We start from the raw sequence: 57671 nt of genomic DNA on the forward strand, positions 1-57671 counted from the left end.
ATTTACCAGTCAGTTTCCTGAAAAAGTGAGTTCACTTACCCTTGCCGGAGCATTATTTACCCAACAGGAAACCTATGATCATATTTTAAAACAGGCCAGAGAACATTTCAAAAATGACCCAGCTCAATTAAAAGAGATTTCTGAAATAGAAAATCTTGATAAAAACTCTGCTGCCTACCGAAAAAGATGCTACGAAATGGCCAGCAAACTTGGTTTCTTTGACATGCCCAATCCTACCCCGGAAAGTGAAAATTTAAGGAAAGAATACCAAGCCGGTGAATTCTATAAAAACAATATCAGAAATACCAACTCTCCTATCAAGTTCTACCAAAATGAGCGATTGAATAACCTTGATAATACCGTTATTTTAAAAATAATCAAAAGAAAAGGTATTCCCATGTATACTGTTTATGGAAAAAATGATGGCATATTCTCTGATAAACAGCTTAACGACCTTAAAAATATTGTGGGAAAAGATAACTTCAAACTTATTGATAACTGTTCTCATTATTTATTTGTAGATCAACAGGATGAATTTTTAAAATTTATTGAGCTGAAATTAAAATAAAGTGTAGTTTTGTAAAAATGTCAAATACCAAAGTTTATATGAAGACCTACAAAGCTATCATAACGATGCTTATACTGGTGTTTTCATTATCCCCGTGTTCTGTCAAAAGAAATGTTCTAGACATTTTTGACATCCAATACATCAGCGGGTTAAATAAGGTAAAAACGACCTCAGGACTTTCCCAAAATTGTGATATAGCCAACACTTCTTCTAAAACTTCGGTTTCAAAAACTGAGGCTAAGGTTAAGTACAAAAAATTTCTTTTCGCTTTTGATGCCACTGCAAAAAATATTGGAGAAGAAAAGATATTTTTCAATGAATACTCAGGGCATACTACAGGTAACAGCCCCCCGAAATATATTTTATTTAAAAGACTGAAATTAAGCATGATTTAAACTTTTTTTAAATCCATTAATTCAAGTTTTTTACAATACAATATTAATTTCAATGAAACATACTACAAACAGCCAGTCTTCTGACTTGGCCGGATTATATACTTTATCCCTCCGCATGGTTATCGGATGGACTTATTTTTCAGCTTTTTGGCGCAGACTTATCCTTGAAAACAAGCTTATTCCTGATGAAAAGGGATATATCGGGGAAAAATTCAATCATTTCTTACCCAATGCCTTAGGAATTAAACCTGTCATAGAATATCTTGTTACTCATCCTGATGCTTTGCAACGGTCTATGATGATATTCACCATTATTGAAGCGGTTGTAGGATTATTAATCATTCTTGGTCTTTTTACACGATTGATGAGTATTGGAATCTTCAGTCTTGCATTAGGGATTTTATTAGGCTCAGGCTGGTTGGGAACCACCTGCCTTGATGAATGGCAAATTGGAGTTCTTGGGATTGCAGGAGGCTTTGTTTTGTTTCTTACAGGAAGTGGACCTTATTCTCTTGACCATTATTTTATGAAAAAAAATAAGGGTTTCACCCAAAGAAAATGGTTTCAATGGCTGGGATCCGGGAATCTTCCTATTTCAAGGCCTAAAACACTCGTGCTGGCCGGTTCTTTAATAATCTTTGGTCTTACCCTTTACACCAATCAGTATTTTCATGGTGGCGTCTGGGGAACACTGCATAATAAATCTGTGAAGCCGAAGCTTGAAATCTCCAACATTTCACACAATAACTCGGATTTAAAATTTGAAGTGTATAGAACTGAAGGAGCGGATGTCTACGGTTCTTTCCTTATCGGAATCCATATTTTGGATAAAAACGGAAATATTTTAAAAGAATTAGATCATAAAGAACTTTCAAAATTGTCTAAGGAAAGCATTAAAAATCATTATGTAACCAAGGTAAAACCAGGAAAACACAGCCTAATAATTCCATTGGGAGCTAAAGCAGATGTAAGTATCAGTATTCATGATATTCTTCAAAAGGAAGAGATTCATGCTTTGAAACTGATTGATATCAGTGGTATTGAATGGACAGAAAGTATCCGATAGATTTAAATTTTATACTATAATTTGTTGGGAAGCGCAAAGACGTAAGTTTTTATTTATCACGTTTTACAAGGTGAAAGAATTATCTGTTCGTCTTTGCGATTGCCAGCACAGAAATGGTATGTGGATATTAGATTGGAATGTTTTTTAAGCTTCGGTTAAAAACCGTATAAATCATATTTTTATTATAAAAGCGGACTAAAGTCCGCTCCTATCGATGTTTAATGACATAATCTTTAATCATTTAATTTTTTAAACATCTTATTTTTCCGTCACATTCACCTGATAAATACATGAACTATCCGGATCCAATTTCAGGACTTTTATTTCAAGTAAAACATCCAGCCCCATGGTATCGCATATTCCTTGTACAAAGGGTTTTATGACCGGCCATTTCAACAGTCCTGCGATCTGAAGACTTTGTGTAATTTTATGGTAACGATCGACTCCTTTGATCAACATTTCAACTCTGTGGTCATTTAATTCTTTAAATTCAAAATTATATTCGGGACTGGATGTAAAAATTGCTCCTATAAGTATTTTTGCCACTGTAGGAATTCCTGGTTGTAAATTGGGTTTTGTTTCCAGATTTTTTAGAGTCATTCTTGATCCTAAATCATACATAAAGGTATTGGAAAGCTGTTCAATAGCTTCTGGGCCATACAATTTTCCGGCCTGTTTAAGCAGACCTCCGTAAAAGGCTCCGGTAATATCCGAAAGACGCTGGGTTAATTCTGTAAAAGTTTCGGGAAAGAAGTCTGATATAATCTGAGCCTGATCCATTTCGGGAAGATAACTATCATTTTTCCTGAAATCCGATAGAGCCATAAAGGTTTCCGGCAGTTGTATTGGATTCATGTTTAAATTTTATAAAGTTTTGGTTATTAGTTGATGAAAAATGGTTTAAATCATAAAATACAGTATTGTTTTAATGAAATTCAATTATCAAAATCCTACCAATAGAGGAAAAGTATGATTTCCTACTCTCTCCTATAAATTTGGAGATAATAGGCATCTTGTCTTTACTTTCACATAAAACAGATATCATAGCTCATGAAAAGCTATCGTACAATCTGGATATTGATTTATAAATAATGCCGAACGATTACGTTCCGATCTTTGCCTTTTGAAAAGGCACAATAAGGGCAAGGGAATCTATTCATATTTTTTCATTTGGTAGTGTAAAGCTAAAAAAAATAAATAAATTCTCCAATAAGTGATATTAATTTATAGAAAAAGAAAATGGGCTTCGATAATCCTATTATTGAAAAATAGTTTAACCATATTGAAGTCTAAAATAAAATCTACTTCATCTCATTTTGACACAAAAAAACCTCCGATATTTTCGGAGGTTTTGTTTATTAAAATTTAGTGCATGGCTTCACTCAAATCTATTTTTTCTTTACTTTTTCTTTCTTTTATAAACAAGATGAACGGAATACAAACTAAGAATGCAATTCCTAAATAAAGGAAAACATCCATATATGATAGTACCGTTGCCTGTTTAGTAACTGTAAGATCCAGCATTTTATAAGCAGCATTCATTGCAGCATCGGGAGTCATCCCTTTAGCCGTAAAACTTGCCTTTAATGCATTTAATCTCTGCTGGACATCAAAGTCATTAGAATCTAAATGAGAAATCAAATTGACTCTGTATTTTTGGCTGGCATTTGCAATAAATGTTGTAATTGCAGCGATCCCGAAAGACCCTCCCAACTGTCTCATCATCCCCGTAAATGCGGCCCCCTGACCAATTTCCTGACCTTTCAGCGTACTTAGTGATAAGGATGTGATTGGAATAAATAATAATCCTAATCCGGCTCCCCTTACCATCAGCATCCAGAAGAATGCTTCTTTACTGGTATCTGGGGTCAGAATTTTGTACCCCCAGAAGCTATAAACAAAGAATGTAAATAATCCTAAAGAAACCAAAATCTGCTGTTTTACTCCTTTCGAAAGCAACTTACCGATAATAGGCATCATAAAGGCAGTCGTCAACGCAGCCGGAATCATCAATGCTCCTGACTCTAAAGCCGTCCACCCCAAAATACTCTGGGTATATAAAGGAACTATAAATGTTGACCCGTACAGACCAAATCCTAATACAAAGGACATCGCCGTTCCGATCCTTAAATTTCCGTTCTTTAAAACCCTAAGTTCTACAATCGGATATTTGAATGTAAGTTCTCGCCAGAGGAATAATATAAATCCTAATATTGCCGTTGCCGTAAATGTTACGATCATTCCGCTTTCAAACCAGTCTTCTTCATGTCCTCTTTCCAAAATAAACTGTAATGAACCAACTGTTACAGCCAGTAAAGCAATTCCTAACCAGTCTACATCTGAGGCTTTACGTTTTTCAGCATATTTCGGGCTCTTTATAAACTGTAAGGTCATTAAAGTAGCTGCAATCCCAATAGGAATATTAATATAAAAAATATAAGGCCAGCTAAAATTATCTACAATATAACCTCCTAATGGCGGACCTAATGTAGGTCCAATAATTACACCCAAACCATAAATAGCCTGAGCCATACTTCTTTTTTCAACCGGGTATGATTCCGTGATGATGGTCTGTGATGTTACCAATAAAGCTCCACCTCCAATCCCCTGACACAATCTGAAAAATACCAGTTCCCAAATATTATCTGCATTACCACATAAGAATGAAAATACGGTAAAAATGATAATAGAGGCTGCAAAGTAATTTCGTCGTCCAAACTGCTGTGAAAGCCAACTCGTCATTGGCACAATAATTACGTTACCAATGGCATAAGCCGTAATTACCCATCCCACTTCGGAAAGTGTAGAGCCCAGGTTCCCTTTCATCTCGTTCAAGGCAACGTTCACAATCGTGGAATCCACAATTTCCAGCAAAGCACAAAGAATAGCCGTGATTGTAATAATCACTCTTCGGGCTCCATATTCTACTAATGAATCTTGCATAATTTTTTGTACAATGTATTGATGTGAAAATTTTGTAAAATGTAAAATGTGTTGATGATTTAAACTTTGGCTAAAACCATTAATTTTAAATCAGTCATGAGTTCATTTTACCACAATACACGAAGTACTATTTCAATGAAACCTCAGCTTTCACGTTCATCCCTGTTCTTAGCTTTTTAGCAATGCTCGGATCCAGTTTTACAAAATCTATCTTAATAGGAAGTCTTTGTACTACTTTCACAAAGTTACCACTCGCGTTATCCGGAGGAAGAATAGAGAATGTAGAACCTGTAGCCGGAGAAAATGAACTTACCACTCCTTCAAATTCTTTATCTGGAAAAGCATCAATCTCAACTTTCACTTTTTGTCCCTCTACCATTTTATGAACCTGAGTTTCTTTGAAGTTAGCAACTACCCATTTCTGATCATTTTTAACTAAAGAAAACAACTGTGATCCAGCTTGTAAATATTGTCCGGCCTGAATAGGAACTTTTCCCACAAACCCATCTTCAGAAGCTAATATTACGGTATATGATAAGTTTAATTTTGCATTTTCAACATCTACTTCTCTTTGTTTAGCCACAGAACCAGCAACACTGATTTGTTGAGAGCTGGCAGCCGTTTGAGATGATGCAATATTAGTTTGTTGAGCAATTTGATTTCTTTGGTCAACTAAAACCTGTAATTGCTTATCTGCTGTTTGTTTTGCAGCTAAAGCCTGCTCATATTGTTGCTCTGTAATGGAGTGGTCTTTCACAAGATTTGCATATCTTTTTAAATCCTGAGAAGTTTTCCAAACATTTACTTTTGCCGCTTCTATCTGTGCGTTAGCAGTTACTACCGCTGCCTCAGAAGAACTTATATTTTTTGAAGTAGCAGTGGTAGAAGCTTCAGCATTTGAAATATTGCTTTTAGCTGTAGACAATGCTGCTTGAGCTTGTTCAAGGGCCATTTTCTGATCTCTGCTATCTAAAATAACCAAGGTATCCCCTTTCTTTACAAATTGATTATCTTTTACTTTCACTTCAGTTATATATCCTGAAATTTTAGAAATAACAGGTGACATGTTTGAAGCGATTTGAGCATCATCAGTCTCTTCGTGATATTGTCCGTAAGAGTACGCTCTATAACCGTAGATTCCTCCACCGATTAAAACAACCGCCAAAATTATTGGAAAGACTAAACTTTTTTTCTTTTTAGGTTCAGCCGCTTGTGTATCATTATTTTCCATTGTTGGTATCGTTCTTAAGTTTATTTAATTGTTAAAGTTCCTGTAGTCTGTAATAGTTTTCTGTAGGCTAATGCTGCATCTGCTTTTGCATTGATAACTCCTACATTTGTTGAAATCTGAGCTGCGTCTGCATCCAATAATTCCGTCATGGTAGCAAGACCGTTATCATATTTATTTTTTGTGATTCTGAAGTTTTCATTCGCCTGTTCAGCAGATTTTTCAAAAACAGCAATTCTCTTTTTAGAATAATCTGTATTTTGATATTCTCTGTTTACATCAAGCTTAATGTTGTCATTCAATAATTCATCTGTAGCAGCTAATTGCTTTTCTCTTGCCTGAGATTGCTTTAATGATGAATTTTCTTTCCAGATATTGGATAAATTATAAGAAATCCCAACGCCTACATTCACCGCATTGTAAATTGTAAGAAACTTAGGAATATCTGCGGCCACATATCCTCCGGTAAATGCTAAAGAGGGAAGGTTCTCTGCCTTTGCAGACTTTGTCCCCAATTCCGCAGCCTTTCTTTGCTGTGCTAAAGCCTGTAGATCCTTACGATTTTCTCTGGCTTCATTCACATAAAAGTCAACAGGTTTTACTTCAGAACCTTCTTCAATATAATTTTGGTCTACATCAATTTCTGTAGTTTCAGGAAGTCCTAATAACAGGTCCATATTGATGTTGGCAATATTATAATTATTCTTGGCTTCCAATAATTGAAGTTCAATGTTTGAAGTTTGGAGATTCGCCTTTAACCTGTCATTTCTGGCAATTAATCCATTATTCTCCATTTTAAGGAAAGTTTCGTCCCTCTTTTGTGAAGCAGTAAGATTTTCTTCAAAAACCTTAATAGACTGGTTGGCTTTAAACAAATTATTATAAGCCTGAGCTACATTATAAGCAATAGCAATCTTATCGTTCTCCGTACTTAATTTTGAGGCCTCTACCAAGTATTTTGCTGACTGAATACCATATTTGATTCTTCCGCCGCTGTAAATAGGTACACTAAGATTTGCAGAACCATAAAGCACCTGATGTACTTCCGGACCTCCTGCTCCACCTGATACTCCTGGAAGTTTAAGGTCTACATTGGGTTTTATCGGAAGATACATATAGCTTCCTGAAACTTTCAATTCCGGAAGCTGTCTGTTTTTAGCCTCCAGAAGATCAGCTGTAGCCTCTTCGATCTTGGCTGCATCGATCTTGAGATTCTTGCTGTTCTGGATTCCCAGCTGCACAGCTTCGTCAAGAGAAAGATTTTTTTTCTCCTGAGCATTTGCATTTGCTATTCCTACGAATAGTGATAATGCAATCACTGAGTTATTTATTCTCTTCATAACCTAAAAGGTCTTTTAGTAAATGTTTTATATGTTTATTAAGTTCGGTATAGTATGTTTCGTCAAAAACATCATCTTCAGCGGTATCATTAAGGAATTCTTTATACATTTCCTTAGCATTGAATGCATAGAATAAAGTTCCGCTTATGGTTGAATGAAGCAGATAAATAGGAGGATTTTTTGTAAAAACACCACTTTTCAGCCCACTTTCCAATATTCGGGAATACATAGAAAGGAATGACATTTTGGTTTCCTTTAAAAATGCTACAATCTGTGGATTCTCTGCATGAAGCTGCTCCCTCTGCATAATCCTGTAAAAGCATTTTTGGGTTCTTATTCTATTGGAAAACTGGTCTATTATTTTCTCAATTTTCTGCCATTCATTAAGGTCTGTTCTCTCTACAATATCCTTTGAAAAAAACTGTCCCTCATGCATTCTGTATTCAACCAATTTTTCATAGAGTTTTTCCTTAGAACCAAAATAATACGAAATCATAGAGATGTTTACATTAGCCATTTTTGCAATTTCTCGGGTAGAAGTTCCGTCGAAACCCTTTTCTGCAAAGAGCTTTTCAGCTGCAAACAATATATTTTCTTCTTTTGAAATCATGTCAGTGTCCATTTTTCAGGGCGCAAATTTACATAAGTTTTCAATTGAATCAAACGATTGATTGATTTTTTAAGATTGATTTAATTTATCAGGAATAAAAGACAGCCTCTATGAAAGAATAAGAAAGTCGTATAGAAAGACCAAATTTAAAGAAATAATGAATACGATTTCAAAGATTGTTTAAATATTTCAAAACAATTCAAAAAAATTATTATTTTTATCGACTTTAAAAATTTTAGATCATGAAAAAAATAATCTCAGTTCTGGCCATCGGTTTATTTGCATTTACTTATGCGCAGGAAAAACCTAAAGAAAGCGGATGTTGTGCAGGAAAAGATAAGAAAGAATGCTCTGTGAAAGATAAAAAAGCATGTTCTGATGCTCACCATAAAGGCTGTGATGCAAAGATGAAGACAGCAGAAAATACTCCAAAAGCAAAAGATAAAAAGACCGTAAAGGAAAAAAAGGCGGCTTAAAATTACTATACGCTACAAAAAATAAAACTCCGGAATTACCCGGAGTTTTTTATTATGTGCTTTTATGAATATATCTCGATAGTTTTATACCAAGATCAGTCCATACTATTTTAGGATTTCCATTTCTGGTAAGATGCAGATCTGCAGTATTGATTTCTTCCAGAATACTTTCAATATTGGCCCCACTAATGAATTTTGAAAAACCGGCCCAGTTGAATCCATTGGCATTAATCTTTTTATATACCAAATTTTCTGACTGATAGTTCTGAAGAAGAGCTAATCTGAAAATTTCAGAACAGTAGTTTAAAAAATTCTTTTGTTTTTCTCTGTTCCAGCCGGCAATTTCTCTTGCCCATACAATAATGCTTCTGAGGTATTCAGGTTTCTTTTTTACCATAAAAGCATCACGAACCCACTGTACAAATAGTTTTTCAAACTCATTGCTTTTATCTCCTGAATTCAGCAGTTTTATAGCTTCATTCAGATTTCCCTGTGCTTCATGAACAATCTCTCTTATTTTTTCATCAGAAACAGAAAAGTTCTTTTTTAAATAATTCTCAATGTCTTCGTCATTAATTCTCGGAACTTCTACAATCTGGGTTCTGGAAAGAATTGTGGGAAGAATATCATTGGTATTTTCTGCAGTAAGGAGAATGATGGTTTTTGCCGGTGGCTCTTCCAAAAACTTTAGAAACTTGTTGGAGGCAGCTACATTCATTTTGTCAGCTCTCCAGACAATAAGCATTTTGGTTCCGCCCTCAAAGCTTTTTAGAGCAAATTTTTGATTCTGGTCATCTATCTCATCTGCTGAGATGAAAAGCTGCTTGTTTTCGGACTCCAAAAAGGCCGTCCAGTCATCATAGCTCGCATAGGGAGATGCTAAAATCATTTCCCTAAACTCTTCAAATTTATTTTTGCTTAATGAATTTTTGTTGTCCGTAAAAACCGGAAAACTAAAGTGAAGGTCAAGATGGTTAAGGTGCTCTACTTTTGAAGCAGCATGCTCATTTTCCTGGTTCAAAATTTCTTTCGCATAGGCCAAAACAATGGGTAATGTTCCGTAGCCCTCTTTTCCTACAAAAAGTTGGGCATGGCTCACTCTGTTTTCGGTGATGCTTTCTCTAAGAAGTTTTTTCAGGTTCTCCTGTCCGGCGATGTTCTCCCAATTCATGTTCCAAAGATAAAAAATCTTATTTCAATTTATAAAATTAAGTCTGTTTAATCTGTCATAAAATCCTATTATGTCTATTTTAGGATATCCCAAACCTAATTATAGGAAACATCAATAATTTAATTAGAATAAATTTGAAATTAAATTGTGTGCAATTTAATTTTTGGAAATACATTTGCAATGCTAATTTTAATTTAACTTAACAGTAAGAATTCAGCCAATTTTAATCATCAAAATAAATTAAAAATGAATAAAGAATCCGAACAGAAAATAAGAGAGGTTTTTCAGCAACAGAAAGCATTTTTCAAAACCAATCAAACAAAAGATATAGAATTCAGAAAGACCCAGTTAAGAAAATTTCGTGAGGTCTTTTTAAATCATACAGATGCTCTTTGTGAAGCTTTGTCCATAGATTTGGGGAAAAGCCGAAAAGAAGCTGAATATGTAGAAATTCAAATTGTGATAAGTGAGCTTGATTATTTTCTGGAAAATATAGATGAATGGGCAAAACCTACACCTGTACCCTCAAAACCACATCCATCCGGAGCCGAAGTCATAAGTAAGATCATGTATGAACCGTATGGAGTGAATTACATCATCGGACCATTCAACTACCCTGTTCAATTAACTTTCAGCCCATTAATCGGAGCTTTGATTGCGGGTAATACTGCTATCTTAAAGCCATCAGAAAATACTCCTCATGTTGCCAAAATCCTGGAAAAAATTGTGAAAGAGTCTTTTGAAGAGTCTTATGTAACGGTGATTCAGGGAGCTATTGAAGAAAATACATTATTATTAAGCCTTCCTTTTGATTATATCTTCTTTACAGGAAGTCCGAATGTGGGGAAAATTGTAATGAAAGCTGCTGCTGAACAATTGATTCCTTTGGCTTTGGAGCTTGGAGGAAAATCACCTACTATTGTTCACCAAGATGCAGACCTTGATAAGGCAGTAGAAAGAATATCTTACGGAAAATGGATTAACTGCGGGCAAACATGCGTTGCTCCTGACTATATTTATATTCATGAGTCTGTAAAAAATATTTTTATTGAAAAGTTCAAGGCTCATTTAAAAAACGTTTACAATGATGAATCCCTAGGAAAAATAGGAAAGATCGTGAGTCAGAATCAGATTAAGAATCTGGCGGGCTATCTGGAAGCAGCTCCTGAAAAAGTAATCTATGGAGGAAACTACAATCTTGAAACCCGTCATTTTGAAGCAACTTTAATGGATAATATAACCTGGGATGATAAGGTAATGCAACAGGAAATTTTTGGGCCTATTCTTCCTATTATGACTTATCATGACATTAATGAGGCTCTGGAAGAAATTAATAACCGCCCTAAACCATTGGCTTTATACGTTTTTACAGAAGATCAGGAATTTGCAGATTATATTTTAAGCCATACAACAAGTGGTGATGCAGAAATCAACAGCACTATTATTCATGTAGGTTCTCATTATTTGCCTTTTGGAGGTGTAGGAACTTCAGGAATGGGAAAATATCACGGAAAATTCAGTTTTGAAAGTTTTAGCCATAGCCGGTCTGTTCTTCAGGTGAAATAATTATATAAGCCCCGCTGCTTAAAAAAGACCGTTATAGGATTATAAACGGTCTTTTTGCTATAATAGAATTATTATTTTTATGAATAAAAAATTGCATTTTTCTCTTAAAGAAAGGCCCTTAACAAACTTTAACCACATATAATTTTTACAATTCATTAATATTTAAGATATTTGCGCATTGTTTTAAAAATAAAGAATGAAAAAAATCTTTGTAGTATCATTCATATCGGTTGGATATTTCCTTAATGCACAGAGTCTAAGCAACTCGCCTTACGCAACATATGGAATTGGAGATGTAAAATATGATAATACGATCGAAACTGCTTCCATGGGAGGTATATCTACTGCTTATATAAGTGACTTTACAAGTAGTTTCAACTTTGCAAACCCTGCAAACAACACTAATTTCGAGCTTACAAGTATAAAACTGGAGGCAACCAACGAAAACAATTATTTCAAATCGAATTATAACGATATGAAATCTACAAAGCATTCAACTTACCTTTCTAATATTGCTTTGGCATTTCCTATCTCTTCAAGGGTAAAAATGGGGATTTCCTATCAGCCGTATAGTTCAAAAAGTTATGATATAGCAACCGAGGAAGTTACAAAGAGCGGTACTACATACTATAACGCCTTTAAAGGAAGTGGTACGTTGAACACTGCAGCAGTTGCCGTTTCTTATAAAATTAATCAGGAATTCGCTGTAGGGGCAAGAGCCAATCTTTATTTTGGAGATTTGTATGACCTTAATGAATTTCGTACTTCATATTCTGAGTACATCAATGGGTATGAAACGAAAAACAGAGTTAGAAACTTTAACTTTACATTGGGTACCAGCTACCAGAAGTTAAATACTCGTACTGATAAAAAGTTAACGATAGGTGCTACGGCTACTTTCGGGAACACCAGCAATATGACTACCGAATACATCAACAGTACCTACAGATATGCAGATGCTGCAGGAACTAAAGTTGATGAAAAGATCTTGGAACAACAAGATACAAAATCTAAAAACCTACTTCCATTACAGGCTTCTGTAGGGGTAGGATATGGAAGTGATAACCATTGGTTTGTTTCCGGACAGGTTGACTATAAAAAAGGTGAAGATATTGCTTATTTTGGTAGAACATTTGACTTCCAGGATACTTATAGAATTTCTGCCGGAGGATGGTACTTACCTAACTATAATAACTTCAGAAGTTATTTCTCAAGGGTAATTTATAGATATGGAGCTTTCTATGAAAGAGGAAATCTGAAATTAGAGGGGAACAGCATCAATAAGTTTGGTGTTTCCGCTGGTGTAATGCTTCCATTCAAAAACAGTAGTATTACAAGAATGAGTGGTCTTGAGATTGGGGTAGAAGTAGGTAAAAGAGGAACTCTTAATGATAATCTTATCAACCAGAACTTTATCAACCTAAAAATCGGTTTCAACTTTGCTGATAAATGGTTCAGAAAGTCCCTTTATAACTAGAATGAACTTTTCAAAAAAAATAGTATATAAAAATATAGCATGCCTTTTTAGTTGTGCTATATTTTTTATATTGATATCCTGTGAGGAGGATCTTACCAAAAATAAAGGGAGCAAAAGCAAGAACTTCCCATCACAGATCATTAATAATGCCAATATCGTACAACGTGATTCGGGTTTTGTAGTCCTAAAAGCCAAGGCCGCACTTATCGAAAAATATGAACTGATAGACAGTCCCTATGTAGTGGCCAGAAAAGGTATAGATATTGAATTCTTTGATAAGAAAAAACCTAAGGTTCCGGGAAGAATTACAGCCAAGTACGCCCGTATTTTTGAATATAAAAAATTCTACGAAGCAAAAGGTGATGTAAGGATCAAGACCAATGAAGGGCAAAGATTTGCCATGCAGAGTATTTATTGGGATCAAAAGAAAAACAGGATCTATACTAAAGATACGGTATATGTAACCATGGAAGATGGTTCTACTTTAGTAGGAGCCAATGGGATGACCGCCAAGGATGACTTTTCTGAATATACATTTTATAATAACTCAGGAGATTTCAGTTCAAAAAGACTTTCTGAGAATAAAAAAACAACTCCATAATCATGAAATTCCGGGTTATCGGGCTTATGTCCGGAACAAGTCTGGATGGCTTGGATATTTGTCTTGTAGAGTTTAAGAAGCAAGACAGGTGGACCTTTGAAATCCTAAATGCCAATACCCTGCCCTATTCTACTGATTGGGAGAACAAACTTAGAAACTCCATTTATTTTTCCGGGGAAGACCTATTGGAACTCCATTCGGAGTATGGTTTCTATTTGGGACAGCAGGTTAAGGAATTTATTGAAAGACATCAGCTTGAAGGCATCGACATGATTTCATCTCATGGTCATACAGTTTTTCATCAGCCTCAAAGAAAATTTACGCTTCAGATCGGAGATGGCAGAGCTATTAAACTGGAAACTAATTTACCTGTTATCTACGATTTCAGAAGCCAGGATGTTTTGATGAAAGGGAATGGAGCACCTTTGGTACCTATTGGTGATGAGCTGCTTTTTTCAGATTATGATGCATGCCTTAATCTGGGTGGATTTTCAAATATCTCCCTACAAAACAATGGTAAAAGAATTGCCTTTGACATTGCTCCCGTTAATATTATTCTGAATACTTTAGCCAGACAGCTCAATAAAGGTTTTGATGAAAATGGTGATCTTGCCAGAAAAGGAAAAATAAGTGAAAGCTTACTTGATCAACTTAATTCTTTAGACTTTTATCAACAATCTCATCCCAAATCATTAGGTATAGAATGGTGCAATCAACATGTTTTGCCATTGCTTGAAAACATAGAACCATTAGAGGCACTTGCTACTTTTACAGAACATATTGCCCAGCAAATTTCAAATACCATCAATAAAAATAATATTAAGGATATACTGATAACCGGAGGAGGCGCCTATAACACCTTTTTAATAGAAAAAATAAAGGCAAAAACAAAATCTGAGGTAATCATCCCTGAAAAGGAGATCATTGATTATAAGGAAGCTCTGATCTTTGCATTCATGGGTGTTTTAAAAATAAATAACGAGATAAATATCTTATCTTCAGCCACAGGAAGTACTTCCGACCACAGCTCAGGAGTAATTGCATAACAATACAATTGACAGCATAAAAAAACCTTCATTTTCATGAAGGTTTTTTATTTATTATTTATAAGCTTCGATCTTATCTGTCAACGTATTGATAAAGTTCTGTAATGGTTTTTCTACCATCATTTTGATAAATGGATTAAACTTCCCTTCAAACAACATCTGAACTTCAGTCTGGTTCTCATTGATAGGATTTAAAGTTGCTGTTAATGAAAAATCCAAGCTTGAGCTTGCAGACTTCAAAATAGCTTTTTGGTCAGTTACTTCATCTATTTTCAATGCAATTTCCGGCATCCCTTGTAGCCCAAACTTAAAGCCATTATCTTTTGTTTCAAATTTTTGAAGACCGTCTGGCATAAAATCTTTGTAATTTTCAGGCGTTTTCAATAATTCCGATAGCTCTTTAGATGATTTATTGACAATAATTTTTCGTCCTTCTAAATTCATTTTTTATTTTTGTTTTTAGTTTCTTACTTCTTACAAATGTATAAAGTTTTTTGAACGAAAAAAAATTATTACTACCTAAGCATCCTGAGAAACTTAAAAAACTAAATAATAGCCAACAATTCAACTCAATCATGAAAAAAAACAGAAGCCTATATAAATTTTTAATTACTCTCTTGCTTTTTATTCCTGTGTACACCTTTTCACAAACCTATCTTGATGTAGAAAAATATAAATCTAAAATAGGCGCTCCTATACATAATGTACTGAAAAGCTTCAAGCAAAAAAAGAAGATTGAAGATGACTCTTTTGGAATAAGTACCAAGTCTGTTCAGATTAACAAGTACTACTATCTCTCCTTTCATGAAACAGAAGATAATGATTCGGTAGGTTATATTACTTTTTATAGTGGAAACAAACTAGACAAACAATATACAAGTAAAAACTGGTATACTATTGTAAAATACTACTCAGATAAATTAAAGCTGGTTGAAATAAATGTGGTTGTTCTGGGACAGAAAAATAAGTTCAAAGACTACAATGAAGCCATCAAATTTTTGCAAAGTCAAAATATAGATGATTTAGATACCTATATGGCCTCTTTCAATACGGATGATCATCTTACTTATCATTTTATGATTAATGAAGATGTATTATATTATAAGATTGAAAGAACGGATAATCAGGAGAATGCTGATTGATAATATAAATGTTCCTAAAGCCCGCAATAGAACGTAAAAATAAAGCTCTTAAGCAGAACATATTGTGCTTTATTTTATATATTTGCGAATATATTGTAGCGAAGAGAAAATAAAACATGTCGGAATACCGCCATATTTTCACATCTTTACAAAACCCAATTTACTGATTATCAATACCTCAATAAATATTAGAAATGTATAAAATTTTTGTAAACGAAAAAAAATTATTAATATCTAAGCATTCCGAGGAACTTGAAAAAAACCTTGAGTATGAAAGTTTCACGACTTTAGAGATTGCATTGGATCTTCTGGAGAACACTTCTGTAAAGGAACTTAATGTTTTTGGAGAGAATATTGATGAGATCTGGCAAGAGTTCCAAAAGCTATTCAGAATTATAGAAGCTGCAGGCGGCCTTGTGAATAATCCTAAGGGAGAAATTCTTTTCATCAAAAGACTGGGTAAATGGGATCTTCCGAAAGGAAAAATGGAGAAAGGAGAATCCAGAGAAGAGTCTGCCATAAGGGAAATTGAAGAAGAAACCGGATTGGTAGATGTAGAGCTTGCAGAATTCATTAATACTACCTATCATATCTATATAGAAAGAAATGGTGATAAAATCCTGAAATGCACCCACTGGTTTGAAATGAATTTTGATGGAGAAGATACTTCAAAACCACAGATAGAGGAAGGAATTACTGAAGTTGCCTGGAAAAACATCACTCAGATTAAAGATGAAGTTTTCCCAAGCACATTCCAGAATATTAAACTTATTGTAAAGGAGTTCTGGGATTCAAAGGCTAAATAAATTCTATTACCTTTTCCAGAGCTATTCCTCTTGATCCTTTCAACAATATATTTTCTGATTGAATTTTATGTTGTTGAAGGTATTCAATCAAAGCAGCTGTACTTTCAAAAGCAAGATCTGACGGATTGATTGCCTTAAAGTATTTTCCTACTGTAATAATTTCGTTAAATTCAAGCTCCTGAGCCAGATTAAGGATATTCTGATGCTCTTTTTCACTCTCGGCACCCAATTCCAGCATATCACCAATAATAATAGTTTTACTACCCTCAAAAGTGATGAAATTATTCAAAGAGGCAGTCATCGAACTTGGGTTGGCATTATACGTATCCAAAACTAATGTTCTCTCTTCTTTCTTTACAACCTGCGAACGCATATTTGTTGGTGTATACTGTTCCACAGCATGCTTTATTTCTTCAAAGCTGATTCCGAAATGAAGACCAAGGCTGGCCGCAGCACAAAGATTGGTAAAGTTATATTCTCCAGTCAGTTTTGACACCGCTTTTTCACCCTGATAGATCAATCCTACAAAATGATCCTCTGAAAATGCTTCGAAATTATAGTCTGCACTTTCTTTTCCAAATGTAATTATAGGAGAATAACCCTCTGTTTTCTCAACCTGAATCGGATCATTTTCATTAACCACAATAGTTTGATGGTTCTCTTTAAGGTAAGTATAAAGCTCAGACTTTCCTTTAATCACTCCCTCGAAACCTCCAAACCCTTCCAGGTGAGCTTTCCCAAAGTTCGTAATATATCCAAAATCAGGTTTTGAAATTGTACACAGGAATTCTATTTCTTTTTGATGATTCGCTCCCATTTCAATCACAGCCATTTCATGTTCCGACTTGATGGAAAGAATGGTAAGAGGAACTCCAATATGATTATTCAGATTCCCTGAAGTATATTGTACATTAAATTTTTCTGAAAGAACAGCGTGGATCAGTTCCTTGGTGGTAGTCTTACCATTGCTTCCTGTAAGCCCAATAAAAGGAATCTTAAGCAAGCTTCTATGATGGAGAGCCAATTGCTGCAGGAATTCAAGGGTAGATGGAACATAGAAAATATTCCTTGCTTTATTTTCAAATTCAGATTGTTCAACAATTACAGCCAGGGCACCCTCATCAATGGCTTTTTCTGCCAATGTTGCAGCATTAAAGTTATCACCGGAGAAAGCAAAAAAGATATCATTTTTGCCTATTTTTCTGCTATCGATTGTTACTTTATCGGCCTTCAAAAATAAAGGATAAAATTGTTCTATATTCATAGTTCAAAAATAAAAAACCTTCCGAAAATCCGGAAGGTTTTTTTTAAGTATTTTTTTTGATAAATATTATCTTCTAGTTCTAGCTTTTTCGTTAGTTCTAGCATCCTGTGCAACACGGAAACCAATCCAACCATAAGCCTTACCTTGATTTTTATATCTTCTTTGTCCCGGATCCAGCCAATATGCTGTATCTTGCCAAGATCCTCCTTTTACAACTCTAACTTCGTTAGAAATTCCAGAAGTTCTATCCTTGCCATCTTTCTGCATTTTCACTCTACCACTAGCATCTACAACAAAGCTTTTCTTAGGAGCATTATACATATCGAATCCAGAAGTAGAATCTGAAGCTCTATAGTACTCTAGAGAAGACTGTCTGTCTCCATCTCTATAGTTTCTGTAGTCAGCAATTGTTTCTCTTTCGAATTGCCCAGGAAGTCCTTTATATACTAGTCTTCCGTCAGCTAATGTATCATATTTAATAGTCCCTTCATCTACCATTTTGTAAGTTCCGTCTCCGTTTCTTACAATAGCCTGAGGCATATTTCCTCTGTAGTAATTGAAGTCATTGTAATCTTCATCAATGATTGGTCTGTACACATCGGCAGTCCATTCTGCAACGTTACCATACATACCATAGATTCCTAGGTCGTTAGATGGATATTGTCTTACGTCTGAAGTTTGTGCAGATCCATCGTTTTTCCATCCTGCGATACCAGAATAGTCACCTTTACCCATTTTAAAGTTTTCAAGGAACATTCCTCTCTCTTTTCCTTTGGTACCTCTTAATTTTTCAATTTCAGGTTTCTTACCTAGGTATTGGTTGTATTCTCTGTTCTTAGCCATACCAAGCGCTGCATATTCCCATTCAACTTCTGTTGGAAGTCTGAATTTTTGAACCATTGCAGAGTTTGGAGCTCTGTTTGCAGATAATAATCTCTGGTTGGTTGTTTTCATACCAGATTTTTGCTGCATTCTTTTTTCGTTGATATACCCTTGCATTTCAGGATCATTCGCTTTGAATTTATCCATGTTAAATGCAGTACCTCCTTGGTTATTAGATTCGTTGATATACAAATCTTTAGCAATAACACCTGCTTGCATCAAAGCTTTTTCATTCGCTCTGTCTGTAAGCCATTCACAGTATCTGTTTGCCTGAGTCCAAGAAACACCTACAACCGGATAGTAATCGAATTCCGGAGAACGTAGATAGGTCTCATTATAATCGTTTCTAGCTAGTTTGTTGTCCCATAATAAGGTATCTGGCAAAGCACCGTTATAGATTTCCTTAAAACTTGGGTCACTTGGAGGGAATACATACTTCAACCATGTAAGGTATTCGCGGTATTCGTAGTTAGTAATCTCAGTTTCTCCGACAAAGAATGAACTCACCTGCATTCTTCGCGGTGTGTTATTCCAATCGTGCATAACATCATCTTTCACTAATCCCATTGTAAAAGTTCCACCTTCTACATATACCATTCCCGGCCAACCCTTCTGCTTCTGTTGCTTTCCTGCAAAAAACCAACCCTGTTTTTCGTTTGGCTTCCAACCCGTTTTACTGACAAATTTTTTGGTACCACCACCTTTGCTGGTTCCGGACCCGCCACAACTGGTTAATGCAAGTGTAGAACTTAATGCTATTAATGAAAACAACTTTAGTTTTTTCATAGTCGATATAAATATTTTCAAGAGTACAAAGAAAAAATAAATTATTCAATAAATCAAATAAAGATTTGATTTTTTTGAAAAACGTTAACAATTTAATTTTATTGTATCATAATTTAATTCTAAATTTTTGATTTATTTTGTAATTTAGCAATTTCAATAATAAACATGAGACGAAAAATAACGCTTTTATCCTTAATCGCTTTCACATCAGCACTTTACGCTCAAAGAAACACTATAGAATGGAATGGTTCCAAAATTCAGGATTTTGGTGACACAAAATTAAATCTTCCCAATTTCAAAAATGAAGGTTTTTCTTTCAGCCAAAATAATGTTTTTATAGTAACTAAGCAAAAAATAGGAGAAAACCAGCTAAAGATTTCAGACCTTACCTGGGAAAGTGTTTCCAACCAGGATTTATTTGAATTAGACAAAACCAGCCTTCCTGATCACGACATTTCAGATATTGTTTATTATACATTAGATGGGGAAAGATATGCAAGTATTAATGTGGCTTTATTTAAAAATGTAAAAGGACGTATCCAAAGACTATCTTCCTTTAATGTTGCAGAAGCTTCTACTCCATTGAATACTTCAGGAGGTGTTAATAAAATAGGAACAGCCGGTAATTCATTGGCGAGTGGTAACTTTTACAAAATAAAAGTTGACAAGTCCGGAGTATTTAAAGTTACAGCACAATTTTTAAGAGATAATGGAATTAATCCATCTTCTGTAAATCCAAGAAACATGAGAATTTACGGAAATGGAGGAAATATGCTTCCTGAGTTTAATCAAGATCCAAGATACAGTTCATTACAAGAAAATGCGATTCAGGTAGTAGGTGAAGATGACGGGGTATGGAATGATAGTGACTACGCTCTTTTCTATGCACAGGGCCCGGATGGATATAATCTTTATGATACTTCCAATGGAAATGGTATTAAGAGAAAAGAGACAAGATCTGACACCAGCAACAATGTAAAAAATATATATGATGATTTTTCATATTATTATATCAACTTTGATAAAGGCATGGGAAAAAGAGTTCAGGCCATTGACGGTACTCTCCCTCCCCAACTGATTACAAGATATGACAACTACCAGGTCATCAACAATGATCAGAAAAACCTCTTAAAAGTAGGAAGAACGTGGGTAGAAGATTCTCCTTTCAGCTCTGAAAAGGTAATCACCCTTACTACCAATTCTCCTATTCAGGCTAATGACGTGATAAGGTATAGAACGCGAGTAATAGGTTTCAGGTCCCAACAGAACTCCATTGAGATTAAACTCAATGATCTGCCTCCGTCTACTCAAACTGTCGCTACCGATACCAGTAGCTATCAGTATACTTTCTTCCCGATGCTATATTCTGGAACAACAACCAACCAGACAGGAAACCAGCTTACCTTTAAATATAATCCGAACATTGCTAAAAACCCTAACGGAACATTCTACCTTGATTATGTTGAAGTACAGTATAAGGAGAATCTAGCATTTAATGGTACTCAGATGAACTTTAGGGATTATTCTCTTTTAAGTGGAAGTAGTACAAACTATGGTTTTAGTGTTTCCAACGCATCCAGTCTGGAACAGGTATGGGATGTGACAGACATTACGAATGTTAACAGAAGAGTAAATAAAGCGGGGGCAGGATCTTTTAACTTTGCTTATATTGCTGCGGACCAGAACTTCAATAATGAATTTGTGGCTTTTCGCGCTGATGCGGCTTTCACGCCACAGTTTGTAGGGAGAATTTCTAATCAAAATCTTTCTGCATTGCAGGCAATAGATTATCTGATCCTTACTGTACCTGAAATGATGGGGCAGGCACAAAGACTTGCTAATTATCATCAGACAAAGAATAACTATAAGGTAGAAATTGTAGATGTAAACAAGATCTATGAAGAATTCGGGAACGGAAGCAAAGATCTTACAGCTGTAAGGGATTTCGTTACTAAGTTAAACACTCCTGCCGGAAGACTTAAGTATGTATTTATTCTGGGAGACACTTCCTATGATTATAAAAACAGAGTTCCCAATAACACCAATGTTGTTACTTCTTATCAGAGTGAACACTCTTCAGATTATATAGCTTCATTCGTTACGGATGACTATATTGTAATGACTCAGCCACAAACAACCTTATTTGTTGAACATAATTTACCGGATCTTCCTGTAGGTAGAATTCCGGCAGCCAATATAACGGAAGCAGGGAACATGATTGACAAAACCCTGGCTTATTATAATTCACTTCCGGGGCAATCCAGTCCTTTTGGAGAGTGGCGTATGCGACTTGACTTCGTAGTGGATGATAATGGAGAAGGCGGAGGACCTTTCCATAATGTAATGAACAATACATTATCTGGTCTTTTTGAGCAACCAGGCGTGCAAACGCTTAAGGAATATAATGTCAAAAAATTATATCAGGATGCCTTTACGATTCAAAGTACATCAGGAGGACCAAGATATCCACAGGTAAACCAGGCTATATCTAATAGTATAGGAAACAGTCTTTATCTGTTTTATTTCGGACATGGAGGAATCAACGGTTGGGCACAGGAAAGAGTATTAACAAGTACTGAGATCCAGAACTCCAATAACTTCTCTAATGTATACAGCAGATTCCCGCTTGTATCTACTATAACATGTGAATTTACATTATGGGATGAACCTGCAACAAATTCTGCAGGAGAGCAGTTCATGAAGCTTAAACAAGGAGGTCCGGCTTCTATGATTACTTCCAGCCGTGCCATTGGAGTAGATTACGGGCGTGACTTCACCGATGTTTTCACTAGAAATATATTCAAGCTAACAAGTGATGAGTTTAATACTCTAGGGTATGCACACTTAAATGCAAGAAAAGAAAAAGGAGCCAATGCCAACCACCTAAGGGTAAATTTCCTGGGTGACCCTGCAATGAAATTAAGCAGGCCTCAAAGATTATTAGCGATTGATAATATTGAAACTCCTGTTCCGGGATTAATCAGAGGATTAGACTTTGTGAAAATCAAAGGACATATCAATAATCCTAACGGAACCCTGAACAATACATTTAATGGTAGAGTTTCCATCAATATTTTTGATAAAAGATTAAATAAAAAGACCCTGAATAACAACGGGTCACTATCACCGATATTATCGTACACAGAAGAAGGAAGTGCTATTGTAAAGGCTTCCGGAATGGCAGTAAACGGTGTATTTACAGCAGAATTCTATGTTCCAAAGGATATTAATTATGCCGTAGGAGAAGGAAGACTATTGGGATATGCTGATAATAAGGTAATGGATGTATTCAACAACCAGTCTGTACAGGTAGGTGACATTAACCCTAACGGAGTCAATGACAATCAACCACCAAAAGTAAAGTTATATATGAATAACACGAACTTTGCAGATGGTGGAATCACCAACCAAAACCCTATGTTGCTAGCATGTCTTACGGATGATACGGGAATCAACTCTACAGGATCAGGGATAGGCCATGATATTACGGTATACCTGGATGGTCAGATTATCAATACTGTTATTTTAAATGATTTCTATGCTTCAGGTGAAGGAAACGGATGTTTAAACCCAAGTCTTGCTGACTATCAAAAAGGGAATGTAACCTACCCTTTCAGAAATCTTGCTATTGGACAACATCAATTGACATTTAAAGTTTGGGATATAAACAATAATTCAACAACTACTACGTTAAATTTTGAGGTTAAGGATGAGTCTGACCAACATTTGACCATAAACCGTCCTCTGAACTGGCCAAATCCTTTCACCAATAAAACGTATATTCAGTTTGAACATAACTGTGATGATATTTTGGATGTGAATGTACAGATCTACACAATAACCGGAAGATTAGTAAGAACTTTATCTCAACCGGTAGTTGCTGAACCGTTCCTACAAGGCTTTAGAACCCCTCGTCAGGCTATAGAATGGGACGGAAGAGATGATTTTGGGGCTACAGTTGCAAAAGGTACGTATATTTTTAAGATATTTGCAAAAAGTCAAAATCAAGAAAAATGCAAAGGAAGTGCTACAGCTGTAGAAAAAATGGTACTTTTGAAATAATTAATTGATACAATAGATAATAATATTAATAAAAAACTGATAATATATAAAAGACAACATATGAATTTAACTACTAAACTGCTTTTAGGATTTGGGTTAAGTGCTGGTTTTCTAGGCTATTCGCAAGATTTAGGTAAAATAAACCCTGTACTAACCGGAGCTCCTTTCCTAAGAATTGCACCAGACGCAAGATCAGGAGGTATGGGAGATCAAGGGGTAGTAACCTCGCCTGATGCATTCTCACAATTCTGGAATGCAGCTAAATATCCTTTTAGCAGAACAAGTTCTTCCGTAGGTCTATCCTATACACCATATATGGGCAAGCTTACCAATGATGTATTCTTATTATATGGTGCATTCCATAAATTCCTTGGACAGGATGAAAGATCTACTATCTCTGCAAGTATTTATTATTTCAATATGGGACAGGTAGACCTGACTCAGTTGGTAGGAACAGAGGTTGCCTCAATGGGGGTATCTAAGCCTAATGAATTCTCTATTGATGTTGCCTATGGTTTGAAACTTTCTGATTCCTACTCAATGGCTGTTACAGGTAGATTTATCCGTTCAGACTTAGCCGGAGGATTCAATACAGATACTACGCTTAAAGCAGCAAACTCTTTTGCTGTTGATATTTCAGGATACTATACTTCCGAGAGATTCTCAAGTTTTGGAGGATATGATGGTAAGCTGAACGCAGGTTTTGCTGTACAGAACCTAGGTCCTAAACTGGATTATACAGGAAACGAAGAATCAAGATCTTATTTGCCCACCATGGCTAGATTAGGGGTTGGTTATGATATGTATATGGATGATCTTAATAAAATAGGAATTAGCTTCGAAGGATCAAAGCTTTTGGTTCCAGGATCTGAATATGTAGGAATGGGATCAGACAGACAACCTAGATACGAAATTCCAAACGTAGGCCCAATGGCTGGTATTGGAAAATCTTTCAAGAACAAAAACAGTATCATGTATAGTGGTGCCTTGGAATATTCATATGACAATGCTTTTTCTGTAAGAGGTGGTTATTTCCATGAAAGTGAAGAGCAGGGAGCAAGACAGTTTGCTACTGCAGGTCTTGGGTTGAAGTACCGTTCTTTCGGATTGGATCTTTCTTACCTGATCAATATGTCAAAAGTAAACAGTGCTTTGGATAATACACTTCGTTTCGGGCTTACCTGGAACATTGGAGAAGAAACATCCAACAACGATCGTTAAGAACTGTAACAACTATATAAAAAAAGCCTCATCAATATGTATGAGGCTTTTTTTATGGCGATTCATGATGATCAATATCAATCCTTTTCACTTGTCAATTTCCAACACATATATCTTCCTCGTCATTATTAAAAAAATATAATATTTAAGTTTACAAAAGTCTCTTCTTTATGGCCGTTTTGTTAAATTCAATAGCTATTTTTGTAGTATGAACTATTCGGCAGAGCTAAAAAAATTTGTAACCAGTCAGTATGTATATTCTGCTATCAGAATTACATTAGCCACTGTTTTGCCCTGTTTGGTTCTTGCCCACTTTGGAATTTTAAAAGAATACTTCCTCTTCCCTCTTGGAACCAGCTTTGTAGCCCTTACCGATCAACCCGGACCTTTCATCCGAAGAAGAAACGCACTTGCTTTTGCAATCTGCTGTTTTGTATTTGTTGCATTAATTGCAAGCCTGGTGATGAATTTTAGAATGCTGGTACTCCTTGAAATCATAGTATTTGGTATGTTTTTCTCCCTGATTGGGGTATATGGCCAACGATTGGCTGCGGTTGGTTCCTTATCACTTGTTGTACTCGCAATCTTTATTGATGGGCATCTTACAGGAAGTGACATCTTCAAAAGTTTACTGATCTTTGCCTGTGGATGTATCTGGTTTTTACTGATATTCCTTGTGGTAACCACCATTCGTCCCTATAAGCTGGCAGGTCAGATGATTGGAGAAAACTATCTTCAGCTAGCAGAATTTTTAAAAATCAAGGCCAGTTATTATCAAAAAAATCCGGACTTTGACAAGCTTACGACTCAGGTCATTGCAAAGCAGATTGAAATAAAAAATCTTCAGGAAGAAACCAGAGAAACTGTTTTCAAAACCAGAACCATCGTTAATGAATCTACAACAACCAGCCGTTTGTTGATGTTGATGTTCCTGAATTCCATGGACCTTCATGAGAAGCTGATGACCTCTGAAAGCGATTACCAAAAACTACAGCAGAGCTTTGAGGACAGTATGATCCTTGTCAACATTCATGATTATCTGAATCTTTTGGCTGAAGAAATAACCAATATTGGGATTGCACTCCAAAGTGGAACAAGAGCAAAACCAATGTTTAATCTTGAACTTGAATTAAAGAATCTTAATTATAATTACTTTGAACTCAGAAACAGACAGCTATCCTCAGATAGTCTGGAAAATTTCATGGTTTTGCGTCAGATCCTAATGCGCATTAATGAAATTACAAAAGAGATCAACGAAATCTATAAAGTCTTCTCCCAAAACGTAAAGCTGGCAAAAAGTTTATCCACCGGATTAGATCTGAAAAAATTTATGCCTAATGAGCCGAAGCTTAACTTTAAGGTTCTAAGGAATAACATTTCATTATCTTCATCCCAATTCCGTCATGCCATAAGAATTACAACAGCCCTTTTACTAGGCTATATTTTCTCTATGTTTGATTTTCTGGGACTGGGACACACCTATTGGATATTAATTACCATTACAGCCATCCTGAAACCTGCATATTCCATTACCAAGCAAAGAAACCTGCTTCGTCTCTACGGAACGGTTACCGGAGCCACAATTGCGTATATTATTCTACATTTTATACACATTAATGGAATATTGTTCGCCATTCTGCTTATCAGTATGATCATGTGCTTCAGTTTCTTGAAAGGGCGCTACTTCTGGGCCGTATTATTTATGACGATCTATGTTTTCCTAAGCTTTAATTTCTTAAATCCGGGAAAAGTAAATATTATCTTCAAGGATAGGGTTTTGGATACTGCCATTGCCGGAATTATTGCTTTTGCAGTTTCTTATATTGTACTGCCTGTTTGGGAGCATACCCAGAACGTTGATCTGATGAAAAAATCTGCTGCAGATAACCTCATCTATTTTCAGAGTGTGATCTCGAAGTTCCTACAGGGAGATTTTGATATCGAAGATTATAAGATGAAGCGAAAAAATGCGATCATTTCTCTGGCCAACCTTTCCGATAACTTCCAGAGAATGATTTCTGATCCTAAAAATCAGCAGAAAAAACTGGAAGTCGTTCATCAGTTTGTGGCAACGTCACATCTTGTTACGGCTTACACCGCATCTTTGTCTCAATACTCTAAAAACAATGAACAATACCCAGAAATAGATGCTGAGAGCTGGAGTAGAAAAATAGAAGCAGAAATGCAACAGACCTCAACCCTTTTAAACGGGGACGATGTGAATGAAGCCCTTAAGATGGAAAGCCGTCTTGAGCCGGAAGATTCTTCCATTGAAGATATGTTGATGAAAAGAAAAACCGAGATTGAGGAAAACGAAATTGTTGACAGAAGAGATCCTGACAAGATTTCCCATCTAACGGAGCTTAAAAATATTCATGATATTCTGGAACTAATCTATGACGTGGCCAAAGAACAGAGAAAGGTCATTGAAAAATACAGAAGTGAAAAGCATGCTACTCCTCCACAATCGTAAAGCAATAGTCATCAAAAAATTCCACTCTGGCCTTAAATTCATCTGAAAACTGTTCGTCATACACCCTGCAGCTTATTTTATGAAGATGTTTCAGCTCAAATGGCTTCACTTCATAGTTTTTCTTTAAAGACCAATACTTAGAATGGTGGATCTTATACATACTTTCCTTTACACTCCAGATAATGGTGTAAAAAGTATCCGCTTTATCCGCCGGAATAAAACCCCGTTCATTTTCATATGTGAATTTATCAATCACCCTTAAAATCTTAGGGTTAAACTTTTCTACATCTATTCCTATCTTATTCTTAGAAATAGCAATCGCTGCAAAAGGAAAAGAATGGGTAATGGAAATTTCCGCGTCATTGGGAGAAAGGAAGGGTTCTCTTTCTTTATATAAGATCTTGGAGTGAGGTTTTAAACCTTTTAAAAGCTTACGCACCATTAATACCTCTAGCAATTTTTTAGGATGATAATCTTTTACTTTTTCGGCATTTTCTGGCTCCAGAAGTTCATTGATATCAAGTTCTTCGCTTTCATCATACTTCCAAACAAGGATTGTGGCATTATCATCTGAAAAATCTCGGTAAAGGGGCATCGTTTTTTTATTCGATAAAAATAGTGAAAAGATGTGGAAAGAGAAAATGGAAGAAGATAGGAAGATGAGAGCAGGAATCTGGAAGTTATGGTCTGCCAATAGAAATGGCTGTACAATTAGATTAGAAAGAAATTAACAATTAACACAACGTCTAAATTCCTGCTCTTATTTTTTATTTAGATTGATGGTTTACATCATTTCTATGTTCAATAATTTCAAGATTTGAATCTACGAAATAGGCGCTTCCAAATCCGTTTACATAAGAACCTTTTACCGGTTGTAAAGCAATCAGAATAAAATCTCCCATTTCAGAAATAACATCTACTACTTTTCCGTGGGTTTCCTTAAGTTTTGCAATAACATTATTCCATATCTCTGAATCTCTTTCTATCTGAGAAGTTGCTGCTTCAAGTGTCAAACGTTCGCGGGCATATATCTGTTTTGTAGCAGATTCATCTTCAATAAACATGACAGAAGTTTTTCTTCCCTCTGAAAGATTTTTCGTGTGTCTGGCCATAAAAGAAACCAAGATATAAAATGTCTGTTCTACCTGTACGAATGGTGCATAGCTGGAATTGGGATTTCCTTCTGCATCTACAGTAGCCAGAATTACACTTTTTGTATTGGCTATCAATTCTTTTACTTTTGGAGCAACCGGTTTTGTTTTTTTCTCTGTATTGGTATGATTCATAAGATATTATTTATCAGATAAAAGTAATTATTTAGATTAAGACTAAATAATTTTAAGTCATGTTTAATCTCATAAAACTGAAATTCATCTGCCGTTTTTTTATCTTAATTATAAATTGTAATTTTGCCTTTCGTTATCAACTGAATTTAAATATATTCATTACATATGAGTACTACAACACAATACGTTCCTTATAAAGTTAAGGATATCTCCCTTGCAGAATGGGGAAGAAAAGAAATTACCCTTGCAGAAGCAGAAATGCCAGGTTTGATGTCTATCCGTGAAGAATACGGACCATCTCAACCGCTTAAAGGAGCAAGAATTGCTGGATGTCTTCACATGACGATCCAAACAGCTGTGCTTATCGAGACATTGGTAGCTTTAGGAGCTGAAGTTACTTGGTCATCTTGTAATATTTTCTCTACACAGGATCACGCTGCTGCTGCTATTGCTGCTGCAGGAATTCCGGTTTATGCTTGGAAAGGATTAAATGAAGAGGATTTTGACTGGTGTATTGAGCAGACTTTATTCTTTGGTGAAGACAGAAAACCATTAAACATGATCTTGGATGATGGTGGAGATTTAACAAACATGGTTTTTGATAAATACCCTGAATTCACAAAAGATATCAAAGGACTTTCTGAAGAAACTACTACAGGAGTTCACAGACTTTACGAAAGAATGAAGAACGGAACTTTAGTAATGCCTGCTATCAACGTAAATGACTCTGTAACTAAATCTAAATTCGACAACAAATACGGATGTAAGGAATCTGCAGTAGATGCTGTAAGAAGAGCTACTGACGTAATGTTGGCAGGAAAAAGAGTGGTAGTTTGCGGATACGGAGACGTAGGTAAAGGTACTGCTGCTTCTTTCAGAGGTGCTGGTTCTATTGTTACGGTTACTGAAATTGACCCAATCTGTGCGCTTCAGGCTGCAATGGACGGTTATGAGGTAAAAAGATTAGATACTGTGGTAGACAATGCTGATATCATCATTACTACAACAGGTAACTTCAACATCGTAAGAGGAGAACATTTCCTTAAAATGAAAGATAAGGCTATCGTTTGTAACATTGGTCACTTCGATAATGAAATCGATATGGCTTGGTTAAACACAAACTACGGTCAGACTAAATCTGAAGTGAAGCCTCAGGTTGATATCTATACAATCGAAGGAAAAGAAGTAATCATTCTTGCTGAAGGAAGACTAGTAAACCTAGGATGTGCTACAGGACACCCAAGTTTTGTAATGTCTAACTCTTTCTCTAACCAGACTTTGGCACAAATCGAGCTTTGGAACAACTCTGCAGCTTATGGAAACGAAGTATATATGTTGCCTAAGCATTTAGATGAAAAAGTAGCTGCTTTACACCTTAAGAAATTAAGCGTAGAGCTTGAAACTCTTTCTACTGAACAGGCTGAATATATCGGAGTAGATGTAAAAGGGCCATTCAAGCCTGAGTACTACAGATACTAAGATTCATAAAAATATGATACAATCCCACTATTTTGAAATAGTGGGATTTTTTTATTTTCTAAACTCAATATATTCTTTATTTTTGAAAACAAAAACTAACATGAAAAACTACCTATTTCTGGGGATGATGAGCACTGTTATGCTCTTTAACAGCTGCAGCAACGGTGATGACAATACCAATGATTCTTCAGAAAAAAAATTACTCCTGAGCAAAGTGACCACTACCTATATGGGCATTCCTGACAACGTGGAAACAGGCATACTTACATTTGAATACAATAATAAGGGACAACTTGTAAAAATGCAATCTAAAGACGGAACCACTACTTTTGAATATAATAATGATAAACCCGTAAAATCAAATTATTACAACAGTCAACAAAAATTAGAATATTATTCTGAATTTAGCTACGACGGAAACCAGTTGATAGGTAATAAAGTTGTATCTCCAACCCCTCAAAACAATATAACTTATAAATACACTTATGCTCTTAACGGCCATCTTGCCACTTCAACGATCTGCAATTCTGTAAATTGCACCAGTCCTACTATTGAATATTATACCTATAACGGTGATAATGTTTCTGTATATACTGTAAATATTGGTGAAACTAACTTTAGCCTAAAAAACGAATATTCTTCTGATAATAAATTTACTCCTTACACCAATATCAATAAGTATCTGAAAATTTTCTTTAGAAAGACCGAAACTTTAAGTAAAAATAACTACTTAACAGATAAAAATAGTTCTAACTCTTCAGGAAATTGGCTACCCAATGATACTATCACTTATACTTTAGAATACAATAGCTCAGGATTTGTTATCAAATCTTTAGGAAAAAACCAAAACGGAAAGCCTATTGTTCAATATAATTACGAATATATTATCCAATAATAAACACGCTCTCCATTCTTGGGGAGTTTTTCTTTTTAGGAGCTAATTTTTTAATCTAATTTTTGTTTCTGTTCCGTATTTTGCCCATATTTTCTCATGATCATACCGATGTTTGTAAAAAATGAATATATTTAGCCCCTTAAACAAAACATTAATTCATGAAAAAACAAAGAGTATCGAATGCGTTTGTCGCAGCATCTTGGATAGCATTGGGAGCCGGAATGATTGGCTATATTGTGGGTCTTGTAAGAGCTGAAATGCTGCTGAACGAGAAAGGCTATTATTTCACCATTCTATTATACGGCTTATTTGCGGTGGTATCCTTACAAAAAGCGGTACGTGATAAATTAGAAAACATTCAGGTAACCGATATTTACTATGGAATCTGTTGGTTTGCAACATTATCTTCCATTGTATTACTAGCCGTCGGACTTTGGAATGCGACCATACTTCCAAGTGAAAAAGGATTTTATGCCTTTGCATTTCTTCTCGCACTTTTTGGGGCCATTACCGTCCAGAAAAACACCAGAGACAATATGCTTCAAGAATAATACAAAGACTCTCCAAATTTGGAGAGTTTTTCATTTTACAAAGTTCACAACCATTACCCTCTTATCATATACAAAAATCTAGCATTCTTATTATTTTCTTCATTACATTTCAGATAACAAAGGCCCAGAATGGATTCATCAAAAAATAAAAACAAGAAAACCTCACCGATTACGATGAGGCTTTTATTTTTAAGCTTTAAAAACTATTTGTCGAAGTAGTTGGGATGCTGATTTTTAATATCATCTACTGTTCCCAGTACTTTATCTTTTAAAGAATCCTGGTACTTTTGAAGTTTTCCAGCTACTTCTTCATTACCACTTCCTATAATCTTAGCAGCTAAAATCCCTGCATTCAATGCTCCGTTCAAAGCCACTGTTGCCACAGGAATTCCCCCAGGCATCTGAAGAATTGATAGTACAGAATCCCACCCGTCAATAGAATTGCTTGACAAAATGGGAACTCCAATTACCGGAAGTGTTGTACAGCTTGCCACCATTCCCGGAAGATGCGCTGCTCCTCCTGCACCGGCAACAATTACTTTCAAGCCTCTTTCATGGGCTGTCTTCGCATAATCGAACATTCTTTCAGGTGTTCTGTGTGCAGAAACTACCGTCAATTCATATGGAATATCCAGACTTTTCAGAAAATTCGCAGCCTGTTCCATGATTGGCAGATCGCTCTGACTGCCCATAATAATTCCTACCATCTTCAATTTTATTAGATGTTCAAAGATAAAAAATTTAAACCTGTCACTAAAATTTAGTCTAAAAGTTTAAAATATAAATCAAAATAAAATAACGGACTTAAATAATCAATCCACATATTTTGTGATGATAGATATATTCATTCTTTAAATCTGTACCTGTAAAAATTAAAGCAACTGCAACCATAATGTTTATTTTAAAACAGGTAAATTTGCCCATTACACCACGATTTACTTGAAAGATTATAAACTTATTTTTGCCGTTCTTACTGTTGCCATTGTCTGGGGAACTACATTTTTAGCCATCCGTATCGCCGTAGAAACCATCCCTGCATGGTTTGTTGCCGGAATTCGCCAGCTTTTTGCTTCTATCATCATGCTTGTCATTCTCCTTTCAAGAAAAGAATTTAAATGGATTGGCTGGAAAAATCTAAAATATCAGATTATTTTTTCTTCCCTCATGCTCATCATAGCTAACGGAATGGTTACGGTAGCAGAAGAAAGTGTAACCAGCAGTCTGGCTTCACTCATCAGTGCCTGTGCCCCTATTTTAGTTTTTCTGGGAAGTCTTGCCATTGGTTTGCAAAAATTCAGCCTCCGTGCCTTGGCTGGGGTCCTGATATGTTTTAGTGGTGTGCTTTTTGTTTTCTGGGATGGACTTAAAGATCTGGCTAACCCCGATTACAGAACAGGAATGATTTTCCTTTTTTGTGCTATTTCAGGTTGGGCTTCCGGAACAATTTTTACCAAAAAATTAAATATTCAAAGCGGTAATATTACTCTTAATTTATTTTATCAGTTTTTGTTTGCGGGAGTTGTTCAGGTTATTTTTGCGTTCCTGTTTTCAGAAAATTATAATTTTGGAAACTGGACGTTGAAAAGTATCTCTGCGATGCTGTATCTCTCAATTTTTGGTTCTGTAGCAGCCTTTTTTGCATTCCACTATGCTTTAACGAAGATCTCACCGGTACAGGTTTCTATTCTGGCTTACATCAATACCATTATTGCCATATTTTTGGGTTGGTTGATTATGGATGAACCGATCTCATTCAAGTTTATTTTGGCAGCAGCCTTGATTATTTGTGGAGTATTTATCATCAATTACAAACCTGAAATGTTTAAAAAGCAGAAAGCAGTACAATAAAAACATTCTTTATTGTAAGCATAAACATATAACACTTAAGTTTTTTGAAAATCTAAAATTTTCAACTCATTTCTATTTCTAGTTTGGGATTATTTTGGTCTTATTGGAGTGTTTAAAAATCAAAACTTCGATGATGATTATCTTCTGAAATTTCTATCTTATCAAGCCGAAATATGATGAACTTAACAGGTAGTTTACCTATTTGTAATTTGCCTCGCCGTCATTTTTTTCCTATATTGTATACTCAACCTACACGATATGCTAAAAAACACATTTTTCATCTTTCTTACAAGTTCCTTTCTTTTGGTAAGCTGTGATTACAAAGAAAAGGAGAAGAATCTGACAGACAGAGAGAAACAATTATTGGAGAAAGAAAAGATATTTGCTAAAAAAGAATCCGAGTACCAGTCACTCTTAAAAATGAGAGACAGTATCTTCACAAAAAAAGATTCGGTGAAAGTTGCCGTTTGGCCAACAGAAATTTCCGGAGCCTGGAATGGAAAGGTAATCTGTACGGAATCCAATTGCAGTGATTATGCAATAGGTGATCAACGGACAGACCTTTGGGAATTCGATAATGATTCTACCCAGCCCATCACCAAAATCATCAACAATAACAATCTGGTAAGGTTATATTCCGGGAAGTTTGAAAATAATGAGATCAAGCTTTCTTTCAAAACCGATTCTACAGCCAAAAAGAATGTAGAAATGAATGTTCTTCTTAATGACATTTCCGACAACAAGATCAAGGGTACCAGAACGGTGACCACTGACGGCTGTACGGCCAAGTTCTCTGTTGAATTAGTACGTTCCACAAAATAAACACTTATGATTTTACTGAGTATACATAATCTGAGTCTTCCTATAGAAGATCCGGTACTAAAGTTCCTATTGGTACTGATTATCATCCTTGCTGCTCCTTTATTACTAAATAAAATTAAAGTTCCACACTTGTTGGGGCTTATCATTGCCGGAGCCATTATCGGTCCCAATGGTTTCAATGTATTATCAAGGGACAGCAGTATTGTAGTTACCGGAACCACGGGACTTCTCTACATCATGTTTCTGGCCGGACTGGAGATTGACATGGGTGATTTTAAAAAGAATAAATGGAAAAGTCTCACCTTTGGTATTTATACCTTTATAGTTCCTTTTGTACTGGGATATTTGGGCGGATATTATCTTCTTCACTTCTCTATGCTGACTTCTATATTATTTGCCAGCCTTTTTTCATCCCATACCCTTATTGCTTATCCATTGGTGAGTAAGTTGGGAATCGCAAAGAACAAAGCAGTTAATATTACAGTTGGAGGAACCATGATTACAGATATTCTTGCCTTATTGGTGCTTGCCATCATTGTAGGAATGTCTCAGGGAGATGTAGGAACAGAATTTTGGGTTAAGCTCTCTGTTTCCTTTATTGTTTTTGCACTGATCGTTTTAATTGTCTTCCCTATTATTGGACGTTGGTTTTTCAAAAGAGTTGATGATAAGATCTCACAATACATTTTTGTATTGGTGATGATTTATCTTGCAGCAATGCTTGCCGAATTGGCAGGTGTAGAGGCTATTATCGGAGCTTTCTTTGCAGGATTGGCTTTAAACAGGCTTATTCCTCATACTTCTTCTCTGATGAACAGGGTTGAATTTGTAGGAAATGCCATCTTTATCCCATTCTTCCTGATTAGTGTAGGAATGCTGATTGATTTTAAGGTGTTTTTTAAAAGCTGGGAAACTCTTGAAGTAGCCGGAATTATGCTCGTAGCCTCCATTGGAGGGAAATATATTTCCGCAGTGGCCACACAAAAAACTTTCAGACTGACTAAGGAGGAAGGGAAATTAATCTTCGGATTAAGCTCTGCTTCTGCTGCTGCCACACTAGCTTCTGTAATGGTGGGTTATAACATTATTCTTTCTGAAACTGAAACGGGAGAACCTGTAAGATTATTGAATGAACACGTTCTGAACGGAAGTATTTTACTAATTCTTATTTCATGTACCATCTCATCCTTTATTTCAATGGCCAGCGCTCAAAAAATTGCAGAGGCTGATAATGAAGACACTGTTTCCGGAAACAGCCATGAAGAAGAAAATATCCTTTTGGCCATCAATCACGAGGAAACAATCGAGAGAATGGTTAATTTAGGAATTCTGATAAAAGCACATTCCAATACGGAGGATTTATTTGCTTTAAATGTCATCAATGAAGATAAAAACGAATCATCCGTTAAGAATGCAGAGAAGCTTCTTCATCAGGCAACTGATGCCGCAGCCGCAGCTGATGTAAAACTACAGGCTCTTAAAAGATATGATAATGACGTCATCAATGGGGTAAATAATGTTATTAAGGAACAGAATATCACAGATCTTATTATTGGTCTGGAGGATGAAAAGGGGTTCTCTCCTTCTTTTATCTATAATCTGTACAATGGTTATCTTCAGAATGATGATGTAAATGTGTTGGTATACCATGCCGCACAGCCACTTTCTACCATCAAAAGATACGCTGTAATGATTCCTGAGAATGCTCATAAGGAAGCAGGATTCTTCCATGCCCTTTTAAGGGTTTGGAACATTGCCAGAAATTCCGGTGCTACTGTCGTTTTTTATGCGCCTGAAAACATCGTGGATATCCTTCAAAAGATCATCAAAAAAGCCAATATAGAAGCTGAATTTATCATTATGAATACCTGGCAGGATGGTGAAAGAACCGCTGCTCAGCTGAAGGATGATGAAGCTCTGATTATTTTCATGGCAAAAAGAGGAATGCAATCCTATATTCCACGAATGAGGCTTATTCCTGAACTATTGAACAGAAACTTGAATGATAATAACTATCTTCTGATCTTCCCATTCTCGGAATATGACAAAAACAGCCCCGAAATACGATCTGTAGGAAACCATGGAGATTTTGTGGAGATTGGAAATGTGATTCAAAAAATTTTCAAATAATAACCGGTATTTTTATTCAAATTAAAACTCATAAAACAATATTGAAAACAACGAAGATATTTCTTTTAGCAGCTACTCTGAGCACACAGTTATCCTTTGCCCAATTAGCAAAGATTGTGGACAAGGACGGCTATGTGAATGTAAGGGAAAATGGGGATGCAAAAAGCAAGATTACGGGAAAGATCAATTCGGATGAGATTGTCTATGTCTTTGAAGCTGATCAGCCCAACACTGACTGGCTCAATGTAGATTATAATGAAAAAACGGGCGGATATATTCACAGTTCAAGGCTGAAGTATATAGAATCTTATGAAAAGGTGCCACCAACTGTAAGGGATGAAAACAATGCTATTTTTAAATCCGGAAATATTAAAGTGGATATCGTCTCTGAGAAGTTTAATTATAAGGAAAATAAAAAGTCCTTTTCTTCTTCAGATTATAGTGGTCAAAAAATTGAAGATCAATATAAAGGTCAACCGATATGGGGTACTGACGGGACAATTCCTCAAACCCACTATCAATCCATAGCAGTACAGATTGGGGATAAAAAGATTAAGATTCCCAACAAGGAAATTGAAAACCTTTTTAACATTAGTAATGAATATACCAACTGTTATTTTGATCGTAAAAATGACACCTTATATATTACCATGCTCAACTCAGACGGAGCGGGTGCCTATGTAGCACTTTTTAAAATTGTGAAAGGAGAATATAAAGGAAGAGTTGTAAAGATGCCTTTTTAAACACTTTATCACAAATTTTAAAAGGAACAACGTGATTTTTTAAAGTATAACAATAAATTAGGCCTATTTCAAGTGTTGAAATAGGCCTAATTTTATATTTTGAATTCGATTATTCTGCAATCACTTTCACCATTCCTTTTACCTTGACAAGCTTTTCCATAAGCTCTTCTCTGGAATCTGCCAACACATTGATGTGTCCCATTTTTCTTCCCGGTTTGGTTTCAGTTTTTCCGTATAAATGAATATAAGTTTCCGGTAATTTAAGAACCTCATCCATTCCCTCATATACTACTTTGCCTTCATATCCATCTGCACCTACCAAATTCAGCATTCCACTGTAGGTAATAGCATCCGTATCTGCTAAAGGAAGATTCTTTACCACACGGTACATCTGCTCAAACTGTGAGTTTGTATTTCCTTCCTGAGTCTGATGTCCCGAATTATGAAGTCTTGGAGCTGTTTCATTTACCCAGACTTTCCCCTCTTTATCAAGGAATAATTCGATAGCAAAAAGTCCCGGAGAATTGATAGTACTTAAAAATTTCTCTGTAATAGATTCAATCTGCTGCTGCACATCTTCAGTAAGAAGAACCGGGCAAACATTGAAATCTAAGAGATTAAGTTTGGGATCAGCAACCATTTCTGTTACCGGAAAAGTATTGGTTTCTCCTCTTTCATTTCTGGCAACAATTACAGAAAGCTCTTTGTCAATATCTACAAGACTTTCAATTACAGAAGCCTCTTTCCATAGATGCTGATAATCATCTTCGGTTTTGATCACCTGTACTCCTTTTCCATCATAACCTCCCGTATTCATTTTCTGAACGAAAGGTAATGGCATTATAATTTTTTCATCACTATTCCAAACTACCTGAAATTCCGGACTTGGAATATCATGAGTTTTATAAAATTCTTTCTGAAGAATCTTCTGCTGAATGGTTTTGATGGTATTGGCATTAGGAACCACTCGGATTCCCTGTTTTTCAAGTTCAGCCAATGCATCAGCATTTACGTGTTCTATCTCAATGGTCACAACATCTTTATCTTTTCCAAAGTTCAAAACGGTTTCATAATCATTGAAATTTCCCTGCGTAAAGTAAGAAATATTATGACATGGCGCATCAGATGCCGGATCTAGTGTATAAAACTCATCATCATACTTCAATGCACTTTGTATCAACATTCTTCCCAGCTGTCCGCCACCCAGAATTCCTATTTTCATTTTTTATTTTTATTAGATTTATTTCTTATTGAATTTTATCAATTTTTAAGTATCCAAGTCCCATTGGGTTCTCTTGATTTTCAGCATCAGATTTTTGAAGAACAATGGAATACTTTTCTTTCATTTTTTCCGGAAGAATATCACTCACATTGAAAATGTCATCAATATCTACCCCATGCTTGTCATCAATATGACTTACTGCTCCCTCAAACCCCATAGTCTGGTAAAATTCGGTAGCTCTTGCTCTTTTCACGATCTCTCCCATTGATTGGCCCACCATCAAATGCTGCTCATGGAATTCTTCAAAGAAACCTCTTTTGTACCCTCCCAGATTAAGGAAATACAATTGCTCCTCCGATGTTTTCTCACCTTTTTCTACAATCTTTACTTCATATCCATCTGCAAACTTCACTTCCTGATAACAATCAAGGTGAATCTTTCCTTCTGCTTCTTTCCAGAAGTCTTTCATATCAGGAACCAAATCCTTAAGGTTCTCTGCAATTCCGAAAAATACATCGTGCTGCTCTATATTTCTTCCTTTGGGAGTTGCCCCAAGAATAATATAAAATAATTTCATTTCACTTTTCATGCATACAAAAATACGTTAAATTTATCTTTTTCAAATGTTTGGCAGACTACTACAATAATTTTATATTTGTAGCATTAATTGTAGTATGTCAGAAATCATCATACTCTTCCTTGGTGCTATTTCCGCAGGTCTTTTAGGGTCACTTACGGGTTTAGGAGGTGGAGTTATTATCATTCCTTTATTAACGCTGGGTTTTGGTGTTCCAATGCATTATGCCATCGGCGCTTCCCTTATTTCTGTAATCGGTACTTCTTCGGGGGCTGCTGTAGCTTTCGTAAAAGAAGGTTTTACCAATATGAGGATCGGGATGTTCCTCGAAATAGCGACTACGGCAGGAGCTATTGTGGGAGCCTTAGTTTCTGGAATGCTTAACCCGAATACCATCGGAATTATTTTTGCAAGTATTCTTCTTCTCACTGTTGTTTTAAATCTTAAAGGAAAGCCTGATCATCAGGAACCTTTAATTAAAGGAAGTCTGGAAGAAAAACTGAAGCTTTACGGAACTTTTCCTGATAAAGGAATTCTAAAAAGCTATTCTGCAAGAAATACAGTTCCCGGGTTTTTGATGATGATGTTTGCAGGAGCCATGTCCGGACTTTTAGGAATAGGTTCCGGAGCATTGAAAGTATTGGCAATGGATAATATGATGAAGCTGCCATTTAAGGTTTCTACGACTACCAGTAACTTTATGATTGGAGTAACTGCTGTAGCCAGTGCTTTAATCTACTTTCAAAGAGGTGAAATTATTCCGGTAATTGCAGCACCTGTAGTAATAGGTGTGGTGATAGGAAGTTTCATCGGTTCGAAAACATTAATGGTTTCCAAGACAAAAAAGCTAAAAGTATTTTTCGCTATTGTCATTACCATTCTGTCTATTTACATGATGTATAACGGTATCAACAAAAGCTTCAGGTAATGAAAAAGAATTTTACAGATGTAGATCTGAACCGTTCCGTAGGAAATCTTCTGAGATTGGGGGTTATTCTTTCTGTGGCCACTTCGTTTATTGGCTTTATCAAGTTATTTACTGAAGGCTTTGAAATGCCTAAAAAATACACGAACCTTGTTGTAGGTACTTCTTCTGAAAAGGTATGGGGCCAGTTTTGGGACTCTTTATGCAAGGGAGAAGGAATGGGAATTATCCAACTGGGAATCCTTTTATTGATTTTCACCCCTTTGATGAGGATTATCTTTGCTTTAATAGGGTATCTAAAAGAAAAAGACTACGTGTATGTAGTCATTTCCTCAATTGTTTTAGCGATTATGGCGGTAAGCTTCTTTGCAGGCTACGCACACTAATTTACATTTCATAAAACTCCAATGGTAACTGATCAGGATCCTGGGTAAAGAAAAATTCTTTTCCAGTGAACTCGTCTATTCGGACTTCTTCACAACTCAGTCCTTTTTCTATCAGTTCATTTCTTTTTTTCGTAACATTTTCAACGGAGAAAGCAAGGTGTCTTAAACCGCATGCTTCAGGGCGTGACGGACGTTGTGGAGGATTAGGAAAAGAAAACAGTTCAATCACATAATGATCCCCGATAGCCAGATCAAGTTTGTAAGATTGTCTTTCTTCACGATATACTTCACGAATGATATTCAGGTCTAGAATTTCTGTATAAAATTTCTTTGAAACAGCATAATCTGAACAGATGATTGCAATATGATGGATCTTCATTTCTTTAATTTTAAACTACTTCTTATTTTTATTATTGGATTTCTTTACAGTTATCTTTTCTTCTTGTATCTATAATATATTGGATTTTCCATTCGTTATTCTGCTTTACCAGCTGAAAACTATTAGCTCCGCAATGTGATAATTTCCCTTTTAAATAAAAAGAATATGGCGTAAATACACTGGCCAGATTTCCATCCGCATGAACGGCTTCTATTATAATTCTTTCCTCCAGATCTCCTTTTGTAAATTTTGAAACAGAAGCTACGAATTCCTGTATGCTATCACTTTTTACAGTACCGTCTTTAGTGATGGTCTGAAGAACTGCATTCTCTGCAAAAGCCAATTTTACCAGTTCTGGATCCGCATTTTTCATGCCAAGAAATAAGTTCCGGATCGGTTTTTCAATATCCTTATTTTGCTGACCGAAAGCTGAAATACTGATCAGCAGAAGCAGTGCCATAATTTTATTCATAGAATAGATTTAGATAAATAAAAATAGATAAAATAAAATTTAAATTGATTAACAAATTTTAAAAATCATTTTCCTTAAATTGTAATCAAAATTATTTCATAGCTTTTATATGTGGATTATTTATCTGACTTTGGCCATACTTCTTCTGGTCATGACAATACTGCCAAAAATCCAGCATTCTCACTGGATATTCAGAGTTCCGGAATTTGCTAAAATACAGGTTACGTATCTTATCTTTTTCACTTTTCTATTAGGCTTTTTTACTGATTCTAAAGAATATTTATGGTATTACCAGGGCGTTCTGCTGGTCTTGTTTGTCCATCATAGCCATACTCTTATCAAGTATACCCGTTTCTACCCCGTAAAGAAGCACAGACAGCATCACAAATCTTCTGATAAACTACATTTCATTTCAGCTAATGTCTATCAGTTCAATAAAGAATATGAGAAGTTCATTGGGCTTGTTAAAAAGCACAATCCTGATTTTTTCATGACTATGGAAAGCAATGGTGACTGGGAAAAAGCAATGAGGCCTTTAGAAAAAGAATTTGGTTACCAGCATAAGGTGACCCTTGAAAACACCTACGGTATGCATTTCTATTCCAAAATTGAAATCAAAGAAGCTAAGACTCATTATTTCGTAGCTGATGATATTCCAAGTATTGAGGTACATATGAAAACAGCTGATGGTTTTTCTTTTGTCTTCTTTGGAGTTCACCCACCACCACCAAGCCCTACGGAAGAAGAAACATCAAAGGAAAGAGATGGCGACCTTCTAAGCACAGCCAAATGTGTAAAAGACATCAAAAAACCTGTTATTGTAGTGGGAGATTTCAATAATGTTGCATGGTCAAGATCATCTGTACTTTTCAGAAAAACAAGTCATCTGATAGATCCGAGAATCGGACATTCTTTTGTTTCCACCTTTCATGCGAAATACCGTCTTTTAAGGTTTCCTATCGATCTGATGTTTCACAGTGAAGATATTTTTATTAAACAGCTGAAGACATTGGAGAATTTTGGTTCAGATCACCTGCCGGTATATTGTGAGTTTTTCATAGATCATCACAATGATAAACAGGAAGAGCTTATAGAAACAGCGACTTCTGAGGAGAAAGAAGAAGCCGAAATCATGATAGAAGAAGGAAAGAAAGAAGATGGCGAACGGGAAACTGTTGTTACTGAGGATTAAAAAAAGTGGGCTAAAGCCCACTTCTATTGAATATTTTTCGTTTTTAGAATTTCATCACATCCTTCACTACTCCATTCTTCTGTGTATGTTGTAATAACTCTGCTTCAATGAATGTTTTGATCTGCTCTTCGGATGTATCACTTGGGAATAAAAGGTGTACGTTGGCACCCGCATCCAAAGTAAAGAATAATGGCAATCCGGTTTCTCTTCTGAAATCCCAGATTTTATTGATGACTTCCAATGTTCCTGTCTTCATCAGAATAAAAGCAGGATCACTCATCATCATCATCGCGTGCAGCGTAAGGGCTTCATGTTCTACCAATTTGATAAAACGCTCCATGTCTCCGCTTTTCAGGATGTCTTTCATCGGAACAAAGTTTTCTCTTGCTTCCTGAAATCTTCTTTCTGCATAAGGATTGGTATTCATTAAGCCATGTCCTACAGTTGAAGAAACACTCTTCTGTCCTTCATGAATCAATAAAACCCAGTCATTAAAATTCTTGAATACCTCATGAATTTCTGTATCAGGATATTGTACCGCAAACAGGTCTGAACTTCCGTTAACCTCATCAGTTTCTCCCCACACTACAAGTCCGTTGTATAAGCTTCTACAAGCGCTTCCACTTCCCAATCTTGCTAAAAATGAAGCTTTTCTCAAAGACTCCTCTTCAGAACTTTTTCCTGTAAATGTTTCATCCAAAGCCATCAGACATTTTGCAATCGCTCCAAATCCTGATGCAGAACTGGCAATTCCGGAACTGTGTGGGAATGTATTTTCTGTTCTGATGATATATTTCCCTTTCAAGATCCATGGAAGATATTGCTCAATATTTTTGAAATATTTTTCAATTTTTTCAGCAAATTTCACTTCTTCATTTCCAGCCAGAAAAGTCTGAACAGAAAAAGATTCATCTGCTAAAAATTCCATTGTAGTATTGGTTTTACAGTGGTTTAAAGTATAACTGATACTTGGGTTTGCAGGAATCTGATTGTCATATTTCCCCCAATACTTAATCAGAGCAATATTGGAAGGACAGCTTTCTGAAACCGTCTGCGTATGAATGTTGAAATTTTCTTTTCCTATAAATTCTTGTGTTGTCATAGTTTAATTTAAGTGATAATACAGATAAAAACTGGTGATTAAATAGAGGTTTTCTTCGTATCTTTTAATACATCTTCTCTATAATATCTGCATATTTTTTAAGAACTACATTTCTTTTTACTTTCAATGTAGGGGTAATTTCTCCTGTATTGATGTCAAATTCTGCCGGCATTAAGGTAAATTTTTTCACTTTTTCATAGTCGGCAAGGTGATCTTGTAATTCCTTAAGTTTTTCTTTATAAAGGCTTATTACCTTATCATTTTTTACAGCATCCTCCCAATTGGTGAAAGGGATATTATTCTTTTTGATATAGTCTTGTAGAAATTCAAAGTTAGGAACGATTAGCGCTGAAACAAACTGTCTTGCCTCAGCAACCAACATAATCTGTTGAATGAAATTGTTATTGGTCAGAAGATTTTCAATTTGTTGCGGAGCAATATATTTCCCATTGGAAGTCTTCATCAGGTCTTTAATTCTGTCTGTGATGATCAAGTTACCTTTATCATCAAACTTACCTGCATCTCCGGTTTTAAACCAACCGTCTTCTGTAAATACTTTCTCAGTTTCTTCAGGTCTGTTATAGTACCCTTTCATGATTCCGTTTCCTCTTGCCTGGATCTCGTCACTTTCACCAATACGGATTTCTACGCCTGGTAGTGGTTTCCCGCTGGTAGCATGTTCAAAGTGAGTCAAAGGGAAAAGGGTTAAAGTGGCTGTAGTTTCAGTCAATCCATACCCTACGGTCACATGGATGCCTACAGATTCAAAGAATCGGGTTACTTCAGGAGATAAAGAAGCTCCTCCGCATGGTAAAAACCATAGTCTGCCCCCCATTTTATCTTTAATCTTACTGAAGACCAACATATCTGCAACAGATTCCTTTAATTTTAATCCAAAAGGAACTGATCTTTCATTTCTTCTTAATTCTGCGGTTTCCCATCCGGTTTTTAAGGCCCAATCAAAGATTTTTTTCTTTAATGATGAACCTTCTTCTGCCTTTTCAAGAACTCCGGCATATACTTTCTGGAAAAATCTTGGTACCGCACACATGGTAGTGGGCTTTACTTCTTCCAGTGCTTTTGCTATATTTTTTGGATCTTCAAGGAAATATACTCTCGCTCCTCCATATAGACAAAGTAAGCTCCAGCTTCTTTCAAAGACGTGGCTTAATGGCAAAAAGGCTAATGAAAGCTCGTCTTCAAAGTTTTTAAACTTAAAAAACTCAAAGTGAGAGTCGAATGCCTTGATGAAATTTCCATGGGTAAGCATCACTCCTTTTGGAATTCCCGTTGTTCCTGAAGTATAGATTAACGTTGCCGTGTCATCATTTTCTTTTTTACAGACCTCTAGCTCAGCAGAAGCTTTTGCGATAAAATCCTCAAGATAGAAACTATTAAATTCTTTCTTGATCCATACTGCTTTTTTAGAAACAATGATGGTCTCAAGATTATTCTCTTCTTTATGTAAAATATCTAGGCAGGCATCATACTGCATCTGGTTTCCTACCAGAATCGCTTTAGCCCCAGAATCATTGATGATATATTCTGCCTGTTCAGCATTATTGGTAGAATAAATAGGAACAGTAATCGCTCCAATAGCCATTGCAGCCAGATCAACGATCACCCATTCTGAAGAATTGTCTGAATAAATAGCGACTTTATCATTTTCCTGAACTCCTGCTTCTTTCAATGCATTGGCCATTTTAAAGATAATTTCACTGAATCTTTTCCAGCTTAGCTCTTTCCAGGCTTCATCTTTCTTTTTAAAGCCAATTGCAGCTTTTATAGGATGTTTTTCTACATTTTTAAGGATAATTGCCTCTGCAAGATTCATTTCTTCAGCTTTTTGTCGTTAATATAATTGTTCAGGTGAAAGTCTATACTTTCTTTTACAGGAATAAACTCATAGTTCAGTTTTTCCCTTACTTTATGATTGGAAATGGTATTGAATGAAGATATGGCTTCAATATTTGATTCTGTAACCATTCTCAGTTTTGGAATCAGCCATCCGAATAATGTATTGGCTAATTTTCCGATATTCAGTTGGGATCTTGTAAGGATTCTTGCCTCTTTAAGACCTAATCGGGTTCTGATCTGTTTTGCCAGATCGGCATATTTGTTATTTTCAGCAACAATGATAAATCGTTCCCCGAAAATGTTATTTTCCATCAGTTCAATGGCTGTTTTAGCAACATCTCTTACATCTACATAAGCAGAGCCACCTGCAAATGTAAAACTGTTGTCTTCAAATGTTGAAAAAAGCTCACCACTACTTTGGCTCCAGTTTCCGCTTCCCACAATCATTCCCGGATTAATGATAACAACATTCAATCCTTCTGCAGATGCTCTCCAAGCTTCCATTTCGGATAAATGCTTGGATATGGCATAGGCAGAATGCTCTAATTTCGGGTTAAAATCAGATTCTTCATCCAATTCTCCCTTTTCATTAAAGCTATCTAACACCGCAACGGAACTTACGTGCAGGAATTTTTCAACTTCGGAACCCTCGCAGGCAAACAACAGGTTTTCTGTACCTTTAATATTGGTATGGTACATTTCTTTCTCATCTTTGGGATGAAAACTTACCTTTGCGGCACAGTGATAGACTTCATTCACCCCTTTTAGAGCATCTTTCAAAGAGTCGATATCATCAAAATCGACATTTACCCATTCAATTTTATTGAAAAAATCGTCAGGATTCTCTGTATAAAAGCTGTATGAATGCCTTACTTCGTTTAAATTGCTGCCAGGTCTCTTGGAAGCACGTACATTTTTACCTCTTTTTAGAAGTTCCAGCACGATTATTCTTCCCAGAATTCCGGTTGCACCCGTTACAAAAACCATTAATTATTTTACTTGATTGCTGACTAAAATATGACAATATTTTCTATCCGGCAATTCTTCAGGTTCCTGCCAAAGTTCCTTTGAAAAACTGCTTTTGCAAATTTGCGATTTTTAAAGCAAAATTCAACTTTATTTAACCAATATTATCACTCTGAAAACAAGAATTATGAAGCTTAAAATAGTTTAAACCTCAATGATTGTAAAAAATAAAGCCCTGAAAGTATTAATGAAAAACTTCCAGGGCTTCTTATGATTTAAAAAATATCTTATTATTTAAGCTAAAACTACATTATTTCTTCTTAGAGCCTTGTCACAAAGAACATCTGCAATACTTCTGGAGATCAGATTTCCCTCCGTAAGATTATCCAGCCAGAAAAACTCACCTGCGGCATTGATCTCAATAAAGTAATATTGATCTTCAGGAGAAACAATAATATCTATTGCACCATAGTCTACATTATAAATATCCAGAAGCTCCAGCAGTTTTTCTTCAATATCCTTCGGAAGTTCTGTTCTTGTCCATTTATCGAGTAAATTGACACCATCCTTTCTCCAATCAACCTTTGCGTCTTCAAATTGTTGTGAATCCACTTCAAATGCATAGACATCTCTTCCTACAATGGTAACACGAAGTTCTTTTTTCTTTTCGATCATCTGCTGAAACTGCATCGGGCAATATAACAGAGAATCCAACTCTTCAAACTTATCTTCTTTTACCACATTGGTAAAAACCACATTTTCTACTCCGTCTTCGTAAATAGCAAAACCAGTCTGCATTTTAGCCACTACATTCTGATGTTTAAGGATAAATTTCTTTGCTTCTTCCGGATTGTTTGTAAGACAGGTTTCCGGAACTGAAAGTCCTATTTTATGAGCTAATTTCAACTGTTCTTCCTTGCTATCCAGTCTTCTGTAAACGCTCGGTTTACCTAATGAATAAGCATCAATAGACTCTAGAAACCCGAATAACGTATTACGAATCTCCCCCATTGCTGCTCCGAAAAATTTAGGTTCCATTTCTTCTTTCAGGCCTTTTCCAATATTATAGGCTCTTCGGTACCACACTGCCGAAATATCATCCAGACGATACTTTGCAGATGGTGTTTCAAGAATACTTATCCATTCTCCATCCTGAAAAATGGTTGATAGTTTATTTTCTAAGGGATATAAATCAACATCAAAACGTATAACTTCACAGTTGTTATCTGCAATGTATTCTGTTACTTTTTCAATTGAAAAATTATCTGCGGTATGTGTTATAATTAAAATTTTATTCATGGAAATTAATTCTTTTGATAAGGTTGTCGGCAATTCTTTCTGCTATGGGAAAACCCAGTTCTTTTTGAAGCATTCCCCATTCTCCCTGCGGATTGACTTCAAGAAAATAATATTCTCCGTCCTTTCCTTTTATTACATCAATGGCTCCCATATAAAGCCCCATTTCTTTCATCATGGAAGTCAAGTTTATTTTGATATTTTCCGGTAATTCATAAGCTGACCAAAAGTAGTTTTCATTGCTTATTCTCCAGTCTGCATTGGTATTGTTATTGATCTTGCCCGTAAAGAACGCTCCGTCTACATACATGATTCTCAATTCATATTCTTTATCAATATAAGGTTGGAAGATCATTGGGCAATAGGCAATATCAGAAAGATATTCCAGGGTTTCTTCCTCAATAATCATGGTAGAAATCAGGTTTTCACCACTCATGTTTTTTGATTGTACTCCATGCAGCTTAGCAATTGCTTTTCCTGAGCAATATTGATGAAAAAATGCTGTTATTTTCTGTTCATCATTAGAAAACATAGTTTTGGGACTGATCAGGTGATTTCTTTGGGCAATTTTCAGTTGAAGCATCTTGTTTCCGTCAATTTTCTTTTCTTTTTCAAAAGGATTGATCCACGGAATATTTTCAAGAGTAGTGATCAGATTATAACGAAGACTTCCATATTCGTTCTGAAAGATCTTTTCATAGTTCTCATCCAATTCTTCCGGAACACCTATCCGCCATGCTTTTCTGTGCCATACTCCTTTAATGTCATCAGAATGGATGGTATTTCCGGACTCATCAGTAATTTCAAATGAGTTTTCATTGATACTGATTTTCTGAAGATGATTAAGCTGATCGGAATTCAATCTGAAATAAGGAATATTTTTAGAAGAAAGGTATTGAAAGAAAAGATCAATAGTATAAAAATCCTGTGAGTGGGTGATACAGAGAATCATTTGCCTGTTTTACTAAAAAGGGAAACTTAAAGTTTAAGTTTCCCTATTATTACAATTTTGTTAATATGTTACTGTAAAATGATCATTTTATAGTAAGATTGCATCATCATCACCATCCGAAGGATATTTCATGGTATGTTGCAAATCAGCTTGAGGAGAAGTTACATTGTCTAAAGTAGGCTTTGTAATTGTATCTCTTTCAGGAATTGTGATAATACCTGTTCCTCCTTTTACTGTTTCAGGATCTTTAAGTTGTTTTTCAAGAAATGACGCGAAAAACGGCTTCTTTTTTGAGTTTTTGTTTTCCATAAGTAAATATGTTTGTTTTTTTGATAATCGAAAATACACAAATTTCAACTTATGGAGAAATATTTTTACATTTTAAGAAAATTTTAACATATTAACAAAAAACAATAGCATATTATTAGCTCAATCCCAAGAACTGCTTAACCACATTAGCAAAATCTACAGGATTTTCAGCTTGCACCCAATGTCCTGCATTTTTCACAGTAACAATTTTAGCCTTTGGAAATTGTTGCTTTATCCCATATTCATCTTGTGGAAGTATATAGTTGGATTTTTCGCCGGCAATAAATAAGGCTTCTCCATCAAAGGTTCCAAATTTCACTGCGTTGGAAACAAATTCATTATACTTTTCGGATAAAGTTTTAAGGTTAAACCTCCAGTTTAGCTTTTTATTATCATCCCAATACAGGTTTTTTGTTAAAAACTGGATCGTTGATTTTTCAGGAATGTACTGGTTTAAAACAGCTTCCACCTCATTTCTGGAACCTACGGTATTAAAGTCAACACTTTCCAAAGCTTTGATTATACCTTGATGGTGCGGTGGGTAAGCTTTTGGAGAAATATCCACTACAATCAGCTTTTCAACTCTTTCAGGATATTTTATGGCAAACTGCATTACCGCTTTTCCGCCTAAAGAATGTCCCAAAACATGCGCTTTTTGAATTCCATAATGATCCATATAACGGGCAATATCATCCGCCAGATCATCGTGGGACATATCATCTGAATGAAAGCTTCTTCCATGGTTTCTAAGATCAATCAGGTGCACCGGAAGATATTCTCCAAGATCTTTTCCGAAACTTCCCCAGTTATCAAGCATCCCGAACAATCCGTGGAATACCAAAAGCGGTGTAGCCGTTGAAGCCTCACCAAATATTTTTGAGTTTAAGATTTCCATATTTTTTAGAAATTAGATGCGAGAAACTAGACGTTAGAAAAAGACATTAGCTTCCTCTAACTTCTAGCTTCTCCATTATTTATTACCATTTTGCCAATCTCTTCAAGTAAGATTGAACTGTATTTTCCAGTCCCATATAAAGTGCCTCGGAAACTAAAGCATGTCCGATGGATACTTCCAGTAGATTAGGGATATTGTCTGCAAAGTATTTTAGATTCTCTAAGCTCAGATCATGTCCTGCATTGATTCCTAATCCAAACTCAGTAGCAGCAACCGCTGTATCATAATAAGGTTTTATGGCCTGTTCTTTATTGGTCAAATAATCTTTTGCGTAAGCTTCAGTGTATAGCTCAATTCTGTCTGCACCTGTCTTTGCAGCGGATTCTATAAGCTCAGGCATTGGATCAAGGAAAATTGAAGTACGGATTCCTGCTTTTTTAAATTCTGCAATGATTTCCGTAAGATAGTCCAAATGTTTTTTGGTGTCCCAACCTGCATTTGAAGTGATGGCATCATCTGCATCGGGAACCAATGTCACCTGCTCAGGCTTTACATCAAGCACCATATCAATAAAAGACTGATGTGGATTTCCTTCAATATTGAACTCAGTCGTAACCAATGGCTTCAGATCATAGACATCTTTTCTGGTAATGTGTCTTTCATCAGGCCTTGGATGAATGGTAATTCCCTGTCCTCCGAATTCCTGGATCTTTATAGCAGCTTCTGTAACACTTGGTGTTTCTCCTCCTCTTGCATTTCTTAAGGTCGCAATCTTATTAATGTTTACGCTTAGTTTTGTCATTTTTTTATTTAAGATATTAGACGTCAGTTATCGGATGTAGACTTACAATATAATATCGTAAGATTAACTTCTAATGCTGACTCTTTTATTATTTTTTAAGTAAGGTTTTAAAACTAGTCTATAGCCTCAATATCTCACTTTTTGTTCATTATACTTTTACACTTACCTGCATTACCTGAAGTTCAAATTCTTTTGAAGCGACAAGCAAATGGTCAAAAATATCTGCCTGAATCTGTTCAAAATGTTCCCACTTTGAATCATTTGCAAAACAGTATATTTCAAGAGGAAGCCCTTGCGGAGTAATCTCCAGCTGACGAACCATTCTGGCTCCACTTTTCTCAATATCAGGATCGTTTTCTATATATTTTTGTGCATAATATCTGAAAACACCGATATTGGTAAGCTGTCTTCCGTTGATTTCTTTATCATTATGACTCAGATTTTCTTTTTCTTTTTTAATTTCCTGTCTTTTTTCTTCCAGATAATCCGCAATCAAATTGATCTCCTTTAAGCGCTCAATATCTTCATCAGTAAGGAATTTAAAGGAATTAATATTAAAATAAATGGATTTCTTGATTCTTCTTGTATTGGATTCTGACATCACCTGTAGGTTTTTGATCTCAGTGGTCAGTAAATCGTAGGTAGGAATTGTGGAAACCGTTTTATCAAAATTGGTAATCTTTGTAGTCAAGAGATTGATCTCTGTAATATTTCCTTCAATGCTGTACTTGGGAATACTAATCCAGTCTCCCACTTTCATGTTTTTGGATGTAGCAACGTGAAGTCCGGTAACAAATCCTAGAATGGTATCCCTGAAAACCAAGACCAAAACAGCTGTTATTGCCCCCAAACTTCCTAAAATAGTCCCTCCTTTAATCCCAAAAATCAGACAGATTCCTATTACAGAAAGTACAAAAATTCCAAAGATTTTTACCGTTTCAGAAATGGCATTAAGAGTCATGATCTTGTAGTAATCCTGTTTGATTACAAAGTAATTTCTAAAAGCCGTTAATGCCCTAAATAATAATCCTGCAATCACAAAAATAGTAGCGACTCCAACAATAATCTCCAACAATGCAAAGCTTTTCGGATGTCTGTAGAAGACGGAAAGCAATGCATATCCCGCAAAGTTCAATGCTCCTAAGTGAACCACGGAATTGGTAATTCTTGAATCATAGATTGATTTTAAAATAGGGAATTTTTCTTTATCAAAAAAGAATTTGAAAATAGTATTGACAATGAATTTAAAAACAAAGTCCAAGAGATAGATCATTCCTGCCAGAAATAAAAATTTCAGCATAATCTGAATAGGAAGTGCCAGATCAGCATATACATGATCTCTCACAAAATAATGGATCTGATCACTGATATTCTGCAGAAAATCTCTGGTATCTTGTATTTCATTTTTCATTACAGCAAATTTATAAAATTAAGAATGATGAATTTACTATTCATTATCAATTTTCATCCCAAATTTTAAACCTTTTATCAATTTACTTTTTTCATATCTTCGTTTATATTTAAAAAAATGGATACAACAATCATTAATATTCTTTGTCTTGTTTTATTATTTGTTGGAATATTGGGTACTTTTCTCCCGGTTCTTCCCGGCTTATTGCTAAGTATCTGCGGATTGCTGATCTATAAATTCGGGACGGATGCTGATCTTCCGATGATCTATATCTGGGCATTTGGTATTCTTACCTTGGCTTCTGTAGTGCTGAGCTATGTGATTCCTGCTAAAACCAACAGGAAATATGGAGGTACACGCTGGGGAAGCATCGGATCTGTGATCGGAACCATTGTAGGCATATTTATTCCGATACCTTTAGGCTTCCTGATCGGAATGTTTGCAGGGGTATTTATTGGTGAACTTCTGCATGACAGCAAGGATATGAACAAGGCATTACAATCCACTAAAGGAGCATTAATTGGGTTTATTTACGGAACCGGATTTAGCTTTGTAGTGGGAGTGGCAATGTTTTTGGTAGTACTTCTGAATATGTTTGATATTATTTAACAAAAAAAGAGAGATCATGTTTCATAAAGTTATCATACTTAGCCTGGGAATATTCGCATTAACAGGATGCGATGCCCAAAAGAAAGCCAAGGCAACTCCAAAAACTTCTGAAATGACTACACCTACAACTCCTGATCAAAAGAACGGTATCGTTTATTTGAATGAGGGTGAAAACAAATTTCTGAAAGAATTCCAGATGAATGTTACTTTCAAGGGAATCTCTGAGGACAGCCGATGTCCTGAAGGGGTAAATTGTATCTGGGCCGGAGCAGCACTTGCTCAGGTTGAAGTCATGGGAACCTCTACCCGACCTATGGTTTTAAATCTTGCCAGTATGGATTACCCGAATAAAAACTATCGACAATCAGCAGATTTTAACGGCTATACAATTACATTGCAGGAAGTAAACCCTTATCCTAAGGCAGATGGAGGTACAACGGCATTAAACGGAAAATATAAGATCGGGATTTCCATCAAAAAAACAGGAAAAACTTCCGATTCTACCACGCAATAGGCTCTTTCCCTTTGGAAACAAGATATTCATTAATTTTTGAGAAAGGCTTGCTTCCAAAAAAACCTCTATAAACAGAGAACGGCGACGGATGTGCCGATTTTATAATAAAATGTTTAGCCGGATCTATAAGTTCGGCTTTTTTCTGTGCAAAAGCTCCCCACAATACAAAGACTACATTTTCTTTTTTATCAGAAATTTCTTTGATGATAAAATTAGTAAATTGTTCCCATCCAAGATCTTTATGAGAGTTTGGCGTGTGTGCACGAACTGTGAGCGTTGCATTCAGCAAAAGAACGCCTTGTTTTCCCCAGTCATCCAGTTCCTTTGAAGTTCTTACTACTCCAAGATCATCTTTCAGTTCAATGAAAATATTTTTAAGGGATGGAGGCGCTGTAACCTGTTCAGAAACAGAAAAACACAACCCGTTGGCCTGATAATCATTATGATAAGGATCCTGACCGATGATAACTACCTCAACATCTTCAAATGAAGTCAGTTCCAATGCTCTGAAAATCTGATCTTTTGGTGGAAAAACCTTTGTGGTTGCATATTCATTTTTTACTTTCTCCCAAAGGGTTTTGAAGTATTCAGTGCTTTTTATTGGGGCTAAAATTTCTGTCCAGGTCATGTTGCAAAAATAATTAATATTAAAATAAAAGCATAGTCTATACCTTAAATATCTTCACTTTTCTTTCAATCAAAATATAGGAGAAATAAGATAGAACAATAGACAAAGCAATTAATATGAAGCTATTCAACAGCTCTGAGGATACAAAAACAATTTTCTGCACTAATATTATATAATGGATAATATATAATGAGTAGGAGATATTTCCCAGAAAATAAACTGCATTACTTCCCAAAAACCTTTTGACAATACTATCTTCCCCATCATACAACTGTTTAATTATTATCGCTGATAATAATGGAATAAAGAACAGTCCTTTTTCTGTATACAGTAATAACAGAGACAGAATCAATGCAATATAAGTAACCAGGTTTTTTCGCAATGTAATACCTGGTAAAAAAGCAATCCCTATCCCCAGCAAGTAAGAGGATATGGTTCTTACTAGGGAATTTAGGCCAAAAGTAATATCAAGATAGGCCGGAGATTTAATCATTTGCATCTGCATGTCTGAGCCTAGGTACAGGTTATCCGGAAAGTACGGAAAGATCAGTCTTAAAACCAGACCTGCCACGATTAATATTTCACTACGTATTTTGTAACGAACGATAAAGAAAAGCAAAAAAGGAAATATGATATAACAGATCCACTCGGTACTTAATGACCAATAGACACTCCCTAATGAATAATTAGGATTAAAAAAACATTGTAGTAAAGCTGCATTAATTAGAAATTTCGTTTTTGAAGTGTCTATTAAGAACACTGCAATGAAAATAACGGATAAAAAATAGACGGGATAAATCCTGTTTACTCTTTTCTTGTAAAATTTCTGTATTACACTAAAGTTTAAGGCTTTAAATTTATCCGCGTAAGAAATTGCCAATAAAAAAGCACTTAACACAAAAAAGATATCCACGGCAACATAGCCTTTCTTTACAACAGTTTGAATCAGATCTATTTTAAAATGGCTAAAATGAAAAAAGGTTACCCATAATGCTACAATTCCTCTCAACCCGGTTAAGGATTTTATTTCATTTTTCATATATGCTCTATAATATCGATCTGTCTGGCAATAAAGATAAAAAAAAACCTGATGGATTCAAGGATTAATCCCTCAGAGCGGCTTTTTTAAGCTAAAAACAACATTATCGGGATTATTTTCATCTTTTTCACTTTCTTCCAAAACAAAATGATGCTTTAAGAGCAGCAACTGCGAATTAGTATTTAGCCTATTTGTAAAGGCAAGCACGTTCTGTAAGTTCAATTGATTAAATCCAAACTCCAAAATGGCTTTCAAGGCTTCTGACATGATTCCTTTATGATGATAATCTGGCAATAATTCATACCCAACTTCTGCTGTTTTCCTATCCTCCGAAAACTTCCACAGACAAATTGTTCCAATTAAGTTTGGATAACCTTTATAGGAGATTCCCCAGAAAATAATTTCTTTCTCCTGAGCTTTTCTTTTGATATGGAGAATAAACTCCAGAGCATCATAATTATTTTTTGGAGAATTCCTTTTTACATACTGATTAATGACATCATTGCTTCGGATTTTCAGAATATCTTCTACATGACTTTCATTGATGCCGCTTAAAATCAATCTTTCAGTTTCCAGTTTCATTTAATCTTCTTTATTAATGTTTCTCCGTCTACACTATAATTTTCCGGATGGTTTTTTTTGTAAATCACTCAAATATACATAATAATCAAAATTCTCACTAACTTTGCATTGTGTATATAGATAAAGAAGATTTAGACGAATTAGAGTTTCCGCAATTGCTCGCGGAAATTTCCCCATTTGCGTATTCTCCGAAAACAAGAGAAAAAATTCTTCAACTTCGTCCCATGGAAATTGACGAGGCGGAACTTTCATTGAAAAAAACATCAGAATATCTGTCGAGTTTTGAAAGTTCAAATGCAATTCCGTTTGATGAATATGAAGATATTGAAAGTGAGCTGAAATTGATGCTGATTGAGAATTACCGTCTGGAAAACAGTGCTTTCATCAAAATAAAAACCATCACGGAACAGATTGGAAGATTACAAAAGTTCTTCCCTACCATGCCGGAGACATTTCCTACTTTATTGGAAGAGATTTCTGTACTGGAATTCAGAAAAGAAATCATTGATAAGGTAGATAAGGTTTTTAACCGTTTTGGTGAGGTAAAAAGTGAAGCTTCTCCAGCTTTAAAAGATTTAAGAACTGAGATCCAGCATGCTAAAAAAGCCATTCAGGAAAACTTCAATCGCGCTCTTACCACTTATGGACAGAGTGACTTTTTGGACGATATACGAGAAACAATTATTGATGACCAAAGGGTCTTAGCCGTAAAGTCAGGATTTAAGAAAAGAGTTCCTGGAAGAACCCTGGGGATTTCAAAAACAGGTTCTATTACTTATATCCAGCCGGACAGTGTAGTAAAGCATTACTTCAAGCTTCGTGAGAATGAGGAGGAAGAGAAAAAAGAGATCGACAAGGTTCTCAGAAAACTTACAGCAGAACTGGCAGAGTTTCAACCTCAGCTTTGGAGGTATCAGATTTATATTTTTGATCTTGATCTTACAAGAGCCAAAGCTAAGTTGGCAGATTTGGTTAACGGAATTCTTCCGAAGATCAACCGTCATAGAACATTGAAACTGAAAGATGCTTTCCATCCATTATTATGGTTAAGAAATAAGATTGAGAACAAGACAATTCACCCACAAACACTGGCTTTAACAGATCACAACAGGATTATCTGTATTTCCGGACCTAATGCCGGAGGAAAATCCATTACGTTGAAAACAGTTGGATTGTTACAATTGATGATTCAGAGTGGTATTTTGGTCCCTGTGCATCCAAAATCTGAAATGTTTTTCTTTGAAAAGATCATGACCGATATTGGTGATAATCAATCTATTGAAAATCATTTATCGACGTATTCTTCGAGGTTAAAGAAAATGTCAGGAATTATCCGTGAAGCTGATGCCAATACTCTGTTACTGATAGACGAGTTCGGAACAGGATCTGATCCTGAACTGGGAGGTGCCTTAGCAGAAAGCTTTATGGAGTTTTTCTATGATAAAAAGAGTTTTGCCATTATTACAACGCACTATACCAACATCAAATTGGTTATAGAACAACTTCCAAATGCCCAGAATGCGGCTATGCTTTTCAATGAGGAAACTTTGGAGCCAATGTACAAACTAGAAGTAGGTCAGGCAGGAAGTTCATTTACCTTTGAAGTGGCGGAAAAGAATAAAATCCCGAGGTTTATCATTCATTCTGCAAAGAAAAAGGTAGAGCACGATATTGTTAATCTTGATAAAACCATCGTAAAGCTACAACAGGAAAAATTTGAGGTTGAAAAACTAAAATTTGACCTTGCAGAAAGGAAAGAATCCGTAGAAGATAAGCGTGATAATCTTCAGAAACTGAATGATCAGCTTCAGCAAAAACTCTTCAATTTCCAGAAGCTTTATGAGGAAGAACATCGTAAATTACAGTTTGGGAACAAGATAGAAACATTCATTGACAGCTATACCAAAGGAAAGTCCAGAAAGGATGTAGTAAAAGACTTTGTGAAACTACTGGAGCAGGAAAAGTTCCGAAAACTAGGCCATGATAAGGATGAAACCAAGCGCCTTCAGGTAGTGAAGAGAAAGATCACTCAACAGCTTAAAAAGGAAGAGGTTATTGAAAAAATTGCCGAAACCAATGAAAGACTGGAAGAAAAACGTAAAAGTGACCGCGAAGTTTGGATGAAAATTGGCCAGCGTGTTCGTATCACAGGAAGTACCAGTGTAGGAACGATTGAGAAAATTTCCAGAAACAAGGTTATTGTCAATTACGGAACTTTCAAGACTACGATTAATTCTGAGGAATTAGAGAGAATTTAATCTGCTTGAAGATTAATTGAATACCAATAATGAAAAGAGAGTGTCTTCGGATGCTCTCTTTCTTTTTTGTGCTATGTCCCAAGAATTTTCCTATTTTTAACAAAAACAATAATTTATGAAACCATTAAAGGCACTTTCAGATCTTTTACCAATACCGAGTTATACAGTTATAATACTCTGTTTTTTCTTTCCTTTTTTCCTGATAAAATGTGGTGACACTACTCTAATGTCTATCAAGGGAACAGATTTGGTAACAGGAGTTTCCCAAAAAACCATGAACGAACGTATGAAAGAAAGCTTGAAAAAAAGTTCTCCTTTTGGTTCAGCATTCGGAAATAATGAAAATCAAAAATCATCTGACTCGGATAGTGAATATTCTCCGATGGGTAGTACCAACAATAAAAAAGATAACGAAAATATT

54 protein-coding genes and 1 pseudogene (2 of these 55 running past the window's edge) are annotated in these 57671 nt (G+C 35.6%); 27 read left to right on the forward strand and 28 right to left on the reverse strand.

What is annotated here, in order from left to right:
* The 3 genes in view from C1638_RS04550 to C1638_RS04560 are tightly spaced (at most 52 nt apart) and all read left to right on the forward strand, a layout consistent with a single transcriptional unit that may run on beyond the window.
* On the forward strand, positions 1-568 hold the 3' portion of the coding sequence (locus C1638_RS04550; RefSeq protein WP_109618588.1) for an alpha/beta hydrolase. It extends 347 nt beyond the left edge of the window; the window shows 568 of its 915 coding nt (coding positions 348-915); the start codon falls outside the window, past its left edge; the stop codon is at positions 566-568.
* Between the two features lie 17 nt (positions 569-585).
* A complete protein-coding gene (locus C1638_RS04555; protein ID WP_109618590.1) occupies positions 586-963 on the forward strand; it encodes a hypothetical protein in 378 nt (125 codons plus the stop codon).
* Positions 964-1015: 52 nt separating this feature from the next.
* A complete protein-coding gene (locus C1638_RS04560; protein ID WP_109618592.1) occupies positions 1016-2029 on the forward strand; it encodes a TQO small subunit DoxD in 1014 nt (337 codons plus the stop codon).
* A gap of 258 nt (positions 2030-2287) precedes the next feature.
* On the opposite strand, the gene C1638_RS04565 is transcribed toward C1638_RS04560, so the two are convergent.
* The 5 genes from C1638_RS04565 to C1638_RS04585 all read right to left on the reverse strand — a co-directional run bounded on the left by C1638_RS04565 (position 2288) and on the right by C1638_RS04585 (position 8150).
* Positions 2288-2884 carry a hypothetical protein gene (locus tag C1638_RS04565; RefSeq protein ID WP_109618594.1) on the reverse strand — a complete coding sequence of 199 codons (597 nt, stop codon included), beginning with the start codon at positions 2882-2884 and terminating at the stop codon, positions 2288-2290.
* A gap of 510 nt (positions 2885-3394) precedes the next feature.
* Positions 3395-4972 carry a DHA2 family efflux MFS transporter permease subunit gene (locus C1638_RS04570; protein ID WP_109618596.1) on the reverse strand — a complete coding sequence of 526 codons (1578 nt, stop codon included), beginning with the start codon at positions 4970-4972 and terminating at the stop codon, positions 3395-3397.
* 127 nt (positions 4973-5099) lie between these two features.
* Positions 5100-6203 carry an HlyD family secretion protein gene (locus C1638_RS04575; protein ID WP_109618598.1) on the reverse strand — a complete coding sequence of 368 codons (1104 nt, stop codon included), beginning with the start codon at positions 6201-6203 and terminating at the stop codon, positions 5100-5102.
* A 20-nt stretch (positions 6204-6223) separates the two neighbouring features.
* Positions 6224-7540, reverse strand: coding sequence for a TolC family protein (locus tag C1638_RS04580; protein ID WP_109618599.1), 1317 nt, complete (start codon positions 7538-7540; stop codon positions 6224-6226).
* The gene (locus tag C1638_RS04585; RefSeq protein ID WP_228428029.1) at positions 7524-8150 is read right to left on the reverse strand and encodes a TetR/AcrR family transcriptional regulator; all 627 of its coding nucleotides are present in this window, start codon (positions 8148-8150) and stop codon (positions 7524-7526) included. The genes C1638_RS04580 and C1638_RS04585 overlap by 17 nt, the downstream gene beginning before the upstream one ends.
* Positions 8151-8392: 242 nt before the next feature.
* Here C1638_RS04585 and C1638_RS04590 point away from each other — a divergent pair, with 242 nt between their 5' ends.
* Positions 8393-8626, forward strand: a complete 234-nt coding sequence (locus C1638_RS04590; RefSeq protein WP_109618603.1) for a hypothetical protein — start codon at positions 8393-8395, stop codon at positions 8624-8626.
* A gap of 52 nt (positions 8627-8678) precedes the next feature.
* On the opposite strand, the gene C1638_RS04595 is transcribed toward C1638_RS04590, so the two are convergent.
* On the reverse strand, positions 8679-9797 hold the full coding sequence (locus C1638_RS04595) for a DNA polymerase III subunit (RefSeq protein WP_109618605.1): 1119 nt from the start codon (positions 9795-9797) through the stop codon (positions 8679-8681).
* Positions 9798-10037: 240 nt separating this feature from the next.
* Between C1638_RS04595 and mdlD the strand changes: the two are divergent.
* The 4 genes and pseudogenes from mdlD to C1638_RS04615 all read left to right on the forward strand — a co-directional run.
* Positions 10038-11363: pseudogene (gene mdlD / locus C1638_RS04600) on the forward strand (NAD(P)-dependent benzaldehyde dehydrogenase MdlD); the annotation flags it as partial.
* Between the two features lie 196 nt (positions 11364-11559).
* Complete coding sequence (gene bamG / locus C1638_RS04605; RefSeq protein ID WP_109618609.1) at positions 11560-12840, forward strand: BamG family beta-barrel-assembly machinery protein; 1281 nt, start codon at positions 11560-11562, stop codon at positions 12838-12840.
* A gap of 1 nt (position 12841) precedes the next feature.
* Complete coding sequence (lptC, locus tag C1638_RS04610) at positions 12842-13441, forward strand: LPS export ABC transporter periplasmic protein LptC (RefSeq protein WP_109618611.1); 600 nt, start codon at positions 12842-12844, stop codon at positions 13439-13441.
* A gap of 2 nt (positions 13442-13443) precedes the next feature.
* A complete protein-coding gene (locus tag C1638_RS04615; protein WP_109618613.1) occupies positions 13444-14487 on the forward strand; it encodes an anhydro-N-acetylmuramic acid kinase in 1044 nt (347 codons plus the stop codon).
* Between the two features lie 54 nt (positions 14488-14541).
* Here C1638_RS04615 and C1638_RS04620 read toward each other — a convergent pair whose 3' ends face one another.
* On the reverse strand, positions 14542-14931 hold the full coding sequence (locus tag C1638_RS04620; RefSeq protein ID WP_076352325.1) for an orotate phosphoribosyltransferase: 390 nt from the start codon (positions 14929-14931) through the stop codon (positions 14542-14544).
* A gap of 131 nt (positions 14932-15062) precedes the next feature.
* Here C1638_RS04620 and C1638_RS04625 point away from each other — a divergent pair, with 131 nt between their 5' ends.
* Positions 15063-15629: a hypothetical protein gene (locus tag C1638_RS04625; RefSeq protein WP_123838336.1), complete on the forward strand. Its 567-nt coding sequence runs from the start codon at positions 15063-15065 to the stop codon at positions 15627-15629.
* Between the two features lie 194 nt (positions 15630-15823).
* Positions 15824-16435 (forward strand): NUDIX hydrolase, encoded by a 612-nt coding sequence (locus C1638_RS04630; RefSeq protein WP_109618617.1) that lies wholly within the window; start codon positions 15824-15826, stop codon positions 16433-16435.
* On the opposite strand, the gene C1638_RS04635 is transcribed toward C1638_RS04630, so the two are convergent.
* Positions 16428-17699, reverse strand: a complete 1272-nt coding sequence (locus C1638_RS04635; protein WP_109618619.1) for a UDP-N-acetylmuramoyl-tripeptide--D-alanyl-D-alanine ligase — start codon at positions 17697-17699, stop codon at positions 16428-16430. The genes C1638_RS04630 and C1638_RS04635 overlap by 8 nt on opposite strands.
* 66 nt (positions 17700-17765) lie before the next feature.
* Positions 17766-19367: a gliding motility lipoprotein GldJ gene (gene gldJ / locus C1638_RS04640; RefSeq protein WP_109618621.1), complete on the reverse strand. Its 1602-nt coding sequence runs from the start codon at positions 19365-19367 to the stop codon at positions 17766-17768.
* Between the two features lie 165 nt (positions 19368-19532).
* On the opposite strand from gldJ, the gene porU reads away from it, so the two are divergent.
* The 3 genes from porU (at position 19533) to C1638_RS04655 (ending at position 27123) form a co-directional block, all read left to right on the forward strand.
* Positions 19533-23429 carry a type IX secretion system sortase PorU gene (gene porU, locus C1638_RS04645; protein ID WP_109618623.1) on the forward strand — a complete coding sequence of 1299 codons (3897 nt, stop codon included), beginning with the start codon at positions 19533-19535 and terminating at the stop codon, positions 23427-23429.
* A gap of 60 nt (positions 23430-23489) precedes the next feature.
* Positions 23490-24650: a type IX secretion system outer membrane channel protein PorV gene (porV, locus tag C1638_RS04650; RefSeq protein WP_109618625.1), complete on the forward strand. Its 1161-nt coding sequence runs from the start codon at positions 23490-23492 to the stop codon at positions 24648-24650.
* Positions 24651-24858: 208 nt separating this feature from the next.
* Positions 24859-27123 carry an FUSC family membrane protein gene (locus C1638_RS04655; RefSeq protein WP_109618627.1) on the forward strand — a complete coding sequence of 755 codons (2265 nt, stop codon included), beginning with the start codon at positions 24859-24861 and terminating at the stop codon, positions 27121-27123.
* Here the strand turns inward: C1638_RS04655 and C1638_RS04660 are convergent.
* Both C1638_RS04660 and C1638_RS04665 read right to left on the reverse strand, forming a co-directional pair.
* A complete protein-coding gene (locus tag C1638_RS04660; RefSeq protein ID WP_109618629.1) occupies positions 27104-27718 on the reverse strand; it encodes a 4'-phosphopantetheinyl transferase family protein in 615 nt (204 codons plus the stop codon). The genes C1638_RS04655 and C1638_RS04660 overlap by 20 nt on opposite strands.
* A 172-nt stretch (positions 27719-27890) precedes the next feature.
* The gene (locus C1638_RS04665; protein ID WP_109618631.1) at positions 27891-28409 is read right to left on the reverse strand and encodes a pyridoxamine 5'-phosphate oxidase family protein; all 519 of its coding nucleotides are present in this window, start codon (positions 28407-28409) and stop codon (positions 27891-27893) included.
* Positions 28410-28574: 165 nt separating this feature from the next.
* On the opposite strand from C1638_RS04665, the gene ahcY reads away from it, so the two are divergent.
* The 3 genes from ahcY (at position 28575) to yiaA (ending at position 31334) form a co-directional block, all read left to right on the forward strand.
* Entirely contained in the window at positions 28575-29888 is a 1314-nt protein-coding gene (gene ahcY, locus C1638_RS04670; RefSeq protein ID WP_109618633.1) for an adenosylhomocysteinase, read from the forward strand.
* A 100-nt stretch (positions 29889-29988) separates the two neighbouring features.
* Positions 29989-30783, forward strand: coding sequence for a hypothetical protein (locus tag C1638_RS04675; RefSeq protein WP_109618635.1), 795 nt, complete (start codon positions 29989-29991; stop codon positions 30781-30783).
* Between the two features lie 158 nt (positions 30784-30941).
* On the forward strand, positions 30942-31334 hold the full coding sequence (yiaA, locus tag C1638_RS04680; RefSeq protein WP_109618637.1) for an inner membrane protein YiaA: 393 nt from the start codon (positions 30942-30944) through the stop codon (positions 31332-31334).
* Positions 31335-31537: 203 nt separating this feature from the next.
* Here the strand turns inward: yiaA and purE are convergent, their stop codons facing one another.
* Positions 31538-32041, reverse strand: a complete 504-nt coding sequence (purE, locus tag C1638_RS04685) for a 5-(carboxyamino)imidazole ribonucleotide mutase (RefSeq protein WP_106915137.1) — start codon at positions 32039-32041, stop codon at positions 31538-31540.
* A 232-nt stretch (positions 32042-32273) separates the two neighbouring features.
* Here purE and C1638_RS04690 point away from each other — a divergent pair, with 232 nt between their 5' ends.
* The 4 genes from C1638_RS04690 to C1638_RS04705 all read left to right on the forward strand — a co-directional run bounded on the left by C1638_RS04690 (position 32274) and on the right by C1638_RS04705 (position 36877).
* On the forward strand, positions 32274-33182 hold the full coding sequence (locus tag C1638_RS04690) for a DMT family transporter (protein ID WP_109618640.1): 909 nt from the start codon (positions 32274-32276) through the stop codon (positions 33180-33182).
* 258 nt (positions 33183-33440) lie between these two features.
* Positions 33441-34004: a hypothetical protein gene (locus C1638_RS04695; RefSeq protein ID WP_106915135.1), complete on the forward strand. Its 564-nt coding sequence runs from the start codon at positions 33441-33443 to the stop codon at positions 34002-34004.
* A gap of 6 nt (positions 34005-34010) precedes the next feature.
* Positions 34011-36134, forward strand: a complete 2124-nt coding sequence (locus C1638_RS04700; RefSeq protein WP_109618642.1) for a cation:proton antiporter — start codon at positions 34011-34013, stop codon at positions 36132-36134.
* A gap of 41 nt (positions 36135-36175) precedes the next feature.
* Positions 36176-36877, forward strand: a complete 702-nt coding sequence (locus C1638_RS04705; protein ID WP_109618644.1) for an SH3 domain-containing protein — start codon at positions 36176-36178, stop codon at positions 36875-36877.
* Positions 36878-36986: 109 nt separating this feature from the next.
* Here C1638_RS04705 and C1638_RS04710 read toward each other — a convergent pair whose 3' ends face one another.
* Positions 36987-38099 (reverse strand): 5-(carboxyamino)imidazole ribonucleotide synthase, encoded by a 1113-nt coding sequence (locus C1638_RS04710; RefSeq protein ID WP_109618646.1) that lies wholly within the window; start codon positions 38097-38099, stop codon positions 36987-36989.
* A 25-nt stretch (positions 38100-38124) separates the two neighbouring features.
* Positions 38125-38676: a DUF1543 domain-containing protein gene (locus C1638_RS04715; protein ID WP_109619089.1), complete on the reverse strand. Its 552-nt coding sequence runs from the start codon at positions 38674-38676 to the stop codon at positions 38125-38127.
* 97 nt (positions 38677-38773) lie between these two features.
* On the opposite strand from C1638_RS04715, the gene C1638_RS04720 reads away from it, so the two are divergent.
* Both C1638_RS04720 and C1638_RS04725 read left to right on the forward strand, forming a co-directional pair.
* Positions 38774-39604, forward strand: a complete 831-nt coding sequence (locus C1638_RS04720) for a sulfite exporter TauE/SafE family protein (RefSeq protein WP_076352344.1) — start codon at positions 38774-38776, stop codon at positions 39602-39604.
* Complete coding sequence (locus C1638_RS04725) at positions 39604-39987, forward strand: DUF1634 domain-containing protein (protein ID WP_109618647.1); 384 nt, start codon at positions 39604-39606, stop codon at positions 39985-39987. Before C1638_RS04720 ends, C1638_RS04725 begins: the two co-directional genes overlap by 1 nt.
* Position 39988: 1 nt before the next feature.
* On the opposite strand, the gene gloA2 is transcribed toward C1638_RS04725, so the two are convergent.
* Together gloA2 and C1638_RS04735 are read right to left on the reverse strand one after the other, a co-directional pair.
* Positions 39989-40366, reverse strand: coding sequence for an SMU1112c/YaeR family gloxylase I-like metalloprotein (gene gloA2, locus C1638_RS04730; protein ID WP_109618649.1), 378 nt, complete (start codon positions 40364-40366; stop codon positions 39989-39991).
* 31 nt (positions 40367-40397) lie between these two features.
* A complete protein-coding gene (locus C1638_RS04735) occupies positions 40398-40838 on the reverse strand; it encodes a nuclear transport factor 2 family protein (RefSeq protein ID WP_109618650.1) in 441 nt (146 codons plus the stop codon).
* A 109-nt stretch (positions 40839-40947) separates the two neighbouring features.
* On the opposite strand from C1638_RS04735, the gene C1638_RS04740 reads away from it, so the two are divergent.
* The gene (locus C1638_RS04740) at positions 40948-42030 is read left to right on the forward strand and encodes an endonuclease/exonuclease/phosphatase family protein (RefSeq protein WP_109618652.1); all 1083 of its coding nucleotides are present in this window, start codon (positions 40948-40950) and stop codon (positions 42028-42030) included.
* Between the two features lie 43 nt (positions 42031-42073).
* Here the strand turns inward: C1638_RS04740 and C1638_RS04745 are convergent, their stop codons facing one another.
* The 9 genes from C1638_RS04745 to C1638_RS04785 form a co-directional block, all read right to left on the reverse strand.
* Positions 42074-43132: a diphosphomevalonate decarboxylase gene (locus C1638_RS04745; RefSeq protein WP_109618654.1), complete on the reverse strand. Its 1059-nt coding sequence runs from the start codon at positions 43130-43132 to the stop codon at positions 42074-42076.
* 64 nt (positions 43133-43196) lie between these two features.
* Positions 43197-44966 (reverse strand): AMP-dependent synthetase/ligase, encoded by a 1770-nt coding sequence (locus C1638_RS04750; RefSeq protein WP_109618656.1) that lies wholly within the window; start codon positions 44964-44966, stop codon positions 43197-43199.
* Complete coding sequence (locus tag C1638_RS04755; protein ID WP_109618658.1) at positions 44963-45976, reverse strand: NAD-dependent epimerase/dehydratase family protein; 1014 nt, start codon at positions 45974-45976, stop codon at positions 44963-44965. Before C1638_RS04755 ends, C1638_RS04750 begins: the two co-directional genes overlap by 4 nt.
* 273 nt (positions 45977-46249) lie before the next feature.
* The gene (locus C1638_RS04760; RefSeq protein WP_109618660.1) at positions 46250-47254 is read right to left on the reverse strand and encodes an MvdD family ATP-grasp ribosomal peptide maturase; all 1005 of its coding nucleotides are present in this window, start codon (positions 47252-47254) and stop codon (positions 46250-46252) included.
* Positions 47247-48203 carry an MvdC/MvdD family ATP grasp protein gene (locus tag C1638_RS04765; protein ID WP_109618661.1) on the reverse strand — a complete coding sequence of 319 codons (957 nt, stop codon included), beginning with the start codon at positions 48201-48203 and terminating at the stop codon, positions 47247-47249. Before C1638_RS04765 ends, C1638_RS04760 begins: the two co-directional genes overlap by 8 nt.
* 87 nt (positions 48204-48290) lie before the next feature.
* Positions 48291-48512 carry a microviridin/marinostatin family tricyclic proteinase inhibitor gene (locus tag C1638_RS04770; protein WP_109618663.1) on the reverse strand — a complete coding sequence of 74 codons (222 nt, stop codon included), beginning with the start codon at positions 48510-48512 and terminating at the stop codon, positions 48291-48293.
* Between the two features lie 115 nt (positions 48513-48627).
* Complete coding sequence (locus tag C1638_RS04775) at positions 48628-49407, reverse strand: alpha/beta fold hydrolase (RefSeq protein ID WP_109618665.1); 780 nt, start codon at positions 49405-49407, stop codon at positions 48628-48630.
* An 82-nt stretch (positions 49408-49489) separates the two neighbouring features.
* On the reverse strand, positions 49490-50209 hold the full coding sequence (locus C1638_RS04780; RefSeq protein ID WP_109618667.1) for a pyridoxine 5'-phosphate synthase: 720 nt from the start codon (positions 50207-50209) through the stop codon (positions 49490-49492).
* Between the two features lie 148 nt (positions 50210-50357).
* Positions 50358-51620, reverse strand: coding sequence for a mechanosensitive ion channel family protein (locus tag C1638_RS04785; protein WP_109618669.1), 1263 nt, complete (start codon positions 51618-51620; stop codon positions 50358-50360).
* A 117-nt stretch (positions 51621-51737) separates the two neighbouring features.
* Here C1638_RS04785 and C1638_RS04790 point away from each other — a divergent pair, with 117 nt between their 5' ends.
* The gene (locus tag C1638_RS04790; RefSeq protein ID WP_109618671.1) at positions 51738-52229 is read left to right on the forward strand and encodes a DUF456 domain-containing protein; all 492 of its coding nucleotides are present in this window, start codon (positions 51738-51740) and stop codon (positions 52227-52229) included.
* A gap of 16 nt (positions 52230-52245) precedes the next feature.
* Entirely contained in the window at positions 52246-52743 is a 498-nt protein-coding gene (locus tag C1638_RS04795) for a hypothetical protein (protein ID WP_109619091.1), read from the forward strand.
* Here the strand turns inward: C1638_RS04795 and C1638_RS04800 are convergent.
* The 3 genes from C1638_RS04800 to C1638_RS04810 all read right to left on the reverse strand — a co-directional run bounded on the left by C1638_RS04800 (position 52730) and on the right by C1638_RS04810 (position 54992).
* Complete coding sequence (locus tag C1638_RS04800) at positions 52730-53371, reverse strand: uracil-DNA glycosylase (protein ID WP_109618672.1); 642 nt, start codon at positions 53369-53371, stop codon at positions 52730-52732. The genes C1638_RS04795 and C1638_RS04800 overlap by 14 nt on opposite strands.
* Positions 53372-53408: 37 nt before the next feature.
* Positions 53409-54410 (reverse strand): acyltransferase family protein, encoded by a 1002-nt coding sequence (locus C1638_RS04805; protein WP_109618674.1) that lies wholly within the window; start codon positions 54408-54410, stop codon positions 53409-53411.
* A 72-nt stretch (positions 54411-54482) separates the two neighbouring features.
* Entirely contained in the window at positions 54483-54992 is a 510-nt protein-coding gene (locus tag C1638_RS04810; RefSeq protein WP_109618676.1) for a GNAT family N-acetyltransferase, read from the reverse strand.
* Between the two features lie 110 nt (positions 54993-55102).
* Between C1638_RS04810 and C1638_RS04815 the strand changes: the two genes are divergently transcribed.
* Entirely contained in the window at positions 55103-57250 is a 2148-nt protein-coding gene (locus C1638_RS04815; protein ID WP_109618678.1) for an endonuclease MutS2, read from the forward strand.
* A 115-nt stretch (positions 57251-57365) separates the two neighbouring features.
* Positions 57366-57671, forward strand: partial view of a hypothetical protein gene (locus tag C1638_RS04820; RefSeq protein ID WP_109618680.1) — the start only. Its footprint extends 357 nt past the window's final position; only the first 306 of its 663 coding nucleotides appear in the window; it begins with the start codon at positions 57366-57368; its stop codon lies off the right edge, out of view.

Source organism: Chryseobacterium oncorhynchi (assembly GCF_002899895.1).
Taxonomy (GTDB): Bacteria; Bacteroidota; Bacteroidia; order Flavobacteriales; family Weeksellaceae; genus Chryseobacterium; species Chryseobacterium oncorhynchi.

Coding starts and splice junctions, on each gene's coding strand:
- C1638_RS04565 (WP_109618594.1), bottom strand. CDS start 2,884: ATGAATCCAATACAACTGCCGGAAACCTTTATGGCTCTATCGGATTTC.
- C1638_RS04655 (WP_109618627.1), top strand. CDS start 24,859: ATGAACTATTCGGCAGAGCTAAAAAAATTTGTAACCAGTCAGTATGTA.
- C1638_RS04760 (WP_109618660.1), bottom strand. CDS start 47,254: ATGAATAAAATTTTAATTATAACACATACCGCAGATAATTTTTCAATT.
- lptC (WP_109618611.1), top strand. CDS start 12,842: ATGAACTTTTCAAAAAAAATAGTATATAAAAATATAGCATGCCTTTTT.
- C1638_RS04675 (WP_109618635.1), top strand. CDS start 29,989: ATGAAAAACTACCTATTTCTGGGGATGATGAGCACTGTTATGCTCTTT.
- C1638_RS04740 (WP_109618652.1), top strand. CDS start 40,948: ATGTGGATTATTTATCTGACTTTGGCCATACTTCTTCTGGTCATGACA.
- C1638_RS04580 (WP_109618599.1), bottom strand. CDS start 7,540: ATGAAGAGAATAAATAACTCAGTGATTGCATTATCACTATTCGTAGGA.
- C1638_RS04795 (WP_109619091.1), top strand. CDS start 52,246: ATGTTTCATAAAGTTATCATACTTAGCCTGGGAATATTCGCATTAACA.
- C1638_RS04660 (WP_109618629.1), bottom strand. CDS start 27,718: ATGCCCCTTTACCGAGATTTTTCAGATGATAATGCCACAATCCTTGTT.
- C1638_RS04725 (WP_109618647.1), top strand. CDS start 39,604: ATGAAAAAGAATTTTACAGATGTAGATCTGAACCGTTCCGTAGGAAAT.
- C1638_RS04785 (WP_109618669.1), bottom strand. CDS start 51,620: ATGAAAAATGAAATACAAGATACCAGAGATTTTCTGCAGAATATCAGT.
- C1638_RS04575 (WP_109618598.1), bottom strand. CDS start 6,203: ATGGAAAATAATGATACACAAGCGGCTGAACCTAAAAAGAAAAAAAGT.
- C1638_RS04555 (WP_109618590.1), top strand. CDS start 586: ATGTCAAATACCAAAGTTTATATGAAGACCTACAAAGCTATCATAACG.
- C1638_RS04810 (WP_109618676.1), bottom strand. CDS start 54,992: ATGAAACTGGAAACTGAAAGATTGATTTTAAGCGGCATCAATGAAAGT.
- C1638_RS04765 (WP_109618661.1), bottom strand. CDS start 48,203: ATGATTCTCTGTATCACCCACTCACAGGATTTTTATACTATTGATCTT.
- C1638_RS04720 (WP_076352344.1), top strand. CDS start 38,774: ATGTCAGAAATCATCATACTCTTCCTTGGTGCTATTTCCGCAGGTCTT.
- C1638_RS04590 (WP_109618603.1), top strand. CDS start 8,393: ATGAAAAAAATAATCTCAGTTCTGGCCATCGGTTTATTTGCATTTACT.
- C1638_RS04560 (WP_109618592.1), top strand. CDS start 1,016: ATGAAACATACTACAAACAGCCAGTCTTCTGACTTGGCCGGATTATAT.
- C1638_RS04745 (WP_109618654.1), bottom strand. CDS start 43,132: ATGACAACACAAGAATTTATAGGAAAAGAAAATTTCAACATTCATACG.
- C1638_RS04630 (WP_109618617.1), top strand. CDS start 15,824: ATGTATAAAATTTTTGTAAACGAAAAAAAATTATTAATATCTAAGCAT.
- C1638_RS04635 (WP_109618619.1), bottom strand. CDS start 17,699: ATGAATATAGAACAATTTTATCCTTTATTTTTGAAGGCCGATAAAGTA.
- gloA2 (WP_109618649.1), bottom strand. CDS start 40,366: ATGAAGATCCATCATATTGCAATCATCTGTTCAGATTATGCTGTTTCA.
- C1638_RS04700 (WP_109618642.1), top strand. CDS start 34,011: ATGATTTTACTGAGTATACATAATCTGAGTCTTCCTATAGAAGATCCG.
- C1638_RS04775 (WP_109618665.1), bottom strand. CDS start 49,407: ATGGAAATCTTAAACTCAAAAATATTTGGTGAGGCTTCAACGGCTACA.
- yiaA (WP_109618637.1), top strand. CDS start 30,942: ATGAAAAAACAAAGAGTATCGAATGCGTTTGTCGCAGCATCTTGGATA.
- C1638_RS04770 (WP_109618663.1), bottom strand. CDS start 48,512: ATGGAAAACAAAAACTCAAAAAAGAAGCCGTTTTTCGCGTCATTTCTT.
- C1638_RS04800 (WP_109618672.1), bottom strand. CDS start 53,371: ATGACCTGGACAGAAATTTTAGCCCCAATAAAAAGCACTGAATACTTC.
- C1638_RS04570 (WP_109618596.1), bottom strand. CDS start 4,972: ATGCAAGATTCATTAGTAGAATATGGAGCCCGAAGAGTGATTATTACA.
- C1638_RS04695 (WP_106915135.1), top strand. CDS start 33,441: ATGCTAAAAAACACATTTTTCATCTTTCTTACAAGTTCCTTTCTTTTG.
- bamG (WP_109618609.1), top strand. CDS start 11,560: ATGAAAAAAATCTTTGTAGTATCATTCATATCGGTTGGATATTTCCTT.
- C1638_RS04755 (WP_109618658.1), bottom strand. CDS start 45,976: ATGGTTTTTGTAACGGGTGCAACCGGAATTCTGGGAAGAATAATCGTG.
- C1638_RS04790 (WP_109618671.1), top strand. CDS start 51,738: ATGGATACAACAATCATTAATATTCTTTGTCTTGTTTTATTATTTGTT.
- C1638_RS04595 (WP_109618605.1), bottom strand. CDS start 9,797: ATGAATTGGGAGAACATCGCCGGACAGGAGAACCTGAAAAAACTTCTT.
- C1638_RS04585 (WP_228428029.1), bottom strand. CDS start 8,150: ATGATTTCAAAAGAAGAAAATATATTGTTTGCAGCTGAAAAGCTCTTT.
- C1638_RS04665 (WP_109618631.1), bottom strand. CDS start 28,409: ATGAATCATACCAATACAGAGAAAAAAACAAAACCGGTTGCTCCAAAA.
- C1638_RS04805 (WP_109618674.1), bottom strand. CDS start 54,410: ATGAAAAATGAAATAAAATCCTTAACCGGGTTGAGAGGAATTGTAGCA.
- porV (WP_109618625.1), top strand. CDS start 23,490: ATGAATTTAACTACTAAACTGCTTTTAGGATTTGGGTTAAGTGCTGGT.
- C1638_RS04780 (WP_109618667.1), bottom strand. CDS start 50,209: ATGACAAAACTAAGCGTAAACATTAATAAGATTGCGACCTTAAGAAAT.
- C1638_RS04615 (WP_109618613.1), top strand. CDS start 13,444: ATGAAATTCCGGGTTATCGGGCTTATGTCCGGAACAAGTCTGGATGGC.
- purE (WP_106915137.1), bottom strand. CDS start 32,041: ATGGTAGGAATTATTATGGGCAGTCAGAGCGATCTGCCAATCATGGAA.
- C1638_RS04625 (WP_123838336.1), top strand. CDS start 15,063: ATGAAAAAAAACAGAAGCCTATATAAATTTTTAATTACTCTCTTGCTT.
- C1638_RS04735 (WP_109618650.1), bottom strand. CDS start 40,838: ATGAATAAAATTATGGCACTGCTTCTGCTGATCAGTATTTCAGCTTTC.
- C1638_RS04750 (WP_109618656.1), bottom strand. CDS start 44,966: ATGAATCTTGCAGAGGCAATTATCCTTAAAAATGTAGAAAAACATCCT.
- C1638_RS04710 (WP_109618646.1), bottom strand. CDS start 38,099: ATGAAAATAGGAATTCTGGGTGGCGGACAGCTGGGAAGAATGTTGATA.
- C1638_RS04715 (WP_109619089.1), bottom strand. CDS start 38,676: ATGAAATTATTTTATATTATTCTTGGGGCAACTCCCAAAGGAAGAAAT.
- C1638_RS04620 (WP_076352325.1), bottom strand. CDS start 14,931: ATGAATTTAGAAGGACGAAAAATTATTGTCAATAAATCATCTAAAGAG.
- ahcY (WP_109618633.1), top strand. CDS start 28,575: ATGAGTACTACAACACAATACGTTCCTTATAAAGTTAAGGATATCTCC.
- porU (WP_109618623.1), top strand. CDS start 19,533: ATGAGACGAAAAATAACGCTTTTATCCTTAATCGCTTTCACATCAGCA.
- gldJ (WP_109618621.1), bottom strand. CDS start 19,367: ATGAAAAAACTAAAGTTGTTTTCATTAATAGCATTAAGTTCTACACTT.